Origin of the sequence: Sphingomonas sp. S-NIH.Pt3_0716, assembly GCF_003950715.1 — a bacterium.
In the GTDB taxonomy this organism is placed as follows: Bacteria; Pseudomonadota; Alphaproteobacteria; order Sphingomonadales; family Sphingomonadaceae; genus Sphingobium; species Sphingobium yanoikuyae_A.
The window spans coordinates 1-55930 of sequence record NZ_QLJK01000015.1 but is presented as its reverse complement, the minus strand read 5'-3'; the positions used below and the strand labels follow the sequence as shown (position 1 = coordinate 55930).

The following is a 55930-nucleotide window of genomic DNA, read 5'->3' as shown; positions in this document are numbered from 1 at the left end:
GCATCATGCCATGCAGCAGAGCGGGCCGCTCTTCTTCGTGGGGATGCGCTTCGGCACGGCGGCGCTGCTCGCGCTGCCGCTCGCCTGGCCGGTGCTGCGCGGCCTGACGGCGCGCGAACTGCTGGCCGGGTCGATGATCGGCCTTGGCATCTTCTGCGGCTACACGCTCCAGACCTGGGCGCTGCAGACCATATCCAGCAGCACATCGGCCTTCATCACCGCCGCCTATGTGCCGCTGGTGCCGATCCTCCAATGGGCGATATTGCGGCGGCGGCCGCGCTGGACCAGTTGGGTCGGCGTCGCGCTGGCCTTTGCCGGCCTGATCCTGATCGCCGCCCCGCGCGAAGGGCTGTCGCTGGGCAAAGGCGAGGCGCTGACGCTCATCAGCACGCTGGCGATCGCGCTGGAGATCATCTTCATCAGCCTGTGGGCCGGCAAGGTCGACATTGCCCGCGTCACGCTGGTGCAACTGGCGGTCACGTCGCTGCTCGCCTTCGGCCTGATGGCGCCGATGGGTGAGGCGATCCCGCCCTTTTCCTGGACGGTGATCCTGTCGGCCTGTGGCCTGGGCGCGATGACGGCGCTGATCCAGTTCGTGATGAACTGGGCGCAGCGCACCGTATCGCCGACCCGCGCGACCCTGATCTATGCCGGCGAGCCGGTCTGGGCGGGGATATTGGGCCGGATCGCGGGCGACCGCCAGCCCGCCACGGCGCTGGCCGGCGCGCTGCTGATCATCGCCGCCGTGATCGTGAGCGAACTGAAGTTCGAGCGACGGGGCAAGGACTGATCCCTTCCCCCGGCCACGCTTCGATCAGGCCCGCTTGAAGACCGGCGCGCGCTTTTCGAAAAAGGCCATGAACGCCTCCTGCGCCTCGGGCGAGGCCAGCGCTTCGCGGAACAGCCGGGCTTCTTCGGCGATGCGCGCCTGCAAGGCGGCGGGATCGCCCTTCATCAGCCGGCGCGTCGCCATCAGCGCCTGGGGCGGCTTGGCCATCAACGCCGCCGCCTTGGCGCGGGCATGGTCGAGCAGCGCGTCTCCTGTCACGATCGCCGTCACGAAACCGGCGCGATCGGCCCCTTCCGCATCCATCGGCTCGCCCAGCATCAGCATCGCCGCCGCCCTGGCATGGCCCATGATCGCGGGCGCGAGCAGGCTGGAGCCGGCCTCCGGCACGATGCCCAGATTGACGAAGGGCATGACGAAGCGCGCGTCGGGCGCGGCATAGACCAGGTCGCAATGGAACAGCATCGTCGTGCCGACGCCCACGGCCAGCCCCTGCACCGCCGCGACGATCGGCTTGTCGAAGGCGGCAATCGCGCTGATGAAATCGAAGGCGGCAGCGCCGCCCTCCGGACCGGCCATGAAGTCCTTGAGGTCATTGCCGGCGCAAAAGGCGTCGCCCCGCCCCGCGAACAGCACCACGCCAATCTCCGGCCGGCTCGACGCATCGGCCAGCGCGGCGATCATCGCGCGGTACATCGGCCCGGTCAGCGCATTCTTCTTGTCGGGCCGGTCGATATGGATTTCGAGCACGCCGTTCGTCTCGATGATGGCGATATGGTCGCTCACGCAAATTCTCTCCCGATACTCTGTGCCAAGGCTGTTGGCCCAGAGGATGGGGCGGCGTCTATCCTTTTCCAAGCCCCTTCCCTATGCCCGGAATCATGATGACTCGCCTGCGCCTGATCCTCGATCCCTTCCTCGTCCTGCTGCTCTGCACCGTTGCCCTAGCGTCGGCCCTGCCCGCCCGCGGCCAGGGCGCCCATGTCGCATCGATCGTTGCGGATGCCGGCATCGTGCTGCTTTTTTTCCTGCATGGGGCAAAATTGTCGCGCGAGGCGATCTGGGGCGGTGCCAAGGCGTGGCAACTCCATCTCGCGACTCTGGGCACGACCTTCCTCTTCTTCCCGCTGGTCGGCATCCTGCTGCAACAGATCGGCGCGATCCCGGAGAATATGCGCGCGGGCCTGCTGTTCCTGGCGCTGCTGCCATCGACGGTGCAAAGCTCGATCGCCTTCACCGCGATTGCGCGCGGCAATGTCGCCGCCGCCGTGGTCAGCGCCTCCTTCTCCAACCTGCTCGGCATCGTGCTGACGCCGCTGCTGGTGGCATTGCTGATGCAGCGCGGCGGCAGCAACCTCATCTCCCTTTCCTCGGTCGAGGGGATCATGCTGCAATTGCTGCTGCCCTTCGTGCTCGGCCATCTTGCCCGTCCCTGGATCGGCGGCTTCGTGTCGCGGCACAAGACGCTGGTCGGCCGGGTCGATCGCACATCGATCCTGCTGGTGGTCTATTCCGCCTTCAGCGCGGCGGTGGTCGAAGGACTGTGGCACCGGGTCTCGCGCGCGGAGCTGGCGCTGCTCGCGCTGCTCTGCATCGCCATGCTGGTGATCGTGCTGCTCTTCACCTGGGGGCTTGGCCGGCTGCTCGGCTTTTCCCGCGAAGATGCGATCGTGCTGCAATTTTGCGGCTCGAAGAAGAGCCTTGCCTCGGGCGTGCCGATCGCCGGCGTCCTCTTCCCCGCAGCGGCCGTCGGGCCGATCATCCTGCCGGTCATGCTGTTCCACCAGATTCAGCTGATGGCTTGTGCCCTGCTGGCACGGCGCTATGGGGCGCAGGCGGCCGATAGGGCCGATTCGCAGATGGCAACCATATCATGACCCAACCGATCCTGACCGACATTCCGATGGAGAGCTTCCTCTCCCATATCGACGCCGTGGCCGGCGCGATCGCCAAATCGGACTGGCGGCCCGACTATATTGTCGGCGTCGGGCGCGGCGGCCTGGTGCCGGCCACCTATCTGTCCCACGCCATCAGCCAGCCGATGCTGTCGGTCGACCTGTCGGCCCAGGTCGTCGGTTTCTGCGACGAGCTGCTCGACAAGCTGGTGGCGATGGCGCTCGAAGGATCGCGCCTGCTGTTCGTCGACGACATCAATGACAGCGGCCGCACGATCAACCAGTTGCGCGCGGCGCTGGCCGGCGCGCCGGCCGATCATCTGCGCTTTGCCGTGCTGATCGACAATGTCAGCTCGGCCGCCAAGGTCGAATATCGCGCGACCACGATCGACCGCGTCGTCACCAAGGACTGGTTCGTCTTTCCCTGGGAAGCGGTCGCCAGCCGCGCGTCGATCCTGTCCGACTGGGGCGAAGTGCCCGAACGGACCAGCTGAGAATAGCTGTCACAAAAATATAATGGAAATTCCCTGCCCGCTCGTTATACAAGCGTACAACTGCAATGGGGCATGCGGGGTAGATGGGCGAGACGGGATGCGGACCGGATCCGGACGCGGGCTATAGCCTGCCGGCATGGACCTATAGCGATCCCGAATTTTTCGCCGTCGAAACCCGTCGCATCTTCCGCCCGAGCTGGCAGATCGTCGCCCATGACAGCGACCTGCCGGCGCCGGGCGATTTCCATGTGCTGGACTATCTTGGCGAGAGCATCATCGTCATCCGCGGGGATGACGGCGAAGCCCGCGCCTTTACCAACGTGTGCCGCCACCGCGGCGCGCGCCTAGTGGACGGGCCCTCGGGTCGCACCAGAAAGCTGGTCTGTCCCTACCATGCCTGGACCTATGGTCTGGACGGTTGCCTGACGGGCCTGCCGATGGCGGGCAGCTATGGCAATCTCGACCGGTCCAGGCATGGACTTTCCCCCGTCGATATCGAGAATTTCCACGGCTTCCTGTTCGTCCGGCTTGAGGATGATGGCGGGCCGTCGGTGGCGCAGATGATGGCGCCCTATATCGACGAGATCGCGCCCTATCGTTTTTCCGAACTGCGCGCGCTTGGCCGCGTCACGCTGCGCCCACGCGCGGTGAACTGGAAGAATATCGGCGACAATTATTCCGACGGCCTGCATATCGCGGTCGCCCACCCCGGCCTCAAGCGGCTGATGGGCGATGGCTATGGCGTCGAAGCCAGCCCCTATGCCGACAAGATGTGGGGGCCGATCCTCGATCGCCCGTCCGCCAACCTGTCCGAGCGCGCCTATCAGCATTTCCTGCCGGCCGTCCCGCATCTTCCGCCCGATCGGCAGCGGCTATGGACCTATTTCAAGCTCTGGCCCAATGTCGCCTTCGACATCTATCCCGACCAGGTGGATTTCATGCAGTGGCTGCCGGTGTCGCCGACGCAGACGCTGATCCGCGAGATCAGCTATGCCCTGCCCGATAGCCGCCGCGAGATGAAGGCGGCCCGCTATCTCAACTGGCGCATCAACCGCCAGGTCAATGCCGAGGATACCGCGCTTGTCGCCCGCGTGCAGGCCGGCATGGCGTCGGACAGCTTCACCGTCGGCCCGCTGAGCGACCAGGAAGTCGCGCTGCGCCATTTCTGCGCGCGGATGCGCACCATCATTCCGCAGGCGCGCCAACACCGCGCCCCTAAAATGGGATGGTCTTTCGACTATCATGATTCTCGTCATTCCCGCGCAGGCGGGAATCCATCCCCCGACCTCACCTATGGGGAGATGGCTGGAGATGGATCCCCACCTACGCGGGGATGACGGCGCTTTTTCGGGGAGGGATATGTTGTGACCAAAGCCTATGACGCCGTCATCATCGGTGCGGGCCATAACGGCCTTGTCTGCGCCTTCTACCTCGCCCGCGCCGGCTACAAGGTGCGCATGGTGGAGCGCCGCGATGTCGTCGGCGGCGCGGCGGTGACCGAGGAATTTCACCCCGGCTTCCGCAACTCGACCGCCAGCTACACGGTCAGCCTGCTCAATCCCAAGGTCATCCGCGACATGAAGCTCGCGGACCATGGCTATCGCGTGATCGAGCGGCCGATCAGCAATTTCCTGCCCCAGCCCGATGGCGGCTATCTGAAACTGGGCGGCGGGCTGGAGCGGACCCAGGCCGAGTTTGCCCGGTTCAGCGCGCGCGACGCCGCCACTCTGCCGGCCTATTATGACGCGCTGGAAGTCGTCGCGGACGTGTTGCGCGACTTGGTGCTGAAAAGCCCGCCCAATGTCGGCGATGGCCTGACCATGGTGGTCGAGGCGCTGAAACAGGGGCGCCGCGTCGCAGGGCTCGATATCGAGCAACAGCGTGACGTGCTCGACCTGTTCACCAAATCGGCCCGCAGCTTCCTCGACAGCTGGTTCGAGAGCGAGGCGGTCAAGGCCGCCTTCGGCTTCGACGCGGTCGTCGGCAATTTCGCCTCTCCCGACACGCCGGGCAGCGCCTATGTGCTGCTGCACCATGTGTTCGGCGAGGTGAACGGCAAGAAGGGCGCCTGGGGCCACAGCGTCGGCGGCATGGGCACGATCACCCAGGCCATGGCGAAGGTCGTGCGGGCGATGGGTGTCGAGATCAGCCTGGAGGCGCCGGTCGACCATATATTGGTCGATGGCGACCGCGCCGTCGGCGTGAAGCTGGCCAGCGGCGAGGAAGTGATGGGCGCCAGCATCATCGCCAATGTCGGCCCCAAGCTGCTCTATGAGCGAATGATGCAACCGGCCAACCTGCCCGCCGATTTTCTGAAGCGCATCAAGGCGTTCAAGGCCGGATCGGGCACCTTCCGCATGAATGTCGCGCTCGCCGCCCTGCCCGACTTCACCTGCCTGCCCGGCATTGGCGAGCATCACCAGTCCGGCATCATCATCGCGCCGACGCTCGACTATATGGACCGCGCCTATCTGGATGCGAAGCGCGACGGCTGGTCGAAGGCGCCGATCGTCGAGATGCTGATCCCGTCGACCATCGACGACAGTCTGGCGCCCGAGGGATGCCATGTCGCCAGCCTCTTCTGCCAGCAATTCGCGCCCGAACTGCCCGACGGGCGAAGCTGGGACGATGAGCGCGAGGCGGCGGCCGACCATATCATCGCCACGGTCGAGGCGCAGGCGCCGGGCTTTGCAAAGAGCGTTATCGCCCGCCAGATCCATTCGCCGCTCGACCTGGAACGCAAGTTCGGCCTGATCGGTGGCGACATCATGCATGGCAATCTGACGCTGGACCAGATGTGGGCGGCGCGGCCTGTGTTGGGGCATGGCGCGTATCGCGGGCCGATGAAGGGCCTCTATATGTGCGGCGCGGGCACCCATCCGGGCGGCGGCGTCACTGGTGCGCCGGGCCATAATGCCGCGCGTGAGGTGCTGAAGGATCGCGCCCTGTGGGGGAAATGGCGCGGCCGGGCCTGATCGGGTCTTTCCCCGCCTTGCCCCAACCGAAAGCCTGGCCTAAAGACCCGGCTCATGCCCGACATCTTCATTCCTGATGCAACGCCCGAGCTGACCGGCCGGGCGCTGTTCCCGCACCGGCACCTGCTGTCGATCGCCGACCTCAAGCCCTGGGAAATCCGTTTCCTGCTAGATGAGGCCGAACATTGGGCCCGCACCAACAAGGGCCAGGCGCGCAAGCATGACGACCGGCTGGCGGGCATGACCCAGATCAACGCCTTTTTCGAGAACAGCACCCGCACCCTGCTGTCGTTCGAGATCGCCGGCAAGCGGCTGGGCGCCGACGTCGTCAACATGGCCGCGGCTACGTCCAGCGTGAAGAAGGGCGAGACCCTGATCGACACCGCCATGACGCTCAATGCCATGGCCGCCGACGTGATCGTCATCCGCCATGCGAGTTCCGGCGCGGTCGCACTGATCGCCGACAAGGTCGACTGCCCGGTGCTGAACGCGGGCGATGGCTGGCACCAGCATCCCACGCAGGCGCTGCTCGATGCCTTGACCATCCGCCGCCGCAAGGGCGGGTTCGAGGGGCTGGTGGTCGCCATCTGCGGCGACGTGCTGCACAGCCGCGTTGCTCGTTCCAACATGCTCTGCCTCGCCGCGCTGGGCGCACAGGTGCGCGCGGTCGCCCCGCCCACCCTGCTGCCGCCCGAGGTCGAGATGCTGGGCGCCACCCCCTATAGCCGGATGGAAGACGGGCTGAATGGCGCCGATGTCGTCATGATGCTGCGCCTGCAGAATGAGCGGATGGACGGCGCCTTCATCCCGTCGGCGCGCGAATATCACGCACTTTACGGACTGACGCCCGAACGGCTGGCCATCGCCAAGCCCGATGCCCTGGTCATGCACCCCGGCCCGATGAACCGGGGCGTCGAGATCACCAGCACGGTGGCGGACGATCCCGATCGGTCGGCGATCACCGAACAGGTGGCGATGGGCGTGGCGGTGCGCATGGCGTGCCTGGATGTTTTGACGCGCCAGGCGCGCGGCGTGGAGGGATGGGCGTGAGCAGGATCGCAATCGTCAACGGCAAGCTGGCCGATCCGGCGGGCGACGCCCTTGTCCCCGGCACCGTCCTGATCGAGGATGACCGCATCCTGGCCACCGGCGCGGTCGACATTCCCGTTGACGCGCAGCAGGTCGATGCCGGCGGGCTGGTGGTCGCGCCGGGCCTCATCGACCTGGGCGTCTTCGCCACCGACAAGCCGGCCTTCCACTTCGGCGGCATCACCCGCGCCGCCCTGATGCCCGACCAGCGCGCGCCGCTGGACGAGGTCGGCCTGATCCGGGAAGCGACCCGCGCGGGCAAGCCCGATTTCTGGGTCCACCCGATCGCCGCCGCGACCCGCGGCCTCAAGGGCACGGAAATGGCCGAAATGGGCCTGATGCAGATCGCCGGGGCCAAGGCGGTCGGCACCGGTCGCCAGTGGATCGCCGATTCGGGCGTGATGCTACGCATCCTCTCCTACGCTTCGGGCCTTGGCCTCACCGTCATCGCCCATGCCGAGGATGGCGGCCTGTCCGCCAAGGCGGTGGCGACCAGTGGCGAAACCGCGACGCGTCTGGGCCTGGCCCATGCCCCGGCCTGCGCCGAGGCGATGGCGATCGCGCGCGATATCATGCTGGCGCGCGAAACCGGCGCTGCCATCCATTTCCGCCTGGTCACGACCAAGGCCGGCTTCGACCTGATCCGCGCCGCCAAGGCGGAGGGGCTGAAGGTCAGCTGCGGCATCAGCCCAGCCTATCTGTTCCTCAACGATCAGGCGATGACCGACTTCCGCACCTTTGCGCGCCTGTCGCCGCCGCTCCGATCCGATGCCGACCGCCATGCTAGCATCGCCGCCGTCGCCGACGGCACGGTCGATGTCATCACATCAGGCCATGATCCGCGCGGGCCGGAGGACAAGCGCCTGCCCTTCGCCGACGCGTCGCCCGGCATGGCCGGCGCCGAAACGCTACTGGCGCTCTCGCTCAACCTGGTGCGCGAAGGCCATCTCAGCCTCAACCGGCTGATGACCCTGCTCAGCGCCAATCCGGCCAAGATATTGGGCGTCAATGCCGGGAGCTTCGCGCCCGGCAGCGCCGCCGACCTGATCCTGGTCGATCCCGACGCGCCATGGATCGTCGATTCGGCGAAGATGGCGGCCTCGGCCGGCAACACGCCGTTCGACAAGGTGCCGGTGCAGGGCCGCGCGCGCCGCATCATGAAGGGCGGGCAGTTCTTCTAAGCAATCTGGCGTTGCGGCCCCACAAATCGTCGCCCTTTGCGCTGCCGCTTGTCCGCATAGAGCCGTGTGTCGGCGACATGCAGGACGGCGGCGGCCTCCGCCCCATCCTGCGGGAAGGTGGCGATGCCGAAACTGCTGCCGACCGACAGGCTGCGCCCCTGCCAGCCCACCGGCGCGGCGATCGCCTGCCGGATGCCGGGCATGCGCCGATGCAGGGCGTCGACATCGGTTTCCGCGTCATGGAGCAGCGCAAATTCGTCGCCGCCCAGCCGCGCGATGCTCACCGCGTCAGGCATCAAGGCCCGCAACCGACCACCCAATGATGTCAGCAGGACATCCCCTGCCTGATGGCCATGCTGATCGTTGCACTGCTTGAAGCCGTCGAGATCGGCGAGCAGCACGCTGAAGGCCGCGCCCCGCTCCACCCGCTCTTCGATCGCCCGCATGAAGCTCAGCCGGTTGTCGAGCCCGGTCAGCGCATCGGTGCCGGCCAGCCGCGCGAGGTCGCGCTGCGACACCAGCATCGCCACCGTCTCGCGAAACTTCCCCAGCACCAGATTGGCCTGCATCACCGTGACGATCGCCATCATCACCGCCATCGCCCGCACGCCCAGATTGTCATAAAGCGCCATCTTCACCAGGATCGGCAACACCGCCGCCCCCATCGCCCCGATCGCGGCGCGCGGCACGCTGAGCAGGGTCGTCGCCGCAACCAGCGCGCCGATGCCAATGAACACCGGCGCCACCATGCAATAATAGATTTCGGTTTCGGTGAAGGCGTTGACCGCCCACAGCCCCGCCACCAGCCCGGACGCGGTCGCGACATGGGCGACCCGCTTCAGGCTGTGCGCCTGCACCCCGGCGTCGGTCGCGATCGGTACGCCGCGCCAGCGCTGCAGGGATAGCGCACAGGCCAGGAAGATCAGCGCAGGCGGCGTCACCTGTTGCCACAAGGGCAGATCGCCCATCACCGCGAGCGCCATCGCGACGGCATTGGCCATGATCAGCAGGCACAAAAGCGGCAACGCCTGATGGAAACGGCGATATTGGGTATCCAGCACAGCCTCGCGCGCGCTGTCCGGCACAGGCGCCGTGAACGGGCCGTCCCAGCCCTTCAGCCGCTGTTGCCAGCGCTTTTCCGCCACTTGTCCGCTCCCTGCCGCCTCGCTGCGAGCGGCCGTTGGTAGCGAAAGGAGGTTAATCCTCCAACAACGGGAAACCCTAACCGGGGAAAACCATGAGGGAGGCGAATCAGGGAACCCTATCGCCGTTCAGGCGCTACCCCTGTTCAGCAGGGGATAATCATGACCGAAACGATCGCCCAGCAGGTGCATGTCGATGCGCCATGGAAAATCCCGCCGCGTGCCTGGTGGGAGATATTGAAGCGCGTCTATGCAGCCATGTCGGCCAATCATCTGGGCCTGCTGTCCGCCGGCGTTGCTTATTATGCCTTCCTGTCGATCGCCCCGCTGCTGGCCGCCGTCGTCCTCACCTATGGTCTGGTCGGTGACCCGCAGATCGTGGCCCGCCACATGCAGGCGATCATCACCGTCGTGCCCGCCGATGCCGCCCAGCTGATCAACGACCAGTTGCTGGGGATGGTCAGCGCACGCAAGCCCGCGATCGGCTTCGGCCTGTTCCTGGCACTCGGCCTCGCCGTCTATGGCGCCACCCGTGCCGCCTCGGCGATCATGGAGGCGCTCAACATCGTCTATGCGCAGAAGGAAGGGCGCAATATCTTCGCCTTCTATCGCGTGTCGATGGGAATCACCTTTTCCGCCGTGCTGGTGGTGGTCGCCGGCGTCGTGACCGCGACGATCATCGGCCTGCTCCAGAAGTTGCTGACCAACTGGGGACCGGGCGTGCTGTTCGCGATCAAGGCGACGACCTGGATCTGCGCCGGCCTGCTCGCCAGCAGCATTTTCGGCCTGATCTACCGCTTCGGTCCGCATCGTCGCCGGGTGCAATGGCAATGGCTGACCGTGGGATCGATCGCCGCGACGCTGTTCTGGCTGGTGGCGACGCTGGGCGTCTCCTTCTACGTCTCGACCTTCGGCGATTACAACAAGACCTATGGCTCGCTCGCGGCCGTGGTGATCCTGCAGCTCTGGCTGTTCGTCTCCGCCTATATCGTGCTGCTGGGCGCCCAGATCAACGCGGAAGCCGAGCGCCAGACCAGCGCGCATATTCTTGTTGAAGAAGTTGCATAAAGTCGCTTGCCCTCCCCGATAGGCCACGCTAAAGCGCCCTCCTTCGCTGGCTCGGGCCAGTGCAGGAGTGTAGCTCAGTTGGTAGAGCGTCGGTCTCCAAAACCGAATGCCGTGGGTTCGAGTCCCTCCACTCCTGCCAAGCGAACTAGCCGCGAACCTTGAACAATCACGGGTTCGCGGCTAAGTGCGCTTAGCGAAGCATCGGTCGCGAAGCACGACTGCCTCCCCCGACACCGACTTATCGCGGGAAACGGGAGGGCGGACCGCCGTTTCGCGCTTTGGTATTGATTTTGAAGGTGAGCTGACAGCGCGATGGCGAAGACTTCTCCGAGCGAATTCGTCAATCAGGTGCAGACCGAAGCGAAGAAGATCGTTTGGCCGACCGGCCGTGAAACGATCATGACCGCGATCATGGTCGTCATCATGACCTCATTGCTGGGCATCTTCTTCTTCGGTATCGACACCTTCTTCGGTGCGATCGTCCAGTGGCTGCTGAGCCTCGCATCGGGTCGTTGAACGCTCGGCGTTCAAAAGGGAGTTTAAGACGGTAACATGGCGCGCTGGTACATCATCCACGCCTATTCGGGCTTCGAGAACAAGGTCAAGGAATCGATCCTGACCGAGGCCGAGCGCATGGGCCTGTCGCAACTGGTCGAGCAGGTCGAGGTTCCGACCGAGACCGTGACCGAAGTGAAGCGCGGCAAGAAGGTCCAGGTCGAACGCAAGTTCATGCCGGGCTATGTCCTCGCCAAGCTGGCAATGAACGACGACGTCTATCACCTCGTCAAGAACACGCCCAAGGTCACCGGCTTCCTGGGTTCGTCGGGCAAGCCACAGGCGATCAGCGAGAGCGAAGCCGCCCGCTATTTCGGCGCCCAGAAGGAAGCCGCCGCCGCCCCGAAGCACAAGGTCAATGTCGATTACGAAATCGGCGACAGCGTCAAGGTGCTGGACGGCCCCTTCGCCAGCTTCAACGGCGTGGTCGAGGAACTGGATTTCGAAAAGAACCGGGTCAAGGTGTCGGTGTCGATCTTCGGTCGCGCCACCCCGGTGGAACTGGACTTCGAACAGGTCGAACTGTCGAAGTAACCAGCCGCCGCAAGGCTGTTCAAAAAGGGTCGCCCGCTTTTCAGCCGGCGGCCCTTTTTGTTGGGGAAGCCCTGCGCTTTCAGCCGAATCGACCGAATGACAGACTCCCCCTTCCCTTTGGACAAGAAGGTCGCTATAGGGCCGCGCTTCCATGCCTCCCCACGGGGCGGCTGGACATGTGCGGGAGGTTCCCTTGCGGGAGCTGTTAGACCGCTAAACTTGAACCGGTGAATCTGCTCGCAGATTTGCCAGCTATAGAGTGAGTGAAAATGGCCAAGAAGATTACGGGCTATATCAAGCTCCAGGTGCCCGCCGGAGCCGCCAACCCCTCGCCGCCGATCGGCCCTGCCCTGGGTCAGCGCGGCGTGAACATCATGGAATTCTGCAAGGCGTTCAACGCCTCGACGGAAAAGATGGACAAGGGCACCCCGCTGCCGACCATCATCACCGTCTATGCGGACCGTTCGTTCACCTTCGTGACGAAGCAGCCGCCGGCCACCTACCTGATCAAGAAGGCCGTCAACCTGAAGTCGGGCTCGAAGGAGCCGGGCAAGGTCGTCGCTGGCAAGATCACCCGCGCCCAGCTCGCCGAAATCGCCCAGGCGAAGATGGCTGACCTGAACGCGAACGACATCGACGCTGCAACGAAGATCATCGAAGGTTCCGCTCGCGCGATGGGCCTCGAAGTGGTGGAGGGCTAAGACCATGGCAAAGCTGACCAAGAAGGCGAAGGCCCTGGCGACCGCGATCGACCGCGAAAAGCTGCACGGCGTTGACGAAGCGCTGGGCCTGATCAAGACCCACGCCACCGCCAAGTTCGACGAAAGCGTCGAAATCGCGATCAACCTGGGCGTTGACCCGCGTCACGCCGACCAGATGGTCCGTGGCGTCGTCACCCTGCCCGCCGGCACCGGCAAGGACGTTCGCGTCGCCGTGTTCGCCCGCAACGACAAGGCCCAGCAGGCGCTCGACGCCGGTGCCGACATCGTGGGCGCCGAAGACCTGCTCGAATCGATCCAGGCCGGCAACATCGACTTCCAGCGCGTCATCGCCACCCCCGACATGATGGGTCTGGTGGGTCGCCTGGGTAAGGTTCTGGGCCCCAAGGGCCTGATGCCGAACCCGAAGCTGGGCACCGTCACGCCGAACGTCGCCGAAGCCGTGAAGGCCGCCAAGGGTGGTCAGATCGAATTCCGCGTCGAAAAGGCCGGTATCATCCACGCTGGCCTCGGCAAGTCGAGCTTCTCGGCTGAAGACCTGCGCAAGAATTTCGATGCGTTCGTCGACGCGATCGTCAAGGCGAAGCCCTCGGGCTCGAAGGGCAAGTATGTCCGCAAGATCGCCCTGTCGTCGTCGATGGGTCCGGGCGTGAAGGTCGACGTGGCCGAAGTCGCCTCGATCTGATCCCGCTGGGATAAGAATTAAAGGGGCCGCCTTCCCTCCTTGCGGGGGAAGGCGGCCTTCTTATTTTATAGGACCAGCCGCTCACTCAAGAAGCGGCCCGAGGGCCACAAGGCCGGGCAAAGGGGCATTCGTCGCCTGCGCCATAGGGGGACACCCCTCCACCGTCGGCGATGTCGACGGCCCCCCTCCCCCGACAAGGGGAGGATTTTGGAACCAGGGACGCGACCTACCCCTGGGCTCTCCACGGCGGGAGCATGGCAGGTCTTCACGTATCCGTCGGGAATGGCGGGTCGCTTTACCGATGGAAAACGAAAAAATGTCTTTTGAACATCTCCCCTCCATGCTCGCCCAGGCGCTGACCACCAAGGGCTATGAAAGCCTGACCCCGGTCCAGTCCGAAGTGACGCAGGACGAAGCGCAGGGCCGCGACCTGCTGGTGTCGGCACAGACCGGCTCGGGCAAGACCGTCGCCTTCGGCCTGGCCATGGCCGCCGAACTGCTGACCGGCGGCGACAAGCTGCCCGTCGCCGGCCTGCCGCTGGCGCTGGTGATCGCGCCGACGCGCGAACTGGCGCTGCAGGTCAGCCGCGAGCTGGAATGGCTCTATGGCGCCGCCCGCGCCCGCATCGCCACCTGCGTCGGCGGCATGGACGCCGCCAAGGAACGCCGCGCGCTCAGCCATGGCGCCCATATCGTCGTCGGCACCCCCGGCCGCCTGCGCGACCATCTGGAACGCGGCGCGCTGGACCTGTCGGGAATGCGCACCGTCGTCCTCGACGAAGCGGACGAAATGCTCGACATGGGCTTCCGCGAGGATCTGGAAGGCATTCTTGACAGCGCGCCGGAAGATCGCCGCACCCTGCTCTTCTCGGCCACCATGCCCAAGCCGATCGTCGCGATGGCCAAGCGCTATCAGTCGGACGCGCTGCGCATCTCGACCGTCGGCGAAGAACGCGGCCATGGCGACATCAGCTACCAGGCCGTCACCGTCGCCCCGTCGGACATCGAGAATGCGGTGGTCAACCTGCTGCGCTATCATGAAGCCGAAACCGCGATCCTGTTCTGCGCCACCCGCGACAATGTCCGCCACCTGCATAGCAGCCTGACCGAGCGCGGCTTCGCCGCCGTGGCGCTGTCGGGCGAGCATAGCCAGAATGAGCGCAACCACGCGCTCCAGGCGCTGCGCGACAAGCGCGCGCGCGTCTGCGTCGCCACCGACGTCGCCGCGCGCGGCATCGACCTGCCCAGCCTGACGCTGGTGGTCCATGTCGAACTGCCGCGCGACGCCGAGACGATGCAGCACCGTTCGGGCCGCACCGGTCGCGCCGGCAAGAAGGGCACCGCTGTCCTGATCGTCCCCTATCCGCGTCGCCGTCGCGTCGAATCGATGCTGCGTGGCGCCAAGATTCCGGTCGAATGGGGCACCCCGCCCAGCAAGGAAGCGATCCTGGAACAGGATAATGCCCGCCTGCGCTCGACCCTGATGGAAAAGGCCGATCTGGACGAGGCCGACTGGACGCTGGGCGCCGAGCTGCTGGCGGAAAAGTCGGCCAAGGAAATCGCCGCGATGCTGGTGAAGAGCGCCCGCGCCTCGCTGCCCGCGCCCGAGGAACTGCTGGACCGCAGCGAAGCCCCGCCGCGCCAGGAAGGGCCGCGTCCGGGCTTCGAGGACACCCAGTGGTTCCGCATGGACATCGGCCGTCGCCAGAATGCCGATCCGCGCTGGATCCTGCCGCTGATCTGCCGCCGCGGCCATGTGTCGCGCGGCGACATCGGCGCGATCCGCATCACCACCAACGAAACCATGTTCGAAATCCCGCGGGCGATCGCCAGCCGCTTCATGTCGGCCGTCAAGCGCTCGGGCGAGGCCAATGACGAGGGCGCCGACGTGGCGTTCGAGATGATCGACGGCGCGCCGCGCGAGCAGGCCCGCGACAATCGTCGCCAGGGCAACCGCCCGAACGACCGTGGCCCGCGCCCGGCCGGCTACGCGCCCCGCCCCTTCAAGGGCGGGCCCAAGCGCCCCGGCGGCCCGCGCAAGCCGCGCGGCTAAGGCCAGCACCATGAAGTCCTGAAAAAGGGCGGTGAACGATCGACCATCGTCCACCGCCCTTTTTCTTTGTCCGTCAGCCGACACCGCAGAGGTGCAGCATGCGCCCGGCCAGTTCGCGCTCGCCCATGACGACATGGCGCACGCCCAGCGCCTCGAGATGCGCCACCTCGGCGTCGCTATGCGCGCGCGCGATCACCTGCAGATGGGGATTGAGATGGCGGGCATGCTCGTTGATTGCGCCGCCCTCAAAGCCTTCGGGCACGGCGATCAGCAGATAGCGCGCCTCGCATATGCCCGCCGCCAGCAGGTGCCGGTCCTCCAGCGCATTGCCCCGCACCACCGACAGGCCGGCCTCCTCCGCTTCCTCGACCCGTTCGGGATCGCCCTCGATCACCACGAACTGGACATGGCGCTCGGCCAGGCGCTTGGCGATCAGCTTGCCGACCCGGCCATAGCCGACCAGAATGACATGACCGAGACGCGGCTGATCGGTCGCAGGTTCGGCCTGCGTCTCATCTTCCTCCTTCTTGTGATCGCGCACGATCAGCGAGAAGAGGATCGGGTTGATGAAGATCGACACGATCGCACCGGCAAGGATCAGATCGCGCGCCTCAGCCGGCAACACGCCCAGCCCCGCTCCCAGCGACGCCAGGATGAAGGAAAATTCGCCGATTTGCGCCAGGCTGGCGGCGATCGTCAGCGCCGTGACATTGGGATGGCCAAAGGCACGGACGATGCCCCAGGCGGCGATCGATTTGCCGACGACGATGATGAGGACGGTGGCCAGCAACGGCAGCGGTTGTTCCACCACCACCGCGGGGTTGAACAACATGCCGACCGACACGAAGAACAGCACCGCAAAGGCGTCGCGCAGCGGCAGCGTCTCCTCGGTCGCGCGACGGCTGAGCGGGGTTTCGCCCAGGATCATGCCGGCAAAGAAGGCGCCCAGCGCAAAGGACACGTCGAACACGATCGCGGCACCGAAAGCGACACCCAGCGCAATCGCCAGCACGGCGAGGCGGAACAGCTCGCGCGACCCGCTATGCACCACCCAGTGCAGCGCCCAGGGGATGAGGCGACGGCCCACCACCAGCATCAGCACGACGAAGCCGACGACCTTGAGCAGCGTGCCGACCAGCGGCGCGATCAGGGCGCTCGCCCCGCCGCCCGCATCGGCATTGTTCATCACCCCCGCCAGCGCCGGCAGGAGTACGAGGGCAAGGACCATCACCAGATCCTCCACGATCAGCCAGCCGACCGCGATGCGACCCCGCCGCGTTTCGACCAGGTCCGCCCCCTGCAACGCACGCAGCAGCACGACCGTGCTGGCGACCGACAAAGCCAGGCCAAAGACCAGCCCGCCCATCAGCGGCCAGCCCATCAGATAGCCAAGGCCCATGCCGAGCAGGGTCGCGACCGCAATCTGCACGATCGCGCCGGGCACGGCGATCGCCTTGACCGACAACAGATCCTTGAGCGAGAAATGCAGGCCGACGCCGAACATCAGCAAGATGACGCCGATTTCGGCCAGTTCATTGGCCAGGCCGCTGTCGGCGACGAAGCCGGGGGTGAAAGGGCCGACCATGATGCCGGCGACCAGATAGCCGACCAGCGGCGATAATTTCAGGCGATGGGCAATGGCGCCCATGATGAAGGCCACGACGAGGCCGGCAACGATCGTCCCGATAAGGGGCGTGTGGTGGGGCATGAAATTCCTTCCCTGTCCGCCGGCAGCAGGCCTTCATCCTGCCGCCGGCGCGGAACATTGTCTATTATTCGACGATGCCAAGCATCGCGATCGAGAGCAGGGCGCCGGCGGCGCCGAGCCCTGCCATGACGACGGGCATGAACCAGCCGGGCGGATTGCGCCGGCCACCGCGCATCTTTCTTTTGCGGGGCATGATCTCAATTCCTTCTGTCTGACGGACGCCCGCCATGGCGGGCGGGAAAAATGTCAGAGGAAGGTGGGTGGGGCGCGGGCGCGCCGACTCCGCGCGCGAAGATGGCTGTAGTGGCGTGCGAGCAGCGGCAGGGGCGCGTCCGGCGCCAGACGGCCCCAGGAGAGCATGAGGGCGAGCGCCGCCGCCAGCAGCCAGGGCAAGGCCACCCCATCCCCATCAGGGCGGGGCGCGCGGGCCAGATGCGGCGCGGGCAGCGAGCGCGCCTTGAGCACCACGCCGGTCGTGGCGGAACTGAAGGCGGAGCCATTGAGCTTGCTGGAAGGCGGACCGTCCGGCGCGATCGCGCAGAGCAGCGCAACCAGGATCGCAGCCCACAGCGATGCGATGAAGGGCAGCCTGCCCTTGCCGGTCGCATCCTGGGGATGTAATCTGCTCATCGGTGCCTATATTCCCTTCCATCACCGATGTAGGAAGACTAAGAGCCAAAAACCAGCCCACAAGCTGGGCCCATGGCGGTTGACAGAATCGAGTCATTCCACTACCGGGCCACATTCCCGCGCGGGTCGAACAGGCTTTTTGTCCTCGACGATCTGCGTAAAGCAGATTTGAACGAGAAGAGACCAAGCCATGTTCGCTATCGTGCGCACGGGCGGCAAGCAGTATCGCGTCGCCGCCGGAGATAAGATCGTCGTTGAAAAGCTCGCTGGCGAAGCCGGCGACAAGGTTACGCTGGACGACGTCCTGCTGGCCGGCGAAGGCGGCGACCTGAAGGACGCAGCCAAGCTGACCGTCGCAGCCGAAATCATTGCGCAGGCGAAGGGCGAAAAGGTCATCGTCTTCAAGAAGCGTCGTCGTCACAACTATCGCCGCAAGAACGGCCACCGCCAGAATCACACGATCCTCAAGATCGTGTCGATCGCCTGAGCGCAGCTTAGATAAGGAGTTTAGGTCATGGCACATAAGAAAGCTGGCGGTTCGTCGCGTAACGGTCGCGATTCTGAGTCGAAGCGCCTTGGCGTGAAGAAGTTCGGCGGTCAGGAAGTGATCGGCGGCAACATCATCATTCGCCAGCGCGGCACCCGCGTATATCCCGGCCGTAACGTCGGCATGGGCAAGGATCACACCCTCTTCGCCCTGGGCGAAGGTCGCGTCGTGTTCCACGACGGCAAGCTCGGCCGCAAATATGTATCGGTCGACGCGGTAGCCGCGGCAGCCGAATAACGGACGATCGATGACGGGTCGTCCTTCGCAAAAGGGACGTCCCGCCTGATCGGTTGCGCACATAAGTGCGTCGATCGGGATCGAGGGAAAAAAGGGCGCCCCTTCACAGGGAGCGCCCTTTTTCCGTTCTGACGAACATCACCGGGCACTCCTCCCGATTTCCCTCAAACCTCTGGAACTACTGGCCTTCTCGCGCGTCGTGCGGGCGGGGCTCAGCCAGAGAAGACCGTCGTCAAGCCGTCATGATTGGCAGCTATTTGGCGCGCACGAAGAGGAGAGACGTGAATGTTCGCCCGTACCCCCCGCCTGCTGCTGCGGCCAGGCTGGATGGAAGATGCCCCCGCCCTGGCCCTGGCCATCGGCAATGATGCGGTCCTGCGCAATCTGAGCCGCGCACCCGCCCCCTATGGCCTGGCCGATGCCGAAGCCTTCCTGGCACTGCCGCAGGATTCGCGCATGCCGCGCCTGCTGGCCTTCACCCGCACCCAGGGCGCACCGCGCCTGGTGGGCGGCTGCGGCATCCATGAGGCCGAGGATGGCACGCCGGAACTAGGTTACTGGATCGCCCGCCCCTATTGGGGCCTGGGCTTCGCCACGGAGGCGGCCCGCGCCGTCATGAGCATCGCCCGCGCGCATAATCTGCCGGCAGTCCGCGCCGTCCATTTCGCCGACAATCGCGCGTCGGGCCATGTCCTGCGCAAGATCGGTTTTCGCGCCAATGGCACGGTCGAGCGGCGCTACAGCCCCGCCCGCGGGGCCGAGGCCGACTGCCTGGTCTTCGACGAGGGCGAGGCCGCCCGCATGAGCGTGGACTTTGCCCTGGACCTATATGGCGACGCGCTGCCGGCGCTTGCCGCTTGACTGATGTGCGCGGGCGCCGATCAGGGCGCCCGCGTCTCACCCCTGACGGGACCGATCGAAGACACGGGTCGGCGCGCCATGGAAATCGACTTCGGCGAGCGCGGCAAAGCCGAGTTTCTCCGCCACCTTGATCGACCCGCCATTGTCGGGCGCGATGATGCAGCGGATCGACGGCGCCGCCAGATGCGCATCGGTCCAGGCAAAGATCGCCGCCATCGCCTCGGTCGCGATGCCGCGCCCCCAGGCGGCCGGCCCCAGCACCCAGCCCGCCTCCGGCACGCCGTCCAGTTCGGCCAGCCCCCGCGCCGCGCTGAGCAGCCCGGCCTCGCCCAGCAATTCGCCATTGGCGCGATCCTCGATCGCCCACATGCCATAGCCGAGCAGCGCCCACATGCCGGCATAGCGCAGGATGCGGAACCAGACCGCCTGCGCATCGAGCGCCGCGCCGCCGATGAAGCGCACCACGTCCGGATCGGCCCATAGCGCCTGGCAGGCGGGATAATCCTCCACCCGATGCGGGCGCAGGATCAGGCGGTCGGTGGTGAGGATCGGTGCATCGGTCATCGCCAATCTATGGGCGGCCGCGCAGGGGCCGGTCAAGCGACGCCGCACATGACTATGGCCTTCCCCCGGTCCCTGTGTCATGGGCAAGGCACGTTGCCCGAACCGATCCCCCTCAAGCGCTCGCGCCTCAGCCCCGACGAAAGTCGCCTGATCGCGCTGGAAGCCGCCCGCGACCTGCTGCTGGAAGCAGGGCCGCAGGCCGTGACGCTGAAGGCGGTGGGCAATCGCATCGGCCGCACCCACGCCAATCTGCTCCATCATTTCGGATCGGCCGCCGGCCTGCAGAAGGCGCTCGCCGGCTATCTGGCCGACGCCATCACCGCCACGATCGGCGACGCGGTGAACGCTGCCCGGCGCGGCGAGGTCGAACCCCGGCGGATCGTCGACATGACCTTCGACGCATTTGACGCAGGCGGCGCCGGCGCGCTGGCCAGCTGGATGCTGGCGTCGGGCAATGAGGATGCGCTCGACCCGGTGGTGGACGCGATTCACCGGCTGGTCGACAAGCTCGCCGCCACCGCGCTGCGCCCGCAACTGGCCGAGGTGATCCGCGACAACACGCTGATGCTGGTCCTGCTGGCGCTGGGCGATTCGCAGATGGGCGGCCCGATGGCCGCTGCGCTGGGCCTCAATCGCGAGAAAGCGCGCGAACTGGCGGCCCGCAGCCTGGTCTCCGCCCTGACCGAAGAAGCCCGGTTGACGGCGACGGCGAAAGTGTCGCAAGCTAAGGTTTAATTTTGCCCAAGAAGACGCTATGGGCGCGCCATGCATTTTCTCGATCAAGCAAAAATCTATATCAAGTCCGGCTGGGGCGGTCCCGGCGCGGTCAGCTTTCGGCGTGAAAAATATGTCGAATATGGCGGCCCGGACGGCGGCAATGGCGGCAAGGGCGGCGACATCATCTTCGAGGCCGTGGCCGGCCTCAACACGCTGATCGACTTCCGCTACACCCAGCATTTCAAGGCGCAGCGCGGCATGCCCGGCATGGGCAAGAACCGTTATGGCGCCGGCGGCAACGACCTGATCGTCAAGGTGCCGGTCGGCACCCAGATCCTGTCCGATCCCCAGCCGATCGAGGGGACCGAGGACGAGGACGGCTATCCCGAATATGAGGAACAGGAAATCCTGGCCGACTTCACCGAGGTCGGGCAGCGTGTGAGCTTCCTGCGCGGCGGCGACGGCGGCCGCGGCAACCTGTCCTACAAGACCAGCACCAACCGGGCGCCGCGCCAGCATGGCACCGGCTGGCCGGGCCAGGAAATGTGGGTCTGGCTGCGCCTCAAGCTGCTGGCCGATGTCGGCCTGGTCGGCATGCCGAACGCCGGCAAGTCGACCCTGATCAACCAGGTGACGAACACCAAGGCGAAGGTCGGCGCCTACGCCTTCACCACCACCAAGCCGCAGCTTGGCGTGGTGCTGCACCGTGATCGCGAATTCGTGCTGGCCGATATTCCCGGCCTGATCGCGGGCGCGGCCGAGGGCGCGGGCATTGGCGACCGGTTCCTGGGCCATATCGAACGCTGCCGCGTGCTGCTGCACCTGATCGACGCGACCGGCGACGACCCGGTCGAAGCCTTCCGCATCGTCACCGACGAACTGGCTGCCTATGGCGGCGGGCTGGACGAAAAGCCGCAGATCGTGGTGCTCAACAAGGGCGACCTGCTGGGCCAGGAACTGATGGAAGACATTGCCGAGCAGCTGCGCGAGCAGGCCGGCGTGGAAGATGTCTTCATCATCTCCGGCGCGACCGGCGAAGGCGTCACCCCGTTGCTCGACGCCGTGCTGGAAATGCTCGACGAGGATCGTGAAGAGGACGACGCCGACGATAGCGACGGCGAAGCCACCTGGTCGCCGATCTAAGGCATCAATAGACTTATCTCCGTTCGGTTCGAGCTTGTCGAGAACTGCGCGCGAGGTTCTCGACAAAGCCTGTCCTGAGCGACGCCGCAGGCGTCGTCGAAGGGCTAGAACCGAACGGATGTTGTTGTAAAAGTGGCCACGAACGCCCTGTCCGGCTTTCCCCCTGTCCTGGTCCGCCGCCTGGTCATCAAGATCGGGTCGGCGCTGCTGGTCGATCCGGCAGGGGAAGTGCGCGTCGACTGGCTGCGCACGCTGGTGGCCGATGTCGCCGCGCGCAAGGCGGCCGGGCAGCAGGTCATCATCGTGTCGTCGGGCGCGATCGCGCTGGGCGCGCGCCGGCTGAAGCTGCCCAAGGGCGGGCGCGGCAGCCTGGAGGATGCGCAGGCGGCGGCCGCCACCGGTCAGATCGCCCTGTCGCAATGCTGGGCCAGCCTGCTGCATGAAAAGGGCATTACCGCCGCGCAGATGCTGGTGACGCTCGACGATCTGGAGCATCGCCGCCGCTATCTCAACGCCTCGGCCACGCTGGAGCGGCTGATGGCGCTCGACGTCGTGCCGGTGGTGAACGAGAATGACAGCGTCGCCACGGCGGAAATCCGCTTTGGCGACAATGATCGGCTCGCGGCGCGCATCGGACAGGCGGCACGGGCCGACGCGGTTGTGCTGCTGTCGGACGTGGACGGGCTTTACACCGCCAACCCGCACGCCGATGCGAATGCCATGCTGATCGAGAGGATAGAGCGCATCGACGCGCGCATTGCCGCCATGGCCGACACCGGTTCGGCTTCGGGCATGGGATCGGGCGGCATGGTGTCGAAAATCCAGGCGGCACAGATTGCCACCGGCGCCGGCGCCCATCTCGCCATCATCTCGGGCAAGGTCGACGCCCCGCTCAGCCATTGGGCCAATGGCGGCCGCGGCTCCATCTTCCTCGCCGCCGAAAGCCAGGGTGCGCGCAAGGGCTGGCTCTCGGGCCGCCTCACCGTGCTCGGCCGGATCATCGTCGATGCCGGCGCCGAAGCCGCTCTGGGCAAGGGCAACAGCCTGTTGCCGGCCGGCGTCGCGCGGGTCGAGGGTGTGTTCGCGCGCGGCGACGTGGTCGACATTCTCAATCAGGACGGCCGGGTGATCGCCCGTGGCCTCACCGAATATGACAGCGAGGCCGCCGCGAAGATCGCCGGCCGCCGCAGCGAGGATATCCCCGCCCTGCTTGGCGAAATGTCCCGTTCCGTGCTGGTCCATCGCGATCATATGGCGATGGTCTGACCTATTATGTCCCTTAGAATTGCCATGACCGGCGCGACGGGTTTCGTCGGCGCCGAAACGCTCGATCAGGCGCTGGCCGCCGGTCTCCAGGTCAACGCCCTCACCCGCCGGGCCCAGCCACCCCGCGCCCATCTCAAATGGGTGCCCGGTTCGCTCGACGATACCGCCGCGCTCGACACGCTGGTGCGCGACGCCGACGCCGTGATCCATATCGCGGGCGTGGTGAACGCGCCCGACCGCGAGGGGTTCGAGGCGGGCAATGCGCGCGGCACGATGGCGGTGGTCGACGCCATGCGCAAACGCGGCGTGCGCCGACTTGTCCATGTCTCCTCGCTCGCCGCGCGCGAGCCGGGCATGTCGGACTATGGCTGGTCGAAGGAACTGGCCGAACGCCATGTGAAGGCCAGCGGCCTCGACTGGACGATCGTGCGCCCGCCCGCCATCTATGGCCCCAATGACCAGGAAATGCTGGAACTGTTCCGCATGGCCAAGCGCGGCATCATGCTGCTGCCGCCCGGCGGCCGGCTGTCGGTGATCCATGTCGCCGATCTGTCCCGCCTGCTGCTGACGCTCGCCTGCGAAAAGGAACAGAGCCAGACCCGTACCTATGAGGCGGACGATGCGACGCCCGGCGGCTGGGACCATCAGGAATTCGGCCAGGCGATCGGCCGGGCCGTGGGTCGCAATGTCCGCACCTTCGCGACGCCGCAATGGCTGCTGGCGACCGCCGCCCGGCTCGACCGGCTGGTGCGCGGCCGCAACGCCAAGCTGACCCCCGACCGGGTCGATTATTTCTGCCATCCCGACTGGGTCGTCGCCAAGCGCAAGCAGCCGCCCAAGCGGCTGTGGACGCCGCAGATCCCGACCGAGGAAGGGCTCAAGGCCACGGTCGAAGTCTATCGCGCCAAGGGCTGGCTGTAGCCCGCCCAAGGACACGAGTCCGCGCGGGTCACGACCGAAGTTCATAGTGTAAACGGCCTTTTCGGGGCATTTGCACCTGCTTCGCCCCCATGATGCACCGCCCACGCGCCGGTAACGCGCCATGGCAGGTTCGGCAGACGCGCCCGGCGCGCGCCGACAAGGCCCCACCCGCGCACCTGCACAGCGACAGCGACGCACCCGTCGCGCGCCAGTTGCATGGATAGCGGAGGCAGGATGAGCGGCAGCGTCATGCCCCAGCTTAGAACAGGGGCAGAGCTGTAGGACAGCGGCATGCGGGATTGACGGATCGAGTTTCGATCAAGAACCGCCCATCCCATCATCGTCACCCTGAACTTGTTTCAGGGTGACGATGATGGGATGGCCGTAAGCCATCCAACCCGGTCACGCCGCCGGATCGGACTCCGCCGGTTTCTGCGCGCGCTGTTCGTCGACAAATTCGCTGATCGCCTTGCCGCTGGCGTTGAGCAGCGGATAGGTGCGGGCGTCGGACAGCCAGTCGGGGCGGCGTGCGCCGCTGCCGTAGAATGTGTCGTAGACGAGGGAGAAGGCGAGGAAGACCAGGGTCGCGCCGATCAGGCCCTTGATCGCACCGAAGCCGCCGCCCAGCACCCGGTCGATCGGGCCGAGCACCGACTGGCGGGTGCGCTGGCCGATCGCGCGGGCGAGCAGCTTGCCCGCGCCAAAGGTGACGGCGAAGATCAGGAAGAAGGCCAATACCGCCGCCCCGCTCTCGCTGCCGACGAAGCTGGTCAGCAATTCGGTGACCGAGGCATGGAACAGGCTGATCGCGAAGATGCCCGCGACCCAGGCGATCAGCGACAGGGTTTCGGTCACGAACCCGCGCAGCAGGCCGAATATGGCGCAACCGCCGATGAGGAGGAGGACAAGGATATCGACGGCGTTCATGCCGCGCTGGCTATCCGCGCCCGAGCATCTGGTCAACCAGCTGTGCAAGCGTGCGGAAGCCGCTGACCGAAATCCCCTTCACCCCGTCCGCGCCCGACGCCGGCACGAAGGCGCGGTTGAAGCCCAGTTTCGCCGATTCCCGGAGCCTGAGCGGCGTATGCGAGACCGGCCTGATCTCGCTCGACAGCGCAATCTCGCCAAACAGCACGACATCGGCGGGCACCGGCCGTTCAGACAAGGCCGACATCAAAGCGGCGGCGACGGCCAGGTCGGCCGCCGGATCGGACAGGCGATAGCCGCCCGCGACATTGAGATAGACTTCGCAGGTCGAGAAACTGAGCCCGCAGCGCGCCTCCAGCACGGCGAGGATCATCGCCAGCCGGCCGCTGTCCCAGCCGACCACCGCGCGCCGGGGCGTTGCCCCGCTCGACAGCCGCACCACCAGCGCCTGGATCTCGACCAGCACCGGCCGCGTCCCTTCAAGCGCGGGGAAGACGGTGGCGCCCGTCACCGTCTCGTCGCGATTGGTGAGGAACAGGGCGGACGGGTTGGCGACCTCCTCCAGCCCTTCGGCGACCATCGAGAAGACGCCGATCTCGTCGGTGCCGCCAAAGCGATTCTTGATCGCGCGCAGGATGCGATATTGGTGGCTGCGCTCCCCCTCGAACGCCAGCACCGTGTCGACCATATGCTCCAGCACGCGCGGGCCCGCGATGCTGCCATCCTTGGTGACATGGCCGACCAGGATCAGGGCGGTGCCGCGCTGCTTGGCGAATTTGATCAGTTCCTGGCTCGACGCGCGCACCTGGCTGACGGTGCCGGGCGCGCCCTCGATCAGGTCGCTGTGCATGGTCTGGATCGAATCGATGATGAGCAATGCGGGCGGCACGCCGTCGCTGAGCGTCGTGAGGATATCGCGCACCGATGTCGCGCTCGCCAGTTGCACCGGCGCATTCCCCAGGCCCAGCCGCTGGGCGCGCAGCCGCACCTGGTCCGACGCTTCCTCGCCGCTGATATAGGCGACGGTCAGCCCGCGCGAGGCGACCCGTGCCGCCGCCTGCAGCAACAGGGTCGACTTGCCGATGCCCGGATCACCGCCGATCAGCGTGGCCGACCCCGGCACGATGCCGCCGCCCAGCGCCCGGTCGAACTCGGCAATGCCGGTGCTGGTGCGCGCGGGCAGTTCCACCTTGCTGTCGAGGCCGATGAGTGTGATCGCCCGGCCGCCGCCCTGCAGGTCATGCTTGGCGGAAAAGACGGTTTCGGCCGCTTCCTCGACGATGCTGTTCCACTCGCCGCAGTCATCGCACTGCCCCTGCCACCGGCCGGAAACGGTGCCGCATTGTTGACAGACGAATTTGCGCTTTGCCTTGGCCATGGTCCACGCATAACAGAACATAAAAGGAACACAAACGCGATCTTGCATCGAGGCTGGAAACCCCCGCGCGGCTGGCGCATTGAAGGAGGATGTCCGCCACGATCCGCGTCGCCAGCTATAATATCCGCAAGGCCATCGGCACCGACCGCCGCCGTTCACCCGAGCGGGTGATCGACGTGCTCAACGAAGTGGATGCCGACATCATCGCGCTGCAGGAGGCCGACCGGCGCTTCGGTATACGCTATGCCGCGATCCCGCCGCTGCTGCTCGACCGCCAGAGCGGCTACAAGCCGGTGCCGCTCAATGTCCAGACCGACAGCATGGGCTGGCACGGCAATGCCATCATCGTCCGCAAGGAGGCGGAGGTCGCCGCCTATGACGTGCTGCACCTGCCCTGCCTGGAGCCGCGCGGCGCGACCATGGCGGAGGTCGCGATCAAGGGCGCGACCCTGCGCGTGTTCGGCATGCATCTCGACCTGTCAGGGCTGTGGCGGCGCAAGCAGGCGGCGGCGGTGATCCATGCCGCGGCGCAGGGTCACGCGCTGCCGACGGTGCTGATGGGCGACCTCAACGAATGGAGCGCCGAGCGCGGTTGCCTCGCCGACTTTGCCCGCCATTACAGCTTCGCGCCCTGCGGCCGCAGCTTCCACGCCCGCCGCCCGGTCGCCCGGCTCGACCGGATCATGCATTGCGGTCGCATCCGCCTGGTCGACAGCGGCGTCCACGAAAGCGCCGCCGCGCGCAAGGCGTCGGACCATCTGCCGATCTGGGCGGAGTTACGGGTCGGGTGAATGCGGCGCGTGTTGGGGGGACGGCAGAGGGTCTGAAGACGACCATTTGCGGCCGATAACCGGCTCTGGCACGATACTCTTATGAAGACATTCCTGCTTGCTTTAATCGCGGTAATCACCGTGCCAACTAATGCATTTGGAGCCGAACGCATGCGCTCGCAAACAGCCCCGTCAGCGCAGATTGAAAGAGCGCCTAGCGCCTCGAAACTCCAACTGATCAAGAGGTTTATGCGAGCCATAGGCCTTCAAGATCAACTCGACACTGGCAGTTTCCTTGAGCGTTACGCCATGCCCGGTGGCCCACTGTGGGGCGCTCCTTCTGGCGAAACTCTGACTGAGAGCCTATCCGGTGGATTTGAGATTAGGTTCAAGGCACTTAAAGCTGCGTATGAGAAGCGACGAGCGGTTTACCAACAGGCGTATGAAGATCATCTCAACTGGGAATTTACTGAAATTGAGTTGCAAGAGATTGTGACGTTTCTCGAAGCGGCTGTGGGCCAACATTATCTCGACGGCCGCTGGAGAATGGAAGCCTACACGAATACGAATACCGAAGATATGGAAGCGGAAATCGTGAAAGAGGCTAATGACAGTCTAGCAAAATAGCGATGTCGGCTATCAGGTAATTTTGCCCTAAACCCGCCATTCCGCAATCCACCCCATTTTGTCATTCCCGCGTAGGCGGGAATCCATCCCCTGACCTTGCATCTGGTCCGACGCTGGGGAGATGGATCCCCGCCTGCGCGGCGATGACGGTAAAAAAACAGGCCGTTGCTTAGCCACCCATCCAACTCCTCCTTCCCGCTTTCGGACAGGGGGTGGGACATTCCGCCTCTCGACAAGGCGGCCTGGCTTTGCGATCCCTATCCCCATGAGGGAGAAGGAATTACGCCTCGCGCTCGTCTGTTATGGCGGGATCAGCCTGGCCGTCTACATGCACGGCATCACCAAGGAAATCTGGCACCTGACGCGGGCGAGCCGGGCTTTTCATGACGGGGTGGCGCCGCAGGGGGCGAGCGAGGCGGTCTATCATCGGCTGCTCGCCGATATCGAGGCGGCGAGCGGCACGCGGCTGCGCATACTGCCCGACATCATCGCCGGCGCCAGCGCGGGCGGCATCAACGGCATCTTCCTGGCCCAGGCGATCGAGACCGGCCAGTCGCTGGAGCCACTCACTGCGCTGTGGCTCGATAATGCCGATGTCGACGAACTGCTCGATCCCGATGCCCGCCCCGCCCGCGCACTGACCAAATTCTGGGCGACGCCGCTGGTGTGGATGGCCGCGCGCCGCCCCGGCGACGCGGTCGAGCGCACGGTGGCGCCCGACACGCGCGAAGAGGTGCGGATGAAATTGTCGCGCTTCATCCGTTCGCGCTGGTTCGAGCCGCCCTTTGGCGGGGAAATATTCTCGACCATGCTGCTCGATGCGTTCGACGCGATGGCGGCCACGCCGGCCGGCCCGTCGCTGCTGCCCGACGGCCATCCGCTCGACCTGTTCGTCACCGTCACCGATTTCGACGGCCATGTGCAGAGCCTGAGCCTCAACAGCCCGCCCCAGGTGATCGAGACCGAACATCGGCTGTCGATCGGCTTTCGCGGACGCGGCGGCAGCGCCAGCGGCTTTGCCGATCCGGCCGAGTTGGTCTTTGCCGCGCGCGCCACCGCCAGCTTCCCCGGCGCCTTTCCGCCCTTCACCGTGCGCGAGTTGGACCGGGTATTGAAGCGCCGCCACCGCGCCTGGCCCGGCCGCGACGCCTTCCTGGCGCGCGTGCTGCCGCGCCGGGCGGCACGGGGCGAGGCGGAGGACGCGGTGCTGATCGACGGATCGGTGCTGGCCAACGCCCCCTTCGCCCAGGCGATCGGCGCGCTCAAGAACCGGCCGTCGCGGCGCGAGGTCGACCGCCGCTTCGTCTATATCGATCCCAAGCCCGGCCACCGATCGATCCACCTCAACCGCGAGGGCGAGGAGGAAGCAGCGCCGATCGGCGAGAATGCGCCGCTGCCCGGCTTTTTCCGCACCATCTTCGGCGCGCTGTCGGACATTCCGCGCGAACAGCCGATCCGCGACAATCTGGAGGCGATCGACCGCCATTCCGCCCGCATCCGCCGCATGGGCCGGATCATCCAGGCGCTGCGCCCCGGCATCGAGGCGGAGGTGGAGGGGGCGATCGGCCGCATGCTGTTCCTCGACCGGCCGACGCCGGCGCGCCTGTCGGCCTGGCGCGGCAAGGCGCAGCAGCGTGCCGCCGCCTCGGCCGGTTTCGCCTTCCCCGCTTATGCCCATCTCAAGCTGTCGGGCATCGTCGAGGATCTGGCCGCGCGTCTGTTCCAGTTGAGCGGCGAAGATGCGCCGATGATGCGCGAAGCCTATCGCCAGGCGATCTGGAAGCAGGTGCGCGCGATCGGCGCCGACCAGTTGACCGAGGATGCCGGTTCCGCCGCCGCGCCCGTCCTGTTCTTCCGCACCCATGACCTGGCCTTCCGCATCCGCCGCCTGCGTTTCCTGGCCCGGCGGCTGGCCGAGACGCTGGAACTGGAGGCCGATGCCGACAGCGAAGCGGTGCAGGCGATGCACGACGCCATCTATCGCGCGCTCGCCCTCTACACCGAATGCGAGGGCAATGATTTCTACAATGATCATGTCCGCGCCGCCGCGGCGCAGGTGCCGACCGACGCCGGTGCCGCGCTGGAGGCGATGGCGCAGGCGCGCGGCCTGCGCGCCCGCGACGAGGCGGCCGACATGCTGCTGGCCGAGGCGCTCGCCAACCTGCCCAAGGCCGGCCGCCGCACCATGTTGCTGGCCTATCTCGGTTTCCCCTTCTCCGACATCGCGACCTTACCGTTGCTTCAGGGTGACGCTGTCGATGAATATGATCCGATAAAGGTCGACCGGATTTCGCCCGAAGATTGCACCGCCATCCGCACCGGCGGCGCCAACGCCACGCTAAAAGGCATAGAATTCAACAATTTTGGCGCCTTCTTCAGCCGGGTCTATCGGGAGAATGACTATCTGTGGGGCAGGCTCCATGGGGTGGAGCGTCTGCTGGATATCGTAATTTCCGCAATTCCTGCCCCAACCCGTCTTCCCGAAGGGGCGTTGCGCAACTATAGGCGGGCGGCGTTTCTGGCGATCCTCGACGAGGAAGAGTCGCGCTTGCCGCATGTTGCGGATCTGATCGCCGGACTGCGGGAGGAAATCGGGTGAAGGGGCGTTTGAAGCTGTTTCCGATGATGCTGGCGCTGGTGCTCGTCACCGGCTGCAAGGGCTCGTCCGATGACAGCGCACAGGCCGCCCCGGTCAGCACGCCGCAGCAGGTGGCCGTTGCCGTCGTCCAGCCCGATCCGCCGCCGCCCGCTCCCCCCGCCGTCCTGCCCTCGCGCCCGGCGCCGATCGTCACCGTCGGCCCGCCCGGCCCGACCAATTCGCTCGACCTGCCGCCGTCCAGCAATGCAGCCCAGCCCGCCCCCTTCCCGCGCGAAGTCACCGCCTTCATGGTCGACCGCGACAGCTGCGACCATTTTCGCGGCGAGGAACCCTATGATGCGGAACGGCGCGCCTATATCGAGGAAAGCGTCGCCGAACTCTGCTCCGGCACCGACGCGAAGCTGGCCTTGCTGCGCAAGCGCTACGAAAAGATGCCGGACGTCATCAGCGCACTGAGCAGCTATGACGCCCGGATCGAGGGCGAGGAACCCTGAGCGACATCAGGGTGAGGGCGGCGCCTGTAGCATATCCAGCCCGCCAATCCTGACAGCGAAGACACGGCCCCGAACGCCGGGCTGTGCGCCAGGCCCGACTTTGCCACGCGGCCCCGTCGCGCCGACATCGCCCGGATGCGCGCCATCACATGTCCCTGGCTGAGATCCGCGTGATCCCCGCGCACCACCCTGGCCACCCGGCCCTGCCGCCCCGCCGCGTCCGCCAGCCCCGCCGCCGGTCAGGATGTCTCCTGCGGTGAAGATGTCGGTCACCGCGGCCGGGCCGATGACATAGACCGCGCCGCCATCGCCACCATTGGCCCCCGCGCCGCCATTGCCCCCTGGGCCACCACGCCCGCCGTCACCCCCATTGCCTGCCCCGCGACTGCAAATTCCCATCTCCGCCCTGCCATCACGCCCATCACCGCCATGACCGCCGGTTCCACCGCTGCCGCCTGCACCACCGGGGCCACCCGGCACACCACGAAAATCGATGTTCATGCGCACCTGACTGAGCGGGCTCCCCGTGGCCGTCGCCTCCAGCCGGCCGGCCACGATATAAAGATCGGGCACCCGTGCTGTCGCGCCCGGTCCGCCATTGGTGCCGCGTCCCCCCGGCCGTCCCGGCTCACCGTCAGAGCCGCGACGATTGCCACGGGCACCGTGTGTACCGGTCTGTCCCGCCTGGCCCTTCGGCCCGGCCAGCAGCGCGGTATTCCGTCGGATACCCAGCAAGGACTGTGGATCCTCGATCCGCATCCGCTTGGCGAACAGCAGCACCCAAGGATGCTGGCCGGTAAACTCGATCATGCCATCAGGCTTGAAGATCAATTCGTCGACCGCCAGCGTCTGGCCCGGCACCTTCTCGACGCCCCGTATCTGCAGGATTTCCGACACCCAATAGGCCCGGCCGATCGCAGCGCGCACCTCCGGCGGCAGCGCGGCCAGATCGGCGGTCTCGATCGCCGCCCGCGCTTCGGCCATCGGTGCCGCCTCCTGCGCCTGCCCCGGCTGCGGCGCCATGACGCCCAGCAGCAACCATCCGATCCTCTTCATGACAGCCTCCGTCCACGCACCGGCCCCTGTGCCAGCGGCGTGATAAAGGCCCGGATCAGCGCCTCTTTTCAATTGGCTGGACCAGGCAAGATCATCCGCTTTGGAGCATCCTCAACGGATCATCCCGCTATCCTACCCCGCTGCATGATGACATTTCGATATCGTAACAAGGACATGGGCAAACGCGCACCCGCGCCAGCGCGCCCATGCCCTTGCGCCTATTCGGATCAGCTTGTGGTCAGGCGGCGACCGCCAGGCAGGCTTCCCTGATGTCGCGGGCCAGTTCGTCGACCCGCTCCACCTGCGCATCCCAGGCGAACATGAATCGCGCGCCGCCGCCGATGAAGGTGTAGAAGCGCCAGCCGCGCGCGCGCAGCGCGTCCAGCACCGGCGCGGGGGCGGACAGGAACAACGCATTGGCCTCCACCGGGAAGATCGGGCTGACATCGGGCAAGTCGGCGATCGCCGCCGCCAGCCGGCGCGCGCAATCATTGCCGTGGCGCGCGTTGCGCAGCCAGGCACCGCTTTCCAGCAGGCCGATCCAGGGCGCTGACAGGAAGCGCATCTTCGACGCCAATTGCCCCGCCTGCTTGCAGCGATAGTCGAAATCCTGCGCCAGCGCGCGATCGAAGAAGATCACCGCCTCGCCCACGGCCATGCCATTCTTGGTGCCGCCAAAGCAGAGCACGTCGACGCCCGCCTTCCAGCTGATCTCCGCCGGATCGCAGCCCAGGCTGGCGCAGGCATGGGCAAAGCGCGCGCCGTCCATATGCAGTTTCAGCCCCAGTTCGCGGCACACGGCGGAAATCGCGCGCACTTCCTCGACCGTGTAGACAAGGCCGGTCTCGGTCGGCTGGGTGATGGTGACGACGCGCGGCTTGGGGAAATGGATGTCGGACCGGCTGGTCGCGAGCTGCCGGATCGCGTCGGGCGTCAGCTTGCCATCGACCGAGGGCGCGGCAAGCAGCTTCGACCCGTTGGAGAAGAATTCGGGCGCGCCGCATTCGTCGGTCTCGACATGGGCGGCCGCCGAACAGATGACGCTATGATAGGATTGGCACAGCGCCGCGAGCGCCAGCGAATTGGCGGCGGTGCCGTTGAAGACGAAGAAGACCTCCGCATCGCCGCCGAACAGGGTGCGGAAATTGTCCGCCGCGCGCTGCGTCCATTCATCCTCGCCATAGGCCGTCGCCGATCCGCTGTTCGCCGCGAGCATCGCGTCGAGCGCCTCGGGGCAGGCCCCGGCATAATTGTCGCTGGCAAATTGCTGTGTGGAAATGGGCACGTCATGCTTCCGTCTGCTGGTGTGTGACCAAGCATCGGATCAACGTCGTCGTGGCTGCATGTCCCGTTGGATTGCCGGTCCGGCCACATCCCCCTCTTGGCGAGGGGCACCACCTTGCTCGGGGAGCAGGTTGGTGTCGGACGTTGGCCCGACTCTTGATGTTGCCGGGGCGATTATCGGCCGGACGATGCCGCGTCAAGCATCAGCGCAGCAGCGCCTCTATCCCCTTCGCCAGATCGATGTCCCGTTGCGACAGGCCGCCGGCATCATGGGTGGTGAGCGTGATTTCGACGCGGTTATAGACGTTGGACCATTCGGGATGATGGTCCGCCTTTTCCGCCAGCAGCGCGACGCGCGTCATGAAGCCGAAGGCGGCGACGAAGTCGGGAAAGGCGAAGCTGCGCGCAATCCCGTCCGGTTCGGTGACCGCCGTCCATTCGGGCAAATCCGCCAGCGCGATCGCCCGTTCCGTTTCGTTCAGTCTGGCAAGCATTTCTCTATCCTGCGTTATTTCTTTCGCCTATGTGACAGCCATGCCTGACACTGGTCAATCGTTCCGCTTCGCCCCTACCCCACAGGAAATCGAGACACTCGCGCTGGAGGCCCTGAGCCGCCTGCCCGAGCCCTTTCGTTCCTATCTCTCCAATGTCGTGATGCTGGTCGAGGATTTTGCCGACGCCGATATCCTGAAGGAGATGGAGATTGACGATCCGTTCGGCCTGACCGGCCTCTATAGCGGCCGTCCCTTCGGGCAGGAGGCGCAGACCGGCGACCTGCCGCCGACCGTGCATCTTTTCCGCCGCCCGCTGCTCGACGAATGGGTCGAAACCGGCGTGCCGCTCGAAGCGCTCATCACCCATGTCGTGGTGCATGAAATCGGCCATCATTTCGGCCTGTCGGACATCGACATGCATGTGCTGGAGGATATGGTCGCCCCATGAGCGGCGCGGCGCTGCGCCTGTCGGGCCTGGCCTGTCTGCGCGGCGGACGCCTGCTCTTTGCCGGCGTCGACCTGGTGCTGGCGGCCGGCGGCAGCGCCTTGCTGCACGGCGCCAACGGCATCGGCAAGTCGAGCCTGCTGCGCCAGTGCGCCGGATTGCTGCCCGCCTATGCCGGGACGATCGACCGCCAGGGCGGCGTCGCGCTGGCCGACGAGCGGCTGGCGCTCGACATGGAATTGCCGCTCCACCGCGCACTCGGCTTCTGGGCGAAGCTCGATCGGGCCGATGACGCCGCGCTCGACCGCGCGCTCCACGCCATGGCGCTCGCCCCCTTGCGCGACGTGCCCGTCCGCATGCTTTCCACCGGCCAGCGCAAGCGCGCCATGCTCGCCCGCGTGATCGCCAGCGGCGCGGATATCTGGCTGCTCGACGAACCGGCCAATGGCCTGGACGATGCGTCGGTCGCGCTGCTCGGCGCGGCGGTGGCGGACCATCTGGCGGCCGGCGGCATCGTCGTCGCCGCCTCGCACCAGCCTTTGCCGCTGACCGATCCGGTGCGGATCGCCATGGCCGCCCATGTGCCGGACCCGGCGCAGGAGGCGTCATGCGACTGATCGCCCTGCTCGTCGCCCGCGACCTGGGACAGGCCTGGCGCTCGGCCGGGCTGTGGCTGCCGGTCGCCTTCCTGTTGCTGGTCGCCAGCCTCTACCCCTTTGCTGTCGGACCCGACGCCGCCCTGCTCGCCCGCACCGGCGGCGGCATGCTGTGGATCGCGGCGCTGCTCGCCAGCCTGCTGCCGGTCGATCGGCTGGTCGCCCCCGATCGCGACGCCGGCATCCTGGACCAGATCGCGCTGCGCGGCATCAGCGAGGAGATGGTGGTGATCGCCCGGCTGATTGCCCATTGGCTGGGTTTCGGCCCGCCGCTGATGATCGCCGCCCTGCCCGCCGCCGCGCTGCTGAAGCTGGACGACGCGACGATCCTGACGCTGGAGGCCGGGCTGCTGATCGGCACGCCCGCGCTCGCCGCGCTCGGCCTGCTGGTGGCGACGCTGACCGCCGGACTGCGCTCGTCGGGCGCGCTGGCGGGCCTGCTCGCCCTGCCGCTGGCAGTGCCGCTGCTGATCTTTGGCGCGGGCACATTGGGCGACGGCAGCGGCGCCGCGTTCAAATTCCTCGGCGCCGCCTCGCTGCTGCTGGTCGCGATCACGCCGATCGCGGGCGGCGCGGCGATCCGCGCGGGCCGGGAATGAGGTTTGTGCAACGCGCAAGGCGTTGACATTGGCGGGCCGCAATGGTCCCATGCTGCATCGCAACAAACTCCGACAGCGGGGCATCCCCGCCAAGCGCGAGGTGCCCGATGCCCGATCCGACTGCCGCACCGGAAAGCCGCCTGATCGACCTGGCCCTGCAGGGCGGCGGCGCCCATGGCGCCTTCACCTGGGGCGTACTCGACCGCCTGCTGGAGGAACCCTGGCTGCGGATCGACGGCATATCGGGCACGTCGGCCGGGGCGATGAACGCGGCCGTGCTGGCCAGCGGCTATGCCCATGGCGGCGCGCCGGGCGCCCGCCGCGCCCTCACCCGCTTCTGGAGCAAGGTGTCGGACGGGGCAATGTTCAGCCCGTTCCGCCGCAGTCCGCTCGACATAGCGCTCGGCCGCTGGACGCTCGATTATTCGCCACTCTATGTCGGCATGGACCTGATGGCGCGGCTCTGCTCGCCCTATGATCTCAATCCGGGCGGGTTCAACCCGCTGACCGACATCCTCAACGAATGCGTCGATTTCGACCATCTTGCCGCCAGCCCGATCCGCCTGTTCATCACCGCGACCAGCGTGCGCACCGGCCAGGCCCGCGTGTTCCGCAATGCGGAGATCACCCCCGACGTTCTGCTCGCCTCCGCCTGCCTGCCGACCATGTTCCACGCGGTCGAGATCGATGGCGAGGCCTATTGGGACGGCGGCTATTCGGGCAATCCGACGCTGACGCCGCTGGTGCGCGACTGCGATTCGGACGACACCATCCTGATCCAGGTGAACCCGGTCGAGCGCGCCACCGACCTCTATGCCGCGCGCGACATTGCCAGCCGGTTGAACGAGATTTCCTTCAACGCCGTGCTGTTGCAGGAAATCCGGATGATGGCGCTGCTGCGCCAGGTTGCCGACCCCGGCCATGGCGAGGGCGAGAAATGGGCGAAGATGCGCATCCACCGCATCGCCAGCGCCGACATGCTGCAATTCGGCCATTCGTCCAAGCTGAACGCGGAATGGGCTTTCCTGTGGAAGCTCAAGAAGATCGGGCGCAAGGCGGCGGACGATTTCCTGAAGGATCATGGCCAGGCGATCGGCCGGGAATCGACGCTCGATATCGACGCGCTGCTCGCCCATGTCTGAGGCATTGAGCTTCCTAGGCATATTGGTCGCGCTCGGCGCGCTGATCGCCATGGCCTATCGCGGCTGGAGCGTCCTGTTCCTCGCCCCGGCGCTGGCGATGATCGCCGCCAGCTTTTCGGGCTATCCGATGCTGGCGAGCTGGACCCAGATATTCATGGTCGCCGCCGCGGGCTTCCTCGCCCAATTTTTCCCGCTCTTCCTGCTCGGCGCGATCTTCGCCAAACTGATGAACGACAGCGGATCGGTGCGCACCATTGCCGATGCCATGATCGGCTGGCTGGGGTCCAGCCGCGCGATCATGGCGGTGGTGCTGGCCGGCGCGATCCTGACCTATGGCGGGGTCAGCCTGTTCGTCGCCTTCTTCGTGCTGGTGCCGATGGCGCAGGCGCTGTTCCGCGCCGGCAATATCCCCCGGCGGCTGGTGCCCGCGACCATCATCCTGGGCACATCGACCTTCACCATGACCGCCCTGCCCGGCACGCCCGCGATCCAGAATGTCATTCCCATGCCCTTCTTCGGCACCTCCATCTATGCCGCGCCGGGCCTCGGCCTGATCGCCGCGATCATCATGCTGGCGGTGGGGCTGGGCTGGCTGCTGCGAGCACAAGGGTCAGCCGCCGCCCGGCAGGAGGGCTATGACCCGAGCCTGTCCCCGGCCGTGCCGGTCGACAGCGCGCGGATGCGCGAGCATACGACGACGGCCTCCACCTTCGACCCCGCAGAGATGGACAAAGGGGCACCCACCGACGACCGCCCCTCGCTCGCCATCGCCTTCCTGCCGATCGGGGTGATGATCGGCTGCAACCTCATCCTCTCGCTCTGGCTGTTCCCGACCTGGGATGCGCCCTTCCTGGCGGAGCCGCTGTGGGGCAGCACCAGCCTGGGCGCGGTTGCGGGCATATGGTCGGTGACGGCAGCACTCATGATCGCGACGCTCGCCATCATCCTGTGCAACCGGGGCCGCCTCGTCAGCCTGCGCGACAGCATCGATTCGGGCGCCAACGCCGCCGTGCTGCCGATCATCAGCGTGGCGAGCCTGGTCGGCTTCGGCGCGGTGATCGCCGCGCTGCCCGCCTTCCACATGATCCGTGACTGGGTGCTGGGCATGGGCGGCGGGCCGCTGGTGTCGCTGGCGGTGGCGACCAACCTGCTCGCTGCGCTCACCGGATCGGCATCGGGCGGGCTCACCATCGCGCTGGAGGCGCTGGGGCCGACCTATATGGAGATTGCGGCGCAGACCGGCACCGATCCCGCCATCATGCACCGGGTGGCGGTGATCGGGTCCGGTACGCTGGACATATTGCCGCATAATGGCGCGATCGTCACTCTGCTGGCGCTGAGCGGCGTCACCCACCGCGAATCCTATCTGGATATCGCCATGGCCGGCATCGTCAGCTCGCTTGCAGCGCTGGTCGCCGTGATCCTGATCGGGTCGACGATCGGCAGCTTCTGATCCTTTAACCCCTTGGCCGGGTCGACAGGCGCGCGCGCATCGGCCATGGGCTGCGCCATGTTCGGCATCATCGCATCCCTGTTGTTCGTCCTGATCTGGTCCACCGGCTTCATCGTCGCCCGCGCGATGGTGCCCCATGGCGCGCCCGAGCTGATCCTGGCCGCACGCCTGTGCCTGACGGCGCTACTTCTGGGTGCGCTGGCGCTGCATGGGCGCCAGCCCTGGCCGCGCGGCCGGCAATTGAGGCTGCATCTGGCGGCGGGTGCGATGCTGCACGGCCTTTACCTCACGCTCAGCTGGTGGGCGGTCAGCCATGGCATGCCGGCCGGCATCATGTCGCTGCTGGGCGCGACCCAGCCGCTGATGGTCGCGGTCGCCAGCGTCGCGATCCTGGGCGAGCGCTTGCCCGCGCGCGCCTGGACCGGCCTTGCCATCGCCATCCTGGGCGTCGGCTGCGTGCTGATGCCGGCGATCGCCAAGTCGGGCGCGGGCGCGATCACGCTCATTCCCGCGATCGGCGGCATCGTCGCGGTGCTGGCGATGACCGGCGGCACGCTGATCCAACGCGGCACGATCGGCGGCGATCCGATCTGGGTGTCGGGCGCGGTGCAGAATGCCGGCGGCGCGCTGGTGGCGATCGCCGCCACCCTGATCGTGGGCGAATGGCGCTGGGACAATAGCCCGATGATGTGGATCGGCCTCAGTTGGTCGGTGCTGGGCCTGTCGGCGGCCGGCCTGTCGCTGCTGGTCTGGCTGGTGCGCACCCAGGGACCGACGCGCATGTCGATGCTCCTCCTGCTGGTGCCGCCGCTCGCCGCGGTCGAGGCCTGGCTGCTGTTCGGCGAGAAGCTCGGCCCGGTGCAGATCGCCGGCTTCGCGCTGGCGTTGGGCGGCGTGCTGCTGGGCCGGTCGCAGCCGAAGCGGACCGAGGTGGTGGAGCCAGCCTGAACCGCCACCGCGCCGTCACAGGTTCGTCACATCCTGCAACATGGCGGTCATGATCGCGCGCTAGGGCGGGTCATGAGCAAATCTGGCCGCACCCCGCCGCTTCCCTCGATCCTGTCGCAGGCGGCGGACATGCAGATGCAGATGACCCTGCGCCAGGTCGGCTTTGGCGCGCCGTCCGCCAATGCCGCGCCCCATGTGCCGCCCAAGCCTGTGCCCGCGCCCCGCGACGACAGCGCGCTCGCGCTCAAGCGGCGCGACTGGCTGCTCAACGTCATGGAGCAGCAGCGCGCGCTGTCGCCCTATGCCTCCGGCCTGCTGACCGCCGACGCGCTGTCAGGCGAGGATTTCCTGCATAATTTCTACGCGCCCGGCCGCCCGGTCCTGATCAAGGGGGCGATGGAGGGCTGGCCCGCCCGCGCGAAATGGACACCGGACTATCTGGCCGATGCCATTGGCGTGGCGGAAATCGAATATCAGGGCGGCCGCGCGCAGGCCGCCGACTATGAACTGGCCAAGGACCGGCACAAGCGCCGCGCGCCGTTCCGCCAGTTCATCGACCTGGTGCGCGACGGCGGCAATGACGCCTATCTGACCGCCTATAACAGCGCGGCTAATGGCCCGGCCCTCGCGCCGCTACAGGCCGACCTTGGCCATCCCGACGCCTATCTGGCACCGACGCCGGGCATGTTGTGGATCGGCGGCGCGGACGCGTTCACCCCGCTCCATTTCGACCTCACCAACAACCTGCTAGCGCAGGTGACGGGCACCAAGCATGTCATTTTGGTGCCGCCGTCGCAGACCCATCGGCTGGCGCATAACCGCCATGTCTTCAGCGATGTCGGCGACCTGACCGATCCGGCGCGGCTGGCTCGACACCCGCGCGCCCGCGACGTTCTGCGCTACGAAGTGCGGCTGACGCCGGGCGACCTGCTCTTCATCCCGATCGGCTGGTGGCATCAGGTCCGGTCGGAAAGCTTCTCGACCATGCTGACCTACACGCATTTCCACTGGCCCAATGCAGGCCATGAAAATTATCCGAAGGATTAAAGCCTCTTATCCCTCCCGCAGCCGCTCGTGATGACGGATCACCTCATCGATGATGAAGCGCAGGAATTTCTCGGTGAAGTCGGGATCGAGATTGGCGTCGAGCGCGAGCTGGCGCAGGCGCGAAATCTGGCGTTCCTCCCGCCCCGGATCGGCCGGCGGCAGGTCATGGGTCGCCTTATATTCGCCGACCGCCTGAGTGACCTTGAACCGCTCCGCCAGCATGAAGACGAGCGCCGCGTCGATATTGTCGATGCTCTCGCGATAGCGCTTCAAAGTCTCGTCCACCTGGCATTCTCCACAGGGGCATCGCGGCGGGAAAAGGCGTGGCTTTTCCGTTACTGCGATGCGTCAATCAATCGTCCGGCGCGCTTTTTGCGCCATTGCGCCGCGCAGGCAAGCTATTCCCGCTTGCCATCTGCTTTTTGCCCCGCCAGAGGACGCTTGTCATGACTGCATCCTCCCCCGGCAACGTCCACCCGATCGGCCGCACCAGCGCCCCTTCGCTCGCTCCCATCATGGCGCTCGTCGCCGATGGCATGAACCAGGTGAACAGCGTGATCCTGGACCGGATGCAGTCGCGCATCCCGCTGATCCCGGAACTGGCCGGCCATCTGATCGCCGGCGGCGGCAAGCGACTGCGGCCGATGCTGACGCTCGCCTGCGCTGACCTGGTCGGCTATGCCGGATCGCGCCATTACAAGCTGGCCGCATCGGTCGAGTTCATCCACACCGCCACGCTGCTGCATGACGATGTCGTCGACGGATCGGGCCTGCGCCGCGGCCGCAAGACCGCCAACATCATCTGGGGCAACAGCGCCTCGGTGCTGGTCGGCGACTTCCTCTTCTCCCGCTCCTTCGAGCTGATGGTCGAGGCCGAGTCGCTCAAGGTGCTGAAGATCCTGTCGGGCGCATCGGCGATCATCGCCGAAGGCGAGGTCAACCAGCTGACCGCCCAGCGCAAGATCGACACCAGCGAAGAACAATATCTCGACATCATCGGCGCCAAGACCGCCGCTTTGTTCGCCGCCGCCTGCCGCATTTCCGCCGTGGTCGCCGACCGCAGCGAGGCGGAGGAACATGCGCTCGACGTCTATGGCCGCAACCTTGGCATCGCCTTCCAGCTGATCGACGACGCGATCGACTATGAATCGGACGGCGCCACCATGGGCAAGGATGCCGGCGACGATTTCCGCGATGGCAAGGTCACGCTGCCGGTGATCCTGGCCTATGCGCGCGGCTCGGACGAGGACAAGGCCTTCTGGAAGGCCGCGATCTCGGGCCATCGCATCAGCGACGAGGATCTGGCCCACGCCACGCAGCTGCTGCGCCAGACCGGCGCGATCGCCGACACGCTGGCCCGCGCCCGCCATTATGGCCAGCGCGCGATCGATGCGCTGGGCATGTTCGATGCCGGCAAGGCGAAAGCGGCCCTTACCGAAGCGGTCGAATTCGCGATAGCACGGGCATATTGAGGAACGAGCGGCTTCGCTCGTCCCTCCCATCATCATCCCGGCCTGACAGCGAAGTCCTTTCGCATCCTTTGGGGCTGCGAAATTTAGGGCTGTTGCGCGCGTGATCCTCTCCCCCGAAACCATCGCCTTCCTCATGGCCGCCGCCTTCATGGCCGGCTGCATCGACGCGATGGCGGGCGGGGGCGGCCTCATTGCCCTGCCCGCATTGCTTGCCGCCGGCGTACCGCCAGTGCCGGCGGTCGCGACCAACAAGCTGCAAAGCTGCCTGGGCACCTTCGGCGCCTGCGTCGCCTATGCCCGGCGCGGCCATATGGACCTTGCGACCTACAAGGGGCCGGTGATCGCCGCCTTCATCGGGTCGATCGGTGGCGCCTGGCTGCTGCAACGGGTCGATCCGTCGATCCTGGCCGGGCTGATGCCCGCGCTGCTGATCGCAATGGCGGCCTATTTCACCTTCTCGCCCAAGCTCAGCGACGCCGATCGCCATGCCCGCGCCGGCATGTGGGGCCTGTCCGGCATGATCGGCGTGGTCGGCTTCTATGACGGCTTCTTCGGACCGGGCGCCGGCGCCTTCTACACCACCATCTTCATCGCGCTGGGCGGCCTGTCGCTGCTGCGCGCCACCGCCCAGACCAAGGCCGCCAATTTTGCGTCCAATGTCGCGGGATTGCTGACCATGGTGGCGGGTGGCCATGTCATCTGGATCGCGGGCCTGGCCATGGCGGTCGGATCGATCACCGGCGGCCAGATCGGATCGCACCTTGCCATGCGGTTCGGCTCGAAGCTGATCAAGCCATTGCTCATCATCATGTCGCTGGCGCTGACGACCAAGATGCTGCTCGATCCGAAAAACCCGATCCACATCTATCTGTTCGGCTAGGCCCCCCCCCCTTCTCCGGGCATAGGGGATGTCCCCGTCGCTTCTCGGGATTATCCCCATGCAGCGTCGCGGACCACCCGCCATTAGCCTTCCGCCGATCCATCATGGTCGGAGACTCGGCATGGCTACGAAGAAACCCAATATCCTGGTCATCTGGGGTGACGATATCGGCTGGCAGAATGTCAGCGCCTATGGCCTGGGCACGATGGGCTATACCACGCCCAATATCGATAGCATCGGCTATGGCGGCATCCGCTTCACCGACCATTATGCCCAGCAAAGCTGCACTGCCGGCCGCGCCGCCTTCATCACCGGCCAATATCCGATCCGCTCGGGCATGGTGACGGTGGGCCAGCCGGGCGATCCGCTCGGGCTTCAGCCGGCATCGCCCTGCCTGGCTGAAGTGCTCAAGGCGGCGGGTTATCGCACCGGCCATTTCGGCAAGAGCCATCTGGGCGATCGCAACGAGCATCTGCCGACCAACCATGGCTTCGACGAGTTTTTCGGCAACCTCTATCATCTCAACGTGTCGGAAGAGGAAGAGCAGCGCGATTACCAGAATTTCGCCAAGGCCCATTCGGGCAGCGTCGAAGCCTATATGAAGAAATTCGGCCCGCGCGGCGTGATCCACAGTTGGGCCACCGATGTCGACGACCCGACCGAGGATCCGCGCTACGGCAAGGTCGGCAAGCAGAAGATCGTCGACACCGGCCCGCTACACCAGGAACGGATGCACGAGGTGGACGAAAAGGAATTCATCCCGCCCGCGCTGGAGTTCATGCAGAAGGCCAAGGATGCCGACGAGCCATTCTTCGTCTGGCTCAACACCAGCCGCATGCACCTCTACACCCGCCTCAACGACAAATGGCGCTATGCGGCGGAAAAATACACGTCGGACGCCGACCTGCACGGCTCGGGCATGCTGCAGCATGACCATGACATCGGCATCGTGCTCGACTGGCTGAAGGAAAGCGGCCTGGAGGAGGATACCATCGTCTGGTATTCGACCGACAATGGCCCGGAACATTCCTCCTGGCCGCATGGCGCGACCACGCCCTGGCGCGGCGAGAAGATGACCACCTATGAAGGCGGCGTCCGTGTCATCTCGATGCTCAAATGGCCCGGCGTGATCGCGCCGATGCAGCTCAAGAACGGCATCCAGTGCCATCAGGACATGTTCACCACCCTCGCCGTCGCCGCCGGCGTCACGGACGTGAACGAGAAGGTTCTCAAGGAGAAGAGCCAATATATCGATGGCGTCAACAACATCGACTATTGGACGGGCAAGGCCGAGGATTCGGCGCGGAACCATGTGTTCCACTATAATGAATCCCGGCTCACCGCGCTGCGCATGGGTCCGTGGAAATGGCATTTCTCGACCAACGAGGATTATTACGGCACCATGGTCGGCCGCTCAAAGCCGATGGTCTTCAACATCCGCATGGATCCGTTCGAAAGCTATGACAACAGCGACTCCTACGGCCATCTGCTCCAGAAGGTGGCGTGGCAGACCGGGCCGCTCGGCGCGTTGATGACCGAGCATCTGACGACCCTCGCCCAATATCCGCCGGTCCAGGGCGGCAAGAGCTTCGACATGTCCAACGTGGTCGAACAGTTCATGAGCAAGGGCCACGACTGACCGTCGCGCGCCAGCGCCGGAATAGACGCAATGCCCGGAGCCGCACGGCTTCGGGCATTGCCGTTCTATCCTGCGCGCCTTGCGCTCTGGCCTGATTGGCGCGAGAGGGGGTGGATCATGACCGCCCCTGCTTTGCCGATCCATGCCGTCCTGCCCGACCTGCTCGCCGCCCTACGCGCTAGCAGCAATGCCGTACTGGTGGCGCCGCCGGGCGCGGGCAAGACGACGGCGGTGGCCCCGGCCCTGCTCGACCAGCCCTGGTGCGAGGGCCAGGTGCTGCTGCTCTCCCCCCGCCGCCTCGCCGCGCGCGCCGCAGCCGAGCGCATTGCCGAAATGCTGGGCGAACAGCCCGGCGGCACGGTCGGCTATGCGACGCGGATGGACAGCAAGGTCAGCGCGAAGACGCGGCTGCTGGTGCTGACCGAGGGCATTTTCGTCCGCCGCATCCAGGATGATCCCGAACTGGCGGGCGTGTCGGCGGTACTGTTCGACGAAGTGCATGAGCGCAGCCTGGACAGCGATTTCGGCCTGGCGCTGGCGCTCGACGCGCAGGCGGCGCTGCGCCCGGACCTGCGTATCCTGCCGATGTCGGCCACGCTCGATGGCGCGCGTTTCTCGACGCTGCTCGATGGCGCACCGGTGATCGAGAGCGAGGGCAAGATCCAGCCGCTCGAACTACGCCATATCGGCCGCCATGCCGAAAAGCGGATCGAGGATGAGATGGCCGCCGCCATCCGCCGCGCGCTGGAGGAAGAAACGCAGGGCGACCTGCTCGCCTTCCTGCCCGGCGTCCGGGAAATCGAGCGCACCGCCGAACGGATCGAGGGCGGCGCCTTCGAGGTCCACATGTTGCACGGCTCGCTCGATCCGGCGGCCCAGCGCGCCGCCATCCGCCCCTCGCGCGCGGGGCGGCGCAAGGTGATCCTGGCCACATCGATCGCCGAGACCAGCCTGACCATCGACGGCGTGCGCATCGTCGTCGACTCCGGCCTGGCTCGCCGCCCGCGCTATGATCGCGCCGCCGGCGTCACCCGCCTCGTCACCGAACGCGCCAGCCAGGCATCGGCGACCCAGCGCGCCGGCCGTGCCGCGCGCCAGCGGCCCGGCGTCGCCTATCGCCTGTGGGAAGCAGCAGCGACCGCGGGCATGCCGCCCTTCGACCCACCCGAAATATTGGAAAGCGATCTTTCCAGCCTGCTGCTCGACTGCGCGCTGTGGGGCGTGAGCGATCCGGCCAGCCTGCGCTGGCTCGACGCGCCACCCGCCGCCGCCGTGGCCGAGGCCGCCAAGCGACTGACCGCCCTGGAGGCGCTCGACGCCGATGGCCGCATCACGGCCCATGGCAAGGCGCTCGCCACCCTGCCGCTGGCGCCGCGCATCGCCCATATGCTGGTGCGCGCCGGTGAGCGCGGCCTTGCCCACACCGCCGCCGAGATCGCGGTCCTGCTCGGTGAACGCGGCCTGGGCGGCCAGGATACCGACCTCACTTTGCGGCTCGGGCGCTGGCGGCGCGAGGGCGGCAAGCGGGCCGAGGCCGGACGGGGATTGGCGAAGCGCTGGGCCAGGTTCGTCGATGCGCAGCCGCCCGCAGAGGGTGGACTGCACGATGTCGGCCTCTGCCTTGCCCTCGCCTTTCCCGATCGCGTCGCCAAGCGCCGCTCCGCCGATGGCGCCGACTGGGCCAGCGTGGGCGGGCGCGGCTTCCGGCTCGATCCACTCTCGCCATTGGCCGGCGAAGCCTGGCTGGCGGTGGGCGAAGTGCAAGGCAGCGCCGCGGGCGCGCGCATATTGTCGGCCGCCCCGATCGGCGAGGCGGAGGTGATCGCTTTGTTCGGCGAGCGCATCGCCGAACATCGCACGGTGAAGTTCCGCCCCGCCAATGGCGGGATCGAGGCGCTGCGGGAACGCCGGCTGGGCGCAGTGCGCCTGTCGTCCGGTTCCGACGACCGACCCAACCCCGACGCCGTGGTCGCCGCGCTGGTCGATGGCGTGCGGCAGGGCGGCCTTGTCCTCCTCCCCTGGTCGGAAGCGGCGCAATCGCTGCGGATGCGGGCGGACTTTGCCGGGATCGAGGCGCTGTCCGACGCGGCGCTGATCGACACGCTGGACGACTGGCTGCCGCCGCTGCTGGCGGGCAAACGCCGCCTGTCCGACATCGACCGGTCGCAGCTTTCGGGCGTGCTCGAAACGCTGATCGGCTGGGACGGCAAGCAGCAGCTCGATCGGCTCGCCCCGCCCGATTTCCGGTCGCCCGCCGGCTCCACCCATGCGATCGACTATGCGGCCGAGGGTGGCCCGCGCGTGGAATTGCGGGTGCAGGCGCTGTTCGGCCTGTCGCAGCATCCGACCGTCGGCAACCAGCGCATCCCGCTGGTCCTCTCGCTCACCTCGCCCGCCGGCCGGCCGATCCAGACGACACGCGACCTGCCTGGCTTCTGGGCCGGCAACTGGCGCGACGTGGCCAAGGAAATGCGCGGCCGCTATCCCCGCCACCCCTGGCCCGACGATCCGGCAAGCGCCAATGCCACATTGCGCACCAAAAATGCGGACGCGCGCCGCAACTCTTGACTTGGGCGTGACCGCTGGTGCAACGCACAATGACGATTTTACGGAGTTTCATCGCGATGACCGCGCGCATTTACCAGATCCAGAAGAACGCCCTCCAGTCCGGCAAGGCGCTGACTCACAAGTGGGTGCTGGAATATGCGCCCGCCGAAGCGAAGAAGGCCGATCCGCTGACCGGCTGGGCCGGCTCGGGCGACACCAAGCAGCAGCTGAAGCTCAGCTTCTCCTCGCAGGACGCCGCCGTCGCCTATGCCGAGCGCGAGAAGATCGCCTACACCGTCATCGCGACCCCGCCCAAGACGCTGAAAATTCAGGCCTACGCCGACAATTTCCGCTGACCCTCCCGCCCCTGCGGGGCTGGAATAGCAGAGCGCGGCGCGACACGGCGCTCCGCGAACAAGGCATTTTGCCCCAGATGCTGCCCGATTGACGCCTTATTCGCTTGCCAAAGAGCAAGCCAAGGCGGCAAAAGCCGTGCTTTCATGGAAAGATTGAAGAGATAATGACCGATCGCAGCGAGATTTTCGACAGCGTCGCAGCGCAGATCGCCCCTTTCAACAAGAAGGGCGTCGAACTGTCCGAAGCCACCACCTTTGCCGGCGACCTGGAATGGGACAGCCTGACTGTGATGGATTTCGTCGCCGCCATCGAGGACGAGTTCGACATCATCATCACCATGAACATGCAGGCCGAGATCGAGACCGTGGGCCAGCTGGTCGACGCGGTCGCCAAGCTCAAGGCCGCCTGACACTTTAACTACCGTTCGGGCTGAGCGAAGTCGAAGCCCATTGCCGAGCGGAGCCGAGGCTCCATGCTTCGCCTTCGCTCAGCAGCGTCCTTCGACTTCGCTCAGGACGAACGGGTTTGGGATCATTGATATTATGACCGACGCCGCCATCGCCACCGAAACCCGCGATCTCTTCTCCAAGTTCGATCCGCTGATCAACGAGCGCGAGGCGCTGCTGGCGACGGGCGTGCGCGATCCCTATGCGATCGTCATGGACCAGGTGCTCTCGCCCACCCGCGCGATCATCAAGGGCAAGGAAACCATCCTGCTCGGCACCTATAATTATATGGGCATGACCTTCGACCCCGACGTCGTCGAAGCCGGCAAGAAGGCGCTGGACGAGTTCGGCGCCGGCACCACCGGCAGCCGCGTCCTCAACGGCACCTATCAGGGCCACAAGGAAGTCGAGGACGCGCTCAAGGAATTTTACGGCACGAGCGGAGCCATGGTCTTTTCGACCGGCTATCAGGCGAACCTGGGCATCATCTCCACCCTCGCGGGTAAGGGCGACTATGTCGTGCTCGACGCCGACAGCCACGCCTCCATCTATGACGGCTGCGCCATGGGCAATGCGGAGATCGTCCGCTTCCGCCACAACAGCGTCGAGGATCTGGACAAGCGCCTGGGCCGCCTGCCCGCCGACGCGCTGAAGCTGGTCGTGCTGGAAGGCGTCTATTCGATGCTGGGCGACGTCGCGCCGCTGCCCGAGATGGTCGCCGCCATCCGCAAGCATCCCAATTGCATGATCCTGTGCGACGAAGCCCATGGCATGGGCTTCTTCGGGCCCAACGGCCGTGGCGCCTATGAGGAACAGGGCGTCGAGGGCGAGATCGACTTCGTGGTCGGCACCTTCTCCAAGTCGGTCGGCACGGTCGGCGGCTTCTGCGTCTCGAACCATCCCAAGTTCGAAATCCTGCGCCTCGTCTGCCGTCCCTACGTCTTCACCGCCTCGCTGCCGCCCAGCGTCGTCGCCACCGCCGCGACCAGCATCCGCAAGCTGATGCACGCCGGCGAAAAGCGCGCGCATCTGTGGAAGAACAGCCAGCGCCTGCACAAGGGGCTGACCGACCTCGGCTTCAAGCTGGGCAGCGCCACACCGCAGTCGGCGATCATCGCCGTCATCCTGACCGACCAGATGCAGGCGGTGGCGATGTGGCAGACGCTGCTGGAGCTGGGCCTCTACGTCAACATGGCGCGCCCGCCGGCAACCCCGGCCGGCACCTTCCTGCTGCGCTGCTCGCTCTGCGCCGAACATAGCGACGAGCAGGTCGAACAGATCATCGCCATGTTCGAGACCGCCGGCAAGGCCACCGGCGCGATCAACTGATCGCGCTTTTCGACACTCCGACGATCGACCGGGTATTTCCTGCGATAGAATCTGCTACAGCAGCGGAACCATCTAACCTGCATATTCGCGCGGTTAACATAGTTCGGTTAGTGTAACGGTATATGGCGGAACGCGAAGTGATCGATGAACAGGACCGGGGCTGGCGCGCCGCGGCGCGGCGCTACATGCCCCTGGTCCTTGGCATATTGCTGATCGGATCGCTCGGCGCCCTGCTCTACAGCGCCAGCAGCGCCTCGCGCGATCATCAGCGCGCCCTTGCCGAACAGCAGCGCAGCTGGGAAATCATGGCGCTCGCCCGCGCCTTCGAGGCCAAGACCGCCCGCGCCGAAGTGACGCTGGCCCGCTATGTCATCAGCCTCGATCCCGACACCGGCCGCCTGTTCCAGGACCAGTGGCGCACCGCCGCCAGCCAGCTCAAGTCGCTGACCTATGCCACCCGCAAGTCCGACTGGCAGCGCGGCAATGTCCGCGCGCTCCAGGCCGCCTTCGAACAGCGCGGCAAGACGCTGAGCGAAATCGGCCTGCGCACCACCTATGACCAGAAGATGGGCGCGCTGGCGCAATTCCATCAGGCCGGACGATCGCAGGATATCAAGCGGCTGACGGCGCTGATCGATCTGGTGATCCAGGCCGAAAATGCGCGGCTGCGCGAACGCAGCCTGGCCGTCAGCCTGGCGGGCGACCGCACCGAACTGGTCGGCAAGACGTCGCGCATGGTCGGCCTCGCCCTGCTGGTCTGCGTGCTGTTCGCGCTGTGGCTAGTCAATGCCGCCTATACCGAACGGCGCAACGCACGCCGCATGGCGGATATGGAGGCGGAACGCGCCGACCGGCTGGAAGAGGCCGTTTCCGCCCGCACCAGCGAATTGTCGGACGCCTATGAGCAGTTGAAGCGCGAATCCGCCGAGCGCGCCGCCGCCGAGGATAATCTGCGCCAGATGCAGAAGATGGACGCGGTCGGCCAGTTGACCGGTGGCATCGCCCATGACTTCAACAATATGCTGGCGGTCGTCGTCGGCGGGCTGGAACTGGCCAAGCGCAAGCTGCGGCTGAAACCGGCCGAGGCCGGCCATCATCTCGACAATGCGATGGAGGGCGCCAACCGCGCCGCCGCGCTGACCCGCCGCCTGCTCGCCTTTGCCCGGTCCGAACCGCTGCTGCCCAATGCGGTCGATCCCGACAGCCTGCTGCGCGGCATGGCCGATCTGGTCGATCGCACGATCGGTGACCAGATCATCGTCAGCTTCGCCCACAAGGCGAGCGGCTGGCGCATCTTCGTCGACCAACATCAGATGGAAAATGCCCTCCTCAACCTGTGCGTCAACGCCCGCGACGCGATGGAGGGCCGGGGCAAGCTGACCATCTCGACCGGCCAGACCCAGCTTGCCGCCAACCAGATCGGCGAATGCCCGGCCGGCGACTATGTCACCGTCAGCGTCACCGACAATGGCTGTGGCATGACGGCCGAGGTCGCCGCCCGCGTGTTCGAGCCCTTCTTCACCACCAAGCCGGTCGGCAAGGGCACCGGCCTTGGCCTCAGCCAGATTTTCGGCTTCGTGCGCCAGAGCCAGGGCGAAATCCGCATCGAATCCGAACTGGGCACCGGCACCAGCGTCCATATCTACCTGCCGCGCCGCATCCTCACCGAGCAGGAGGCCGCGGCAGAGGCCCCGGCGAGCGAACAGCTGCACGCGCTCCATCCACCTACCCGCATCCTGGTGGTGGAGGATGATCCGCGCGTGCTGAACCAGACCATGGCGGCGCTAGCCGAACTCGGTCACCTGCCGATCGCCTGCGACCATCCCAGCAAGGCGGCCAAGCTGCTCAGCAACAATGCCGATATCGGCCTGATCATGAGCGACGTGCTGATGCCCGACATGACCGGGCCGGAAATGATCCGCACCCTGCCCGCCCATATGCGCCATCTGCCGGTGCTGTTCGTCACCGGCTTCACCGGCGACGCGACCGACAGCGACGATTTCCGGGGGCATGAAGTGCTGCGCAAGCCCTACACGCTCAATGCCCTGGGCCTGGCGCTGTCGAACGCGCTCAGCGGATCGAACCACCCAGGAACAGCCGCGGCAGCAGAGTGACCGCGCCCAGCAGCGGCCAGCGCCGCTGCCAGGGCTTGATCTCGATTGCAGTGCCGGCATGGCGGTTGATCTTCCACGCCAGATAATCGATCCCGCCGGCATAGGTGAAGCTCGCCTTGGCGAGGCGCACCACCGACAGATATTTGCCGCGCCGCTGCAGCCCGCGCCAGACCTTGTCCGCATGGTCGGGCGACGGCGGCAGCCCCTCGGCCAGCGCCGCCGCGCCAAAACGGCGATAGCGGTCGGGATCGGCATCGACGATCGAGAGCGAGCGCCCCTTCTTCTCCGCCCGCAATTCGGCATTATAGGTCAGCGTGAAGCCGACCTTCCACAGCGCCACGGGGTCATCCCCCTGCCCGTCCGCCATCGGCCGGGCGAGCGACAACAGGGTCGGCGCGGCCTGCGCCACCGCCGCCAGCGCGCGCTGGCGCGCCAGATCATCCGCCGACCACAGCAGCCGGGACGGCTGGGCAAAGCGCGCCCAGACCGAGACATTGTCCGCCTTCATGCTGTTCAGCCGGGCAAAGTCCGCCTCCGACAGCACGGCATATTTGGCGATCAGGCCGCCATGTTCGAACGGAAAGACATTGGGCGGGATCGCCCGGTTGGCGCGCGCCAGCCAGCCCTTGCCATAGGCCGCCTCATAATCGGAGACGATCAGGTAGAAATCGAGCATCAGCCCGTCGAGATTGGCCTCGCGCAGGCAGGAGCCGTAGAAGAGCACCGCCCGCGCCGCGCCGGGATATTTCGCCGCCAGCGCCCCCGCCATGGCGGCCGCGCGCGGATCGGCCGGCGCGGACAGTTCGGCAGCGACGAGCGAGAACAGGCTGTTGGTCATCGCCAAGCGCTTTAGAGCCTGATTCCGCCGGGTGGAAGCATCTTGCGCGGATCATGCGCGCACGACCATCAGCGCCCTATCCCCGACGATAGACCAGCATCAGATTATTGGCCGGCATCGCCACCCGCCGGGTGCGTTCCAACCCGACATCGGCCGCCGCACGGTCGACATCGGTCAAGGTCCGCAGGCCCCATTGCGGGTTGCGATCCTTCAGCGACAGGTCGAACGCCAGATTGGAGGAGGCGGTCGGCACATCATCCTCGACATAGGGGCCATAGAGGATCAGCGGCGCGCCCGGCGCCAGCAATTGCGCGCCACGCGCCAGCAGCCCCAGCGTAGCGCCCCAGGGGCTGATATGCACCATGTTCATGGTTAACCACTACGCCACGGTCACTCTGAGTGGAGCAGCACTTTTGGGTGAGAAGCGGACCGGCGGCTTCCACCCTGTTTCAAGCCAATACCTGACAGAGAAATCTACGAAGGGCGGCTTGGGCTATTGGGGGGATGCCCGGCGTCGCCAAAGCCCCCAGCACAGCCAACCTAAATTAAACAAGCAGAGCAGCCCTCCGCCCAAATTCATCCAATCGCGCTTAACCCCCTGCAACGGGCTAAAATGGAGACCCGCCCAAAGCAAGGCAGCAAAAGCCAAGCCGTTGAACCACAAAAATAGAGAGTTACGCAGGTCTTCGCTCATCGGATGGCCAATTCTTTCGCTCGACGGCATATGTGTCTGCTTCTGGGGAGCGCTGCAAACAGTATAAACGGCAAGAAATGGTCGGTTTTCAGATATCTTGGTCGTGATGGTAGATCAGCATCAGATTGTTAGCTGGCATTTCAACCCGCCGGACCCGTTTGAATCCAAACTCAACCGCGACCTTATCTATGTCAGACACGTTACGAATGCCCCACTTCGGGTTACGCTCCATCAATGAGCGATCAAAGGCCAAATTCGACGGCGCAATTTCGACACCATCTTCCAGATACGGGCCATAAAGGATCAGCGGTGCCGCAGATGGCAGCAGCCTCTCGCATCCTCTGAATAGTCCTACTGTTGCTGCCCATTCGCTTATATGGATCATGTTGATACATAAACAGGCAGCATAACCTACTGATTTTTCTTCCCCACAACTGTTAGACTGCATGTTGATGCACAGGAGCGCGTCGGCCGCATCGATCGGCCAGTCGGCACCCGCCGCGTCGAGCAGCAGCGGCGTGCGCAGATTGGGCAGATTGGCGTCGCCGCGCAGCGCCGCGATCGAGGCCAGCGCGGCGGGATCGGGATCACTGGGCTGCCAATCGAGCGCGGGGAAAGTGACGGCGAAGTGGACGACATGTTCGCCGCTGCCGCTCGCCACTTCCAGCACCAGGCCGGCATCGGGCAGTTCGTTCCGCAGGACAGCCGCGATCGCATCGCGGTTGCGCAGCGTCGCGGGGGCATGGCGGCGCGGATCGGGGCCGTCACCCTGCGGCGTCCAGGGTGCGGGGGCGTCCTGTGTCATGGACAAATCCTTGTCTGTAGCCGGCCGATGCAAAAAGGGCGGTGGAGATCCTCCACCGCCCTTTGCTTCCGGCTTATTCGGCGGCGACCGCCAGATCCGGTTCGGACCAGGTCAGCACCGGCTTGCGCGCGGCCAGCGTCTCGTCGAGGCGACGGCGCGGCGCGTGATAGGGCGCGCCCTTCAGCGCCTCGTCACCCGCCTTGGCCCGTTCGGCCAGACTGCGCAGCGCCATGATGAACTGGTCGAGCGCCGCCTTGCTTTCCGTCTCGGTCGGTTCGACCAGCATCGCGCCATGGACGACCAGCGGGAAATACATGGTCATCGGGTGGAAGCCCTCGTCGATCAGGCCCTTGGCGATGTCGAGCGTGGTGAAGCCTTCGGCCAGGCCCTTGTCGCTGAACAGCGCCTCATGCATGCACGGGCCGGCCGCGCCGAACGGGGCGTCGAGCACGTCATCCAGGCTGCGCAGGATATAGTTGGCGTTCAGCACCGCGTCGCTCGCGACCTGGCGCAGGCCATCGGCACCGTGGCTGAGGATATAGGTCAGCGCGCGGGTGAACATGCCCATCTGGCCATGGAAGGCGACCATCCGGCCAAAGGTCTGGGCGTGGTGATCCTCCGCCGTTTCTTCCTCGACCAGCACGAACTTGTCGCCCTGCTTTTCCACGAAGGGGAGCGGCGCGAAGGGCGTGAGCGCTTCCGACAGCACGACCGGACCGGAACCCGGACCACCGCCGCCATGAGGCGTCGAGAAGGTCTTGTGCAGGTTGATGTGCATCGCGTCGACGCCCAGGTCGCCGGGGCGGACCCGGCCGACGATCGCGTTGAAGTTCGCGCCGTCGCAATAGACGAAGGCCCCGGCGGCATGGACCGCGTCGGAGATCGTCTTCATGTCGCGCTCGAACAGGCCGCAGGTGTTGGGGTTGGTGATCATCACCGCCGCAACGTCCGGTCCCAGACGGGCCTTCAAGGCTTCCAGATCGACGCGGCCATCCGGGGTCGCGGGAATATCCTCGACCTTGTAGCCGCAGAAGGCGGCGGTGGCGGGATTGGTGCCGTGTGCGCTTTCGGGCACCAGGATGACGCTGCGCGCGTCGCCACGGGCTTCGAGCGCGGCCCGGATCGCCAGCAGGCCGCACAGTTCGCCATGGGCGCCCGCCTTGGGCGACATCGCGACCGAGTGCATGCCGGTCAGCGTCACCAGCCAGGCGGCCAGTTCATGGATGACGGCCAGCGCGCCCTGCACCGTCGACTGCGGCTGCAGCGGATGGATGTCGGCGAAACCGGGCATCCGCGCGACCTTTTCGTTGAGGCGCGGGTTATGCTTCATGGTGCAACTGCCGAGCGGGAACAGGCCAAGATCGATGGCGTAGTTCTGGCGCGACAGGCGGGTGTAATGGCGCACCGTTTCCTGTTCCGACAGGCCGGGCAGGCCGATGCTGTCGGTCCGGGCCAGCGAACCGAGGCGGCTGGCCACCTTGGGCGCATCGGCGAAATCGACGCCGGTGGTGTCGGTCGAGCCGATCTCGAAGATCAGCTTTTCTTCCAGCATCAGCGCGCGGTTGCCGGTGGCGGTTGCCGGGGCCATATGCTCCTGCGCGACGGCCTGCGGGGTGGTCGGGCGACCTTCCTTCAACATGGTCATGCCAGTTCCTCCTCAAGCGCTGCGGCAAGGGTTTCGATATCCTCCGGCGTGACGGTTTCCGTCACGGCGACGACCAGGCCGTGGCCGATCTCCGGCGCGTCCGGGAACAGGCGGCCGAGCGAGACGCCGGCCAGCACGCCCTTGTCGGCGAGGTTGCGGACGACCTCGCGCGCATCCTTGGTCAGGACCAGCGTGAATTCGTTGAAGAAGCCATCGTTGAGCAGCGTGACGCCCGGCACCTTGGCCAGACGGTCAGCAGCCTGCACAGCCAGGCCGTGGTTCAGGGTCGCCAGCTCGCGCAGGCCCTTCTCGCCCAGCAGGGTCATGTGGATGCTGAAGGCCAGCGCACACAGGCCCGAATTGGTGCAGATGTTCGACGTCGCCTTTTCGCGGCGGATATGCTGCTCGCGGGTCGAAAGCGTCAGCACGAAGCCGCGCTTGCCGGCCGCATCGACCGTCTCGCCGCACAGGCGGCCCGGCATCTGGCGCACATATTTCTGCTTGCAGCCGAACAGGCCCAGATAGGGACCGCCAAACTGCAGGCCGACGCCGATCGACTGGCCTTCGCCCACGACGATGTCCGCGCCCATATGGCCCGGCGCCTTGATCGCGCCCAGAGCGACGGGTTCCGTCACCACGGCGACCAGCAGCGCGCCGGCGGCGTGCGCAGCGTCGGCCAGCGGGGTCAGGTCGGCGATGCGACCGAGAATGTCGGGATATTGCACGACGACGCAGCTCGTGTCCTTGTCGATCGATGCGATCAGCGCGTCGATGTCGGTCGCGGCGTCCAGCGTCGGCGCCTGATGCACCAGCGCGTCGCCGGTGAACTTCGCCATGGTGTTGGCGACCAAGACATAATGGGGGTGCAGGCCGGACGACAGCAAAGCCTTGCCGCGCTTGGTGATGCGGCGGGCCATGCCGATCGCTTCCCAGCAGGCGGTCGAGCCGTCATACATGGAAGCGTTGGCGACATCGACGCCCAGCAGGCGGGCGACCTGGGTCTGGAACTCGAACAGCACCTGCAACGTGCCCTGCGCGATTTCCGGCTGATAGGGCGTGTAGGCGGTCAGGAACTCGCCGCGCTGGATCAGATGATCGACGCTGGCGGGGACATGATGCTTGTAGGCGCCGGCGCCCAGGAAGAAGGGCGCTTCCCCTGCCGACAAATTCTTGCGAGCGAGCGCGCCCATATGGCGCTCGACCGCCAGTTCGCTGGCATGATCGGGCAGGCCGGCGATGGTGCCGCTCAGGCGGGCTTCGGCGGGCACATCGATGAACAGATCATCGATCGTCTCGGCGCCGATGACGGACAGCATCTCCTGCCGGTCGGTGTCGGTAAGGGGTAGGTAGCGCATTCTGACTCCTTCTCCCCTCCCCTTCAGGGGAGGGGCCGGGGGTGGGGGCTGTCCGCCTGGCGCGGCGCCCTGGGGCGGTCCCCCACCCCAACCCCTCCCCTGAAGGGGAGGGGCTAATG

The 55930-nt window shown here is 66.3% G+C and carries 55 protein-coding genes, 1 tRNA gene, 1 pseudogene and 1 riboswitch (1 of these 58 cut by a window edge); of the genes and pseudogenes, 40 read left to right on the top strand and 17 right to left on the bottom strand.

The window, feature by feature from the left end; genetic code table 11:
* On the top strand, nt 1-790 hold the 3' portion of the coding sequence (locus tag BRX37_RS13670) for a DMT family transporter (RefSeq protein WP_010336335.1). The gene continues 113 nt to the left of window position 1, outside the view; only the last 790 of its 903 coding nucleotides appear in the window; its start codon lies off the left edge, out of view; the stop codon is at nt 788-790.
* Between the two features lie 24 nt (nt 791-814).
* Here BRX37_RS13670 and BRX37_RS13665 read toward each other — a convergent pair whose 3' ends face one another.
* A complete protein-coding gene (locus BRX37_RS13665) occupies nt 815-1573 on the bottom strand; it encodes an enoyl-CoA hydratase (protein WP_010336334.1) in 759 nt (252 codons plus the stop codon).
* Between the two features lie 98 nt (nt 1574-1671).
* Here BRX37_RS13665 and BRX37_RS13660 point away from each other — a divergent pair, with 98 nt between their 5' ends.
* The 6 genes from BRX37_RS13660 (at nt 1672) to BRX37_RS13635 (ending at nt 8421) form a co-directional block, all read left to right on the top strand.
* Nucleotides 1672-2664 (top strand): bile acid:sodium symporter family protein, encoded by a 993-nt coding sequence (locus BRX37_RS13660; RefSeq protein WP_048937566.1) that lies wholly within the window; start codon nt 1672-1674, stop codon nt 2662-2664.
* Nucleotides 2661-3176, top strand: a complete 516-nt coding sequence (locus BRX37_RS13655; protein ID WP_125987611.1) for a phosphoribosyltransferase — start codon at nt 2661-2663, stop codon at nt 3174-3176. The genes BRX37_RS13660 and BRX37_RS13655 overlap by 4 nt, the downstream gene beginning before the upstream one ends.
* An 83-nt stretch (nt 3177-3259) precedes the next feature.
* The gene (locus BRX37_RS13650; RefSeq protein WP_125987608.1) at nt 3260-4513 is read left to right on the top strand and encodes an aromatic ring-hydroxylating oxygenase subunit alpha; all 1254 of its coding nucleotides are present in this window, start codon (nt 3260-3262) and stop codon (nt 4511-4513) included.
* 27 nt (nt 4514-4540) lie between these two features.
* On the top strand, nt 4541-6151 hold the full coding sequence (locus BRX37_RS13645; protein ID WP_125987606.1) for a phytoene desaturase family protein: 1611 nt from the start codon (nt 4541-4543) through the stop codon (nt 6149-6151).
* Between the two features lie 54 nt (nt 6152-6205).
* On the top strand, nt 6206-7201 hold the full coding sequence (locus BRX37_RS13640) for an aspartate carbamoyltransferase catalytic subunit (protein WP_125987604.1): 996 nt from the start codon (nt 6206-6208) through the stop codon (nt 7199-7201).
* The gene (locus tag BRX37_RS13635) at nt 7198-8421 is read left to right on the top strand and encodes a dihydroorotase (protein ID WP_125987602.1); all 1224 of its coding nucleotides are present in this window, start codon (nt 7198-7200) and stop codon (nt 8419-8421) included. Before BRX37_RS13640 ends, BRX37_RS13635 begins: the two co-directional genes overlap by 4 nt.
* On the opposite strand, the gene BRX37_RS13630 is transcribed toward BRX37_RS13635, so the two are convergent.
* A complete protein-coding gene (locus BRX37_RS13630) occupies nt 8418-9566 on the bottom strand; it encodes a GGDEF domain-containing protein (protein ID WP_125987600.1) in 1149 nt (382 codons plus the stop codon). The genes BRX37_RS13635 and BRX37_RS13630 overlap by 4 nt on opposite strands.
* 159 nt (nt 9567-9725) lie before the next feature.
* Here BRX37_RS13630 and BRX37_RS13625 point away from each other — a divergent pair, with 159 nt between their 5' ends.
* From BRX37_RS13625 to BRX37_RS13595, 7 genes are all read left to right on the top strand, one after another.
* Nucleotides 9726-10631: a YihY/virulence factor BrkB family protein gene (locus BRX37_RS13625; RefSeq protein ID WP_017499834.1), complete on the top strand. Its 906-nt coding sequence runs from the start codon at nt 9726-9728 to the stop codon at nt 10629-10631.
* A 63-nt stretch (nt 10632-10694) separates the two neighbouring features.
* Nucleotides 10695-10770 (top strand) — tRNA-Trp (locus tag BRX37_RS13620).
* 173 nt (nt 10771-10943) lie between these two features.
* A complete protein-coding gene (gene secE, locus BRX37_RS13615) occupies nt 10944-11147 on the top strand; it encodes a preprotein translocase subunit SecE (protein WP_004207893.1) in 204 nt (67 codons plus the stop codon).
* Nucleotides 11148-11183: 36 nt separating this feature from the next.
* A complete protein-coding gene (gene nusG / locus BRX37_RS13610; protein WP_004207894.1) occupies nt 11184-11720 on the top strand; it encodes a transcription termination/antitermination protein NusG in 537 nt (178 codons plus the stop codon).
* 269 nt (nt 11721-11989) lie between these two features.
* Entirely contained in the window at nt 11990-12421 is a 432-nt protein-coding gene (gene rplK / locus BRX37_RS13605) for a 50S ribosomal protein L11 (RefSeq protein WP_004207895.1), read from the top strand.
* A gap of 4 nt (nt 12422-12425) precedes the next feature.
* Entirely contained in the window at nt 12426-13124 is a 699-nt protein-coding gene (rplA, locus tag BRX37_RS13600; protein WP_004207896.1) for a 50S ribosomal protein L1, read from the top strand.
* 316 nt (nt 13125-13440) lie between these two features.
* A complete protein-coding gene (locus tag BRX37_RS13595; RefSeq protein WP_125987598.1) occupies nt 13441-15177 on the top strand; it encodes a DEAD/DEAH box helicase in 1737 nt (578 codons plus the stop codon).
* Nucleotides 15178-15250: 73 nt separating this feature from the next.
* Here BRX37_RS13595 and ybaL read toward each other — a convergent pair whose 3' ends face one another.
* The 3 genes from ybaL to BRX37_RS13585 form a co-directional block, all read right to left on the bottom strand.
* Nucleotides 15251-16885: a YbaL family putative K(+) efflux transporter gene (ybaL, locus tag BRX37_RS13590; protein WP_125987596.1), complete on the bottom strand. Its 1635-nt coding sequence runs from the start codon at nt 16883-16885 to the stop codon at nt 15251-15253.
* Between the two features lie 64 nt (nt 16886-16949).
* Nucleotides 16950-17078 carry a hypothetical protein gene (locus tag BRX37_RS27290; protein ID WP_257211493.1) on the bottom strand — a complete coding sequence of 43 codons (129 nt, stop codon included), beginning with the start codon at nt 17076-17078 and terminating at the stop codon, nt 16950-16952.
* Nucleotides 17079-17131: 53 nt separating this feature from the next.
* Nucleotides 17132-17515 carry a hypothetical protein gene (locus tag BRX37_RS13585; RefSeq protein WP_125987594.1) on the bottom strand — a complete coding sequence of 128 codons (384 nt, stop codon included), beginning with the start codon at nt 17513-17515 and terminating at the stop codon, nt 17132-17134.
* A 190-nt stretch (nt 17516-17705) separates the two neighbouring features.
* Here BRX37_RS13585 and rplU point away from each other — a divergent pair, with 190 nt between their 5' ends.
* The 3 genes from rplU to BRX37_RS13570 all read left to right on the top strand — a co-directional run bounded on the left by rplU (nt 17706) and on the right by BRX37_RS13570 (nt 19160).
* On the top strand, nt 17706-18002 hold the full coding sequence (rplU, locus tag BRX37_RS13580) for a 50S ribosomal protein L21 (protein ID WP_004207901.1): 297 nt from the start codon (nt 17706-17708) through the stop codon (nt 18000-18002).
* A gap of 27 nt (nt 18003-18029) precedes the next feature.
* The gene (gene rpmA / locus BRX37_RS13575) at nt 18030-18299 is read left to right on the top strand and encodes a 50S ribosomal protein L27 (RefSeq protein ID WP_004207902.1); all 270 of its coding nucleotides are present in this window, start codon (nt 18030-18032) and stop codon (nt 18297-18299) included.
* Between the two features lie 285 nt (nt 18300-18584).
* Entirely contained in the window at nt 18585-19160 is a 576-nt protein-coding gene (locus BRX37_RS13570) for a GNAT family N-acetyltransferase (RefSeq protein WP_125987592.1), read from the top strand.
* Nucleotides 19161-19196: 36 nt separating this feature from the next.
* On the opposite strand, the gene BRX37_RS13565 is transcribed toward BRX37_RS13570, so the two are convergent.
* The gene (locus tag BRX37_RS13565) at nt 19197-19724 is read right to left on the bottom strand and encodes a GNAT family N-acetyltransferase (RefSeq protein ID WP_125987590.1); all 528 of its coding nucleotides are present in this window, start codon (nt 19722-19724) and stop codon (nt 19197-19199) included.
* Between the two features lie 54 nt (nt 19725-19778).
* Here BRX37_RS13565 and BRX37_RS13560 point away from each other — a divergent pair, with 54 nt between their 5' ends.
* The 4 genes from BRX37_RS13560 to BRX37_RS13545 all read left to right on the top strand — a co-directional run bounded on the left by BRX37_RS13560 (nt 19779) and on the right by BRX37_RS13545 (nt 23771).
* Nucleotides 19779-20459, top strand: coding sequence for a TetR/AcrR family transcriptional regulator (locus BRX37_RS13560; protein WP_037524789.1), 681 nt, complete (start codon nt 19779-19781; stop codon nt 20457-20459).
* A 30-nt stretch (nt 20460-20489) separates the two neighbouring features.
* Nucleotides 20490-21584: a GTPase ObgE gene (obgE, locus tag BRX37_RS13555; RefSeq protein WP_004207911.1), complete on the top strand. Its 1095-nt coding sequence runs from the start codon at nt 20490-20492 to the stop codon at nt 21582-21584.
* Nucleotides 21585-21716: 132 nt separating this feature from the next.
* Nucleotides 21717-22850, top strand: coding sequence for a glutamate 5-kinase (proB, locus tag BRX37_RS13550; RefSeq protein ID WP_125987588.1), 1134 nt, complete (start codon nt 21717-21719; stop codon nt 22848-22850).
* 24 nt (nt 22851-22874) lie between these two features.
* Nucleotides 22875-23771 carry an NAD-dependent epimerase/dehydratase family protein gene (locus BRX37_RS13545; protein ID WP_125987586.1) on the top strand — a complete coding sequence of 299 codons (897 nt, stop codon included), beginning with the start codon at nt 22875-22877 and terminating at the stop codon, nt 23769-23771.
* 402 nt (nt 23772-24173) lie between these two features.
* Here the strand turns inward: BRX37_RS13545 and BRX37_RS13540 are convergent, their stop codons facing one another.
* The gene (locus tag BRX37_RS13540; protein ID WP_037512407.1) at nt 24174-24698 is read right to left on the bottom strand and encodes a CvpA family protein; all 525 of its coding nucleotides are present in this window, start codon (nt 24696-24698) and stop codon (nt 24174-24176) included.
* Nucleotides 24699-24708: 10 nt separating this feature from the next.
* Nucleotides 24709-26076, bottom strand: coding sequence for a DNA repair protein RadA (gene radA, locus BRX37_RS13535; RefSeq protein WP_048937564.1), 1368 nt, complete (start codon nt 26074-26076; stop codon nt 24709-24711).
* Nucleotides 26077-26165: 89 nt separating this feature from the next.
* Here radA and BRX37_RS13530 point away from each other — a divergent pair, with 89 nt between their 5' ends.
* The 4 genes from BRX37_RS13530 to BRX37_RS13515 all read left to right on the top strand — a co-directional run bounded on the left by BRX37_RS13530 (nt 26166) and on the right by BRX37_RS13515 (nt 30566).
* Nucleotides 26166-26867 (top strand): endonuclease/exonuclease/phosphatase family protein, encoded by a 702-nt coding sequence (locus BRX37_RS13530; protein WP_037512403.1) that lies wholly within the window; start codon nt 26166-26168, stop codon nt 26865-26867.
* Between the two features lie 81 nt (nt 26868-26948).
* On the top strand, nt 26949-27473 hold the full coding sequence (locus BRX37_RS13525; protein ID WP_125987585.1) for a DUF2059 domain-containing protein: 525 nt from the start codon (nt 26949-26951) through the stop codon (nt 27471-27473).
* A 265-nt stretch (nt 27474-27738) separates the two neighbouring features.
* The gene (locus tag BRX37_RS13520; RefSeq protein WP_125987583.1) at nt 27739-30072 is read left to right on the top strand and encodes a patatin-like protein; all 2334 of its coding nucleotides are present in this window, start codon (nt 27739-27741) and stop codon (nt 30070-30072) included.
* Nucleotides 30069-30566, top strand: coding sequence for a hypothetical protein (locus BRX37_RS13515; protein ID WP_037512401.1), 498 nt, complete (start codon nt 30069-30071; stop codon nt 30564-30566). The genes BRX37_RS13520 and BRX37_RS13515 overlap by 4 nt, the downstream gene beginning before the upstream one ends.
* A 6-nt stretch (nt 30567-30572) precedes the next feature.
* On the opposite strand, the gene BRX37_RS26730 is transcribed toward BRX37_RS13515, so the two are convergent.
* The 3 genes from BRX37_RS26730 to BRX37_RS13500 all read right to left on the bottom strand — a co-directional run bounded on the left by BRX37_RS26730 (nt 30573) and on the right by BRX37_RS13500 (nt 33400).
* Nucleotides 30573-31622 (bottom strand): hypothetical protein, encoded by a 1050-nt coding sequence (locus tag BRX37_RS26730; RefSeq protein WP_164522458.1) that lies wholly within the window; start codon nt 31620-31622, stop codon nt 30573-30575.
* A 238-nt stretch (nt 31623-31860) separates the two neighbouring features.
* Entirely contained in the window at nt 31861-32907 is a 1047-nt protein-coding gene (locus BRX37_RS13505) for a threonine aldolase family protein (protein ID WP_017501772.1), read from the bottom strand.
* A gap of 57 nt (nt 32908-32964) precedes the next feature.
* A riboswitch (SAM-I-IV-variant riboswitch) is annotated at nt 32965-33074 on the bottom strand.
* Nucleotides 33075-33109: 35 nt separating this feature from the next.
* Nucleotides 33110-33400 carry a 4a-hydroxytetrahydrobiopterin dehydratase gene (locus tag BRX37_RS13500; protein WP_125987579.1) on the bottom strand — a complete coding sequence of 97 codons (291 nt, stop codon included), beginning with the start codon at nt 33398-33400 and terminating at the stop codon, nt 33110-33112.
* A gap of 40 nt (nt 33401-33440) precedes the next feature.
* On the opposite strand from BRX37_RS13500, the gene BRX37_RS13495 reads away from it, so the two are divergent.
* The 7 genes from BRX37_RS13495 to BRX37_RS13465 all read left to right on the top strand — a co-directional run bounded on the left by BRX37_RS13495 (nt 33441) and on the right by BRX37_RS13465 (nt 39690).
* Complete coding sequence (locus BRX37_RS13495; protein WP_004207924.1) at nt 33441-33848, top strand: metallopeptidase family protein; 408 nt, start codon at nt 33441-33443, stop codon at nt 33846-33848.
* Nucleotides 33845-34462 carry a heme ABC exporter ATP-binding protein CcmA gene (gene ccmA / locus BRX37_RS13490; protein WP_125987577.1) on the top strand — a complete coding sequence of 206 codons (618 nt, stop codon included), beginning with the start codon at nt 33845-33847 and terminating at the stop codon, nt 34460-34462. The genes BRX37_RS13495 and ccmA overlap by 4 nt, the downstream gene beginning before the upstream one ends.
* Nucleotides 34453-35100: a heme exporter protein CcmB gene (locus tag BRX37_RS13485; protein WP_125987575.1), complete on the top strand. Its 648-nt coding sequence runs from the start codon at nt 34453-34455 to the stop codon at nt 35098-35100. Before ccmA ends, BRX37_RS13485 begins: the two co-directional genes overlap by 10 nt.
* A gap of 107 nt (nt 35101-35207) precedes the next feature.
* On the top strand, nt 35208-36242 hold the full coding sequence (locus BRX37_RS13480) for a patatin-like phospholipase family protein (protein ID WP_125987573.1): 1035 nt from the start codon (nt 35208-35210) through the stop codon (nt 36240-36242).
* On the top strand, nt 36235-37695 hold the full coding sequence (locus BRX37_RS13475; RefSeq protein ID WP_125987571.1) for a GntP family permease: 1461 nt from the start codon (nt 36235-36237) through the stop codon (nt 37693-37695). The genes BRX37_RS13480 and BRX37_RS13475 overlap by 8 nt, the downstream gene beginning before the upstream one ends.
* A 45-nt stretch (nt 37696-37740) precedes the next feature.
* The gene (locus tag BRX37_RS13470; protein WP_125987672.1) at nt 37741-38643 is read left to right on the top strand and encodes a DMT family transporter; all 903 of its coding nucleotides are present in this window, start codon (nt 37741-37743) and stop codon (nt 38641-38643) included.
* Nucleotides 38644-38715: 72 nt separating this feature from the next.
* A complete protein-coding gene (locus tag BRX37_RS13465; RefSeq protein WP_125987569.1) occupies nt 38716-39690 on the top strand; it encodes a cupin-like domain-containing protein in 975 nt (324 codons plus the stop codon).
* Nucleotides 39691-39696: 6 nt separating this feature from the next.
* On the opposite strand, the gene BRX37_RS13460 is transcribed toward BRX37_RS13465, so the two are convergent.
* Nucleotides 39697-39975 carry a chorismate mutase gene (locus tag BRX37_RS13460; RefSeq protein WP_004207932.1) on the bottom strand — a complete coding sequence of 93 codons (279 nt, stop codon included), beginning with the start codon at nt 39973-39975 and terminating at the stop codon, nt 39697-39699.
* Between the two features lie 161 nt (nt 39976-40136).
* On the opposite strand from BRX37_RS13460, the gene BRX37_RS13455 reads away from it, so the two are divergent.
* The 8 genes from BRX37_RS13455 (at nt 40137) to BRX37_RS13420 (ending at nt 50474) form a co-directional block, all read left to right on the top strand.
* Nucleotides 40137-41162, top strand: coding sequence for a polyprenyl synthetase family protein (locus BRX37_RS13455; RefSeq protein WP_004207933.1), 1026 nt, complete (start codon nt 40137-40139; stop codon nt 41160-41162).
* A gap of 100 nt (nt 41163-41262) precedes the next feature.
* Complete coding sequence (locus BRX37_RS13450; RefSeq protein ID WP_125987567.1) at nt 41263-42042, top strand: TSUP family transporter; 780 nt, start codon at nt 41263-41265, stop codon at nt 42040-42042.
* A gap of 121 nt (nt 42043-42163) precedes the next feature.
* On the top strand, nt 42164-43681 hold the full coding sequence (locus BRX37_RS13445; protein ID WP_125987565.1) for an arylsulfatase: 1518 nt from the start codon (nt 42164-42166) through the stop codon (nt 43679-43681).
* A 117-nt stretch (nt 43682-43798) separates the two neighbouring features.
* Entirely contained in the window at nt 43799-46249 is a 2451-nt protein-coding gene (gene hrpB, locus BRX37_RS13440) for an ATP-dependent helicase HrpB (protein ID WP_125987563.1), read from the top strand.
* Between the two features lie 56 nt (nt 46250-46305).
* Nucleotides 46306-46584, top strand: coding sequence for an ETC complex I subunit (locus BRX37_RS13435; RefSeq protein ID WP_004207936.1), 279 nt, complete (start codon nt 46306-46308; stop codon nt 46582-46584).
* Between the two features lie 164 nt (nt 46585-46748).
* Nucleotides 46749-46994, top strand: coding sequence for an acyl carrier protein (locus BRX37_RS13430; RefSeq protein ID WP_004207937.1), 246 nt, complete (start codon nt 46749-46751; stop codon nt 46992-46994).
* A 133-nt stretch (nt 46995-47127) separates the two neighbouring features.
* A complete protein-coding gene (gene spt / locus BRX37_RS13425; protein ID WP_010336299.1) occupies nt 47128-48360 on the top strand; it encodes a serine palmitoyltransferase in 1233 nt (410 codons plus the stop codon).
* Nucleotides 48361-48482: 122 nt separating this feature from the next.
* A complete protein-coding gene (locus tag BRX37_RS13420) occupies nt 48483-50474 on the top strand; it encodes an ATP-binding protein (RefSeq protein WP_125987561.1) in 1992 nt (663 codons plus the stop codon).
* Here BRX37_RS13420 and BRX37_RS13415 read toward each other — a convergent pair.
* The 5 genes and pseudogenes from BRX37_RS13415 to gcvPA form a co-directional block, all read right to left on the bottom strand.
* A complete protein-coding gene (locus BRX37_RS13415) occupies nt 50431-51312 on the bottom strand; it encodes a hypothetical protein (RefSeq protein ID WP_125987559.1) in 882 nt (293 codons plus the stop codon). The genes BRX37_RS13420 and BRX37_RS13415 overlap by 44 nt on opposite strands.
* Nucleotides 51313-51388: 76 nt before the next feature.
* Nucleotides 51389-51688 (bottom strand): annotated as a pseudogene (locus tag BRX37_RS13410) (DUF938 domain-containing protein); the annotation flags it as partial.
* Nucleotides 51689-52094: 406 nt separating this feature from the next.
* Entirely contained in the window at nt 52095-52811 is a 717-nt protein-coding gene (locus tag BRX37_RS13405) for a DUF938 domain-containing protein (RefSeq protein WP_125987557.1), read from the bottom strand.
* A gap of 73 nt (nt 52812-52884) precedes the next feature.
* On the bottom strand, nt 52885-54456 hold the full coding sequence (gene gcvPB, locus BRX37_RS13400) for an aminomethyl-transferring glycine dehydrogenase subunit GcvPB (RefSeq protein ID WP_125987555.1): 1572 nt from the start codon (nt 54454-54456) through the stop codon (nt 52885-52887).
* Nucleotides 54453-55811, bottom strand: coding sequence for an aminomethyl-transferring glycine dehydrogenase subunit GcvPA (gene gcvPA / locus BRX37_RS13395; RefSeq protein ID WP_125987553.1), 1359 nt, complete (start codon nt 55809-55811; stop codon nt 54453-54455). The genes gcvPB and gcvPA overlap by 4 nt, the downstream gene beginning before the upstream one ends.
* Between the last annotated feature and the right edge of the window lie 119 nt (nt 55812-55930).

Bases quoted from the DNA above. Each gene is read 5' to 3' on its own strand.
- BRX37_RS13660 (WP_048937566.1), top strand. From the start codon at position 1,672: ATGACTCGCCTGCGCCTGATCCTCGATCCCTTCCTCGTCCTGCTGCTC.
- BRX37_RS13655 (WP_125987611.1), top strand. From the start codon at position 2,661: ATGACCCAACCGATCCTGACCGACATTCCGATGGAGAGCTTCCTCTCC.
- BRX37_RS13650 (WP_125987608.1), top strand. From the start codon at position 3,260: ATGGGCGAGACGGGATGCGGACCGGATCCGGACGCGGGCTATAGCCTG.
- BRX37_RS13640 (WP_125987604.1), top strand. From the start codon at position 6,206: ATGCCCGACATCTTCATTCCTGATGCAACGCCCGAGCTGACCGGCCGG.
- BRX37_RS13625 (WP_017499834.1), top strand. From the start codon at position 9,726: ATGACCGAAACGATCGCCCAGCAGGTGCATGTCGATGCGCCATGGAAA.
- secE (WP_004207893.1), top strand. From the start codon at position 10,944: ATGGCGAAGACTTCTCCGAGCGAATTCGTCAATCAGGTGCAGACCGAA.
- nusG (WP_004207894.1), top strand. From the start codon at position 11,184: ATGGCGCGCTGGTACATCATCCACGCCTATTCGGGCTTCGAGAACAAG.
- rplK (WP_004207895.1), top strand. From the start codon at position 11,990: ATGGCCAAGAAGATTACGGGCTATATCAAGCTCCAGGTGCCCGCCGGA.
- rplA (WP_004207896.1), top strand. From the start codon at position 12,426: ATGGCAAAGCTGACCAAGAAGGCGAAGGCCCTGGCGACCGCGATCGAC.
- BRX37_RS13595 (WP_125987598.1), top strand. From the start codon at position 13,441: ATGTCTTTTGAACATCTCCCCTCCATGCTCGCCCAGGCGCTGACCACC.
- ybaL (WP_125987596.1), bottom strand. From the start codon at position 16,885: ATGCCCCACCACACGCCCCTTATCGGGACGATCGTTGCCGGCCTCGTC.
- BRX37_RS27290 (WP_257211493.1), bottom strand. From the start codon at position 17,078: ATGCCCCGCAAAAGAAAGATGCGCGGTGGCCGGCGCAATCCGCCCGGC.
- BRX37_RS13585 (WP_125987594.1), bottom strand. From the start codon at position 17,515: ATGAGCAGATTACATCCCCAGGATGCGACCGGCAAGGGCAGGCTGCCC.
- rplU (WP_004207901.1), top strand. From the start codon at position 17,706: ATGTTCGCTATCGTGCGCACGGGCGGCAAGCAGTATCGCGTCGCCGCC.
- rpmA (WP_004207902.1), top strand. From the start codon at position 18,030: ATGGCACATAAGAAAGCTGGCGGTTCGTCGCGTAACGGTCGCGATTCT.
- BRX37_RS13570 (WP_125987592.1), top strand. From the start codon at position 18,585: ATGTTCGCCCGTACCCCCCGCCTGCTGCTGCGGCCAGGCTGGATGGAA.
- BRX37_RS13565 (WP_125987590.1), bottom strand. From the start codon at position 19,724: ATGACCGATGCACCGATCCTCACCACCGACCGCCTGATCCTGCGCCCG.
- BRX37_RS13560 (WP_037524789.1), top strand. From the start codon at position 19,779: ATGGCCTTCCCCCGGTCCCTGTGTCATGGGCAAGGCACGTTGCCCGAA.
- obgE (WP_004207911.1), top strand. From the start codon at position 20,490: ATGCATTTTCTCGATCAAGCAAAAATCTATATCAAGTCCGGCTGGGGC.
- BRX37_RS13545 (WP_125987586.1), top strand. From the start codon at position 22,875: ATGACCGGCGCGACGGGTTTCGTCGGCGCCGAAACGCTCGATCAGGCG.
- BRX37_RS13540 (WP_037512407.1), bottom strand. From the start codon at position 24,698: ATGAACGCCGTCGATATCCTTGTCCTCCTCCTCATCGGCGGTTGCGCC.
- radA (WP_048937564.1), bottom strand. From the start codon at position 26,076: ATGGCCAAGGCAAAGCGCAAATTCGTCTGTCAACAATGCGGCACCGTT.
- BRX37_RS13530 (WP_037512403.1), top strand. From the start codon at position 26,166: ATGTCCGCCACGATCCGCGTCGCCAGCTATAATATCCGCAAGGCCATC.
- BRX37_RS13525 (WP_125987585.1), top strand. From the start codon at position 26,949: ATGAAGACATTCCTGCTTGCTTTAATCGCGGTAATCACCGTGCCAACT.
- BRX37_RS13520 (WP_125987583.1), top strand. From the start codon at position 27,739: ATGAGGGAGAAGGAATTACGCCTCGCGCTCGTCTGTTATGGCGGGATC.
- BRX37_RS26730 (WP_164522458.1), bottom strand. From the start codon at position 31,622: ATGAAGAGGATCGGATGGTTGCTGCTGGGCGTCATGGCGCCGCAGCCG.
- BRX37_RS13500 (WP_125987579.1), bottom strand. From the start codon at position 33,400: ATGCTTGCCAGACTGAACGAAACGGAACGGGCGATCGCGCTGGCGGAT.
- BRX37_RS13495 (WP_004207924.1), top strand. From the start codon at position 33,441: ATGCCTGACACTGGTCAATCGTTCCGCTTCGCCCCTACCCCACAGGAA.
- ccmA (WP_125987577.1), top strand. From the start codon at position 33,845: ATGAGCGGCGCGGCGCTGCGCCTGTCGGGCCTGGCCTGTCTGCGCGGC.
- BRX37_RS13485 (WP_125987575.1), top strand. From the start codon at position 34,453: ATGCGACTGATCGCCCTGCTCGTCGCCCGCGACCTGGGACAGGCCTGG.
- BRX37_RS13480 (WP_125987573.1), top strand. From the start codon at position 35,208: ATGCCCGATCCGACTGCCGCACCGGAAAGCCGCCTGATCGACCTGGCC.
- BRX37_RS13475 (WP_125987571.1), top strand. From the start codon at position 36,235: ATGTCTGAGGCATTGAGCTTCCTAGGCATATTGGTCGCGCTCGGCGCG.
- BRX37_RS13470 (WP_125987672.1), top strand. From the start codon at position 37,741: ATGGGCTGCGCCATGTTCGGCATCATCGCATCCCTGTTGTTCGTCCTG.
- BRX37_RS13465 (WP_125987569.1), top strand. From the start codon at position 38,716: ATGAGCAAATCTGGCCGCACCCCGCCGCTTCCCTCGATCCTGTCGCAG.
- BRX37_RS13455 (WP_004207933.1), top strand. From the start codon at position 40,137: ATGACTGCATCCTCCCCCGGCAACGTCCACCCGATCGGCCGCACCAGC.
- BRX37_RS13445 (WP_125987565.1), top strand. From the start codon at position 42,164: ATGGCTACGAAGAAACCCAATATCCTGGTCATCTGGGGTGACGATATC.
- hrpB (WP_125987563.1), top strand. From the start codon at position 43,799: ATGACCGCCCCTGCTTTGCCGATCCATGCCGTCCTGCCCGACCTGCTC.
- BRX37_RS13435 (WP_004207936.1), top strand. From the start codon at position 46,306: ATGACCGCGCGCATTTACCAGATCCAGAAGAACGCCCTCCAGTCCGGC.
- BRX37_RS13430 (WP_004207937.1), top strand. From the start codon at position 46,749: ATGACCGATCGCAGCGAGATTTTCGACAGCGTCGCAGCGCAGATCGCC.
- spt (WP_010336299.1), top strand. From the start codon at position 47,128: ATGACCGACGCCGCCATCGCCACCGAAACCCGCGATCTCTTCTCCAAG.
- BRX37_RS13420 (WP_125987561.1), top strand. From the start codon at position 48,483: ATGGCGGAACGCGAAGTGATCGATGAACAGGACCGGGGCTGGCGCGCC.
- BRX37_RS13415 (WP_125987559.1), bottom strand. From the start codon at position 51,312: ATGACCAACAGCCTGTTCTCGCTCGTCGCTGCCGAACTGTCCGCGCCG.
- BRX37_RS13405 (WP_125987557.1), bottom strand. From the start codon at position 52,811: ATGACACAGGACGCCCCCGCACCCTGGACGCCGCAGGGTGACGGCCCC.
- gcvPB (WP_125987555.1), bottom strand. From the start codon at position 54,456: ATGACCATGTTGAAGGAAGGTCGCCCGACCACCCCGCAGGCCGTCGCG.
- gcvPA (WP_125987553.1), bottom strand. From the start codon at position 55,811: ATGCGCTACCTACCCCTTACCGACACCGACCGGCAGGAGATGCTGTCC.